Annotated in this window: 55 protein-coding genes and 1 pseudogene (2 of these 56 running past the window's edge); 37 read left to right on the top strand and 19 right to left on the bottom strand. The window is 69.6% G+C overall.

The window, feature by feature from the left end; all coding sequences use genetic code 11:
* Both OK345_RS13870 and OK345_RS13875 read left to right on the top strand, forming a co-directional pair.
* Nucleotides 1-324, top strand: the 3' portion of a protein-coding gene (locus OK345_RS13870; protein ID WP_265128579.1) for a cytochrome c oxidase assembly protein. Its footprint begins 270 nt before the window's first position; the window shows 324 of its 594 coding nt (coding positions 271-594); the start codon falls outside the window, past its left edge; its stop codon occupies nt 322-324.
* Between the two features lie 22 nt (nt 325-346).
* Entirely contained in the window at nt 347-1,222 is an 876-nt protein-coding gene (locus OK345_RS13875) for a cytochrome c oxidase subunit 3 (RefSeq protein WP_265128580.1), read from the top strand.
* Between the two features lie 64 nt (nt 1,223-1,286).
* Here the strand turns inward: OK345_RS13875 and OK345_RS13880 are convergent, their stop codons facing one another.
* The gene (locus OK345_RS13880; protein ID WP_265128581.1) at nt 1,287-1,505 is read right to left on the bottom strand and encodes a twin transmembrane helix small protein; all 219 of its coding nucleotides are present in this window, start codon (nt 1,503-1,505) and stop codon (nt 1,287-1,289) included.
* A gap of 57 nt (nt 1,506-1,562) precedes the next feature.
* Here OK345_RS13880 and OK345_RS13885 point away from each other — a divergent pair, with 57 nt between their 5' ends.
* The 5 genes from OK345_RS13885 (at nt 1,563) to OK345_RS13905 (ending at nt 5,853) form a co-directional block, all read left to right on the top strand.
* A complete protein-coding gene (locus OK345_RS13885) occupies nt 1,563-2,288 on the top strand; it encodes an SURF1 family protein (RefSeq protein ID WP_265128582.1) in 726 nt (241 codons plus the stop codon).
* A 27-nt stretch (nt 2,289-2,315) separates the two neighbouring features.
* The gene (locus OK345_RS13890) at nt 2,316-2,891 is read left to right on the top strand and encodes a redox-active disulfide-containing membrane protein (protein WP_265128583.1); all 576 of its coding nucleotides are present in this window, start codon (nt 2,316-2,318) and stop codon (nt 2,889-2,891) included.
* A 10-nt stretch (nt 2,892-2,901) separates the two neighbouring features.
* Nucleotides 2,902-4,065, top strand: a complete 1,164-nt coding sequence (locus OK345_RS13895) for a COX15/CtaA family protein (RefSeq protein WP_265128584.1) — start codon at nt 2,902-2,904, stop codon at nt 4,063-4,065.
* A gap of 4 nt (nt 4,066-4,069) precedes the next feature.
* Nucleotides 4,070-4,963, top strand: a complete 894-nt coding sequence (gene cyoE / locus OK345_RS13900) for a heme o synthase (RefSeq protein ID WP_265128585.1) — start codon at nt 4,070-4,072, stop codon at nt 4,961-4,963.
* Nucleotides 4,964-5,040: 77 nt separating this feature from the next.
* On the top strand, nt 5,041-5,853 hold the full coding sequence (locus tag OK345_RS13905; RefSeq protein ID WP_265128586.1) for a TraB/GumN family protein: 813 nt from the start codon (nt 5,041-5,043) through the stop codon (nt 5,851-5,853).
* Nucleotides 5,854-5,881: 28 nt separating this feature from the next.
* Here OK345_RS13905 and OK345_RS13910 read toward each other — a convergent pair whose 3' ends face one another.
* From OK345_RS13910 to rpsU, 6 genes are all read right to left on the bottom strand, one after another.
* A complete protein-coding gene (locus OK345_RS13910; RefSeq protein ID WP_265128587.1) occupies nt 5,882-6,880 on the bottom strand; it encodes a bile acid:sodium symporter family protein in 999 nt (332 codons plus the stop codon).
* Nucleotides 6,881-6,914: 34 nt separating this feature from the next.
* Entirely contained in the window at nt 6,915-7,412 is a 498-nt protein-coding gene (locus OK345_RS13915) for a protein tyrosine phosphatase family protein (protein WP_265128588.1), read from the bottom strand.
* A gap of 25 nt (nt 7,413-7,437) precedes the next feature.
* The gene (gene dnaG, locus OK345_RS13920) at nt 7,438-9,168 is read right to left on the bottom strand and encodes a DNA primase (RefSeq protein WP_265128589.1); all 1,731 of its coding nucleotides are present in this window, start codon (nt 9,166-9,168) and stop codon (nt 7,438-7,440) included.
* 197 nt (nt 9,169-9,365) lie between these two features.
* Entirely contained in the window at nt 9,366-10,259 is an 894-nt protein-coding gene (locus OK345_RS13925; protein WP_265155113.1) for a YihY/virulence factor BrkB family protein, read from the bottom strand.
* Nucleotides 10,260-10,534: 275 nt separating this feature from the next.
* A complete protein-coding gene (locus OK345_RS13930; protein ID WP_265128590.1) occupies nt 10,535-10,981 on the bottom strand; it encodes a GatB/YqeY domain-containing protein in 447 nt (148 codons plus the stop codon).
* A 163-nt stretch (nt 10,982-11,144) separates the two neighbouring features.
* The gene (gene rpsU, locus OK345_RS13935; protein ID WP_003465342.1) at nt 11,145-11,360 is read right to left on the bottom strand and encodes a 30S ribosomal protein S21; all 216 of its coding nucleotides are present in this window, start codon (nt 11,358-11,360) and stop codon (nt 11,145-11,147) included.
* A 121-nt stretch (nt 11,361-11,481) separates the two neighbouring features.
* Here rpsU and tsaD point away from each other — a divergent pair, with 121 nt between their 5' ends.
* From tsaD to OK345_RS13955, 4 genes are all read left to right on the top strand, one after another.
* Nucleotides 11,482-12,507, top strand: coding sequence for a tRNA (adenosine(37)-N6)-threonylcarbamoyltransferase complex transferase subunit TsaD (gene tsaD, locus OK345_RS13940; RefSeq protein WP_265128591.1), 1,026 nt, complete (start codon nt 11,482-11,484; stop codon nt 12,505-12,507).
* Between the two features lie 248 nt (nt 12,508-12,755).
* Nucleotides 12,756-13,127 (top strand): dihydroneopterin aldolase, encoded by a 372-nt coding sequence (gene folB / locus OK345_RS13945; RefSeq protein ID WP_265128592.1) that lies wholly within the window; start codon nt 12,756-12,758, stop codon nt 13,125-13,127.
* Between the two features lie 8 nt (nt 13,128-13,135).
* The gene (locus tag OK345_RS13950; protein WP_265128641.1) at nt 13,136-14,401 is read left to right on the top strand and encodes a mechanosensitive ion channel family protein; all 1,266 of its coding nucleotides are present in this window, start codon (nt 13,136-13,138) and stop codon (nt 14,399-14,401) included.
* A gap of 109 nt (nt 14,402-14,510) precedes the next feature.
* On the top strand, nt 14,511-16,685 hold the full coding sequence (locus OK345_RS13955; protein ID WP_265128593.1) for a glycoside hydrolase family 3 N-terminal domain-containing protein: 2,175 nt from the start codon (nt 14,511-14,513) through the stop codon (nt 16,683-16,685).
* A 327-nt stretch (nt 16,686-17,012) separates the two neighbouring features.
* Here the strand turns inward: OK345_RS13955 and OK345_RS13960 are convergent, their stop codons facing one another.
* Complete coding sequence (locus OK345_RS13960; protein WP_265128594.1) at nt 17,013-18,170, bottom strand: PQQ-dependent sugar dehydrogenase; 1,158 nt, start codon at nt 18,168-18,170, stop codon at nt 17,013-17,015.
* A gap of 180 nt (nt 18,171-18,350) precedes the next feature.
* Here OK345_RS13960 and yiaA point away from each other — a divergent pair, with 180 nt between their 5' ends.
* On the top strand, nt 18,351-18,770 hold the full coding sequence (gene yiaA, locus OK345_RS13965) for an inner membrane protein YiaA (RefSeq protein ID WP_265128595.1): 420 nt from the start codon (nt 18,351-18,353) through the stop codon (nt 18,768-18,770).
* A 22-nt stretch (nt 18,771-18,792) separates the two neighbouring features.
* On the opposite strand, the gene OK345_RS13970 is transcribed toward yiaA, so the two are convergent.
* The 7 genes from OK345_RS13970 to OK345_RS14000 all read right to left on the bottom strand — a co-directional run bounded on the left by OK345_RS13970 (nt 18,793) and on the right by OK345_RS14000 (nt 26,337).
* Nucleotides 18,793-19,122, bottom strand: coding sequence for a hypothetical protein (locus OK345_RS13970; protein WP_265128596.1), 330 nt, complete (start codon nt 19,120-19,122; stop codon nt 18,793-18,795).
* A gap of 255 nt (nt 19,123-19,377) precedes the next feature.
* Nucleotides 19,378-19,875, bottom strand: coding sequence for a hypothetical protein (locus OK345_RS13975; RefSeq protein WP_265128597.1), 498 nt, complete (start codon nt 19,873-19,875; stop codon nt 19,378-19,380).
* Nucleotides 19,876-19,952: 77 nt separating this feature from the next.
* Nucleotides 19,953-21,248, bottom strand: a complete 1,296-nt coding sequence (locus OK345_RS13980; protein WP_265128598.1) for an APC family permease — start codon at nt 21,246-21,248, stop codon at nt 19,953-19,955.
* Nucleotides 21,245-22,036: a L,D-transpeptidase family protein gene (locus OK345_RS13985; RefSeq protein WP_265155115.1), complete on the bottom strand. Its 792-nt coding sequence runs from the start codon at nt 22,034-22,036 to the stop codon at nt 21,245-21,247. Before OK345_RS13985 ends, OK345_RS13980 begins: the two co-directional genes overlap by 4 nt.
* A gap of 20 nt (nt 22,037-22,056) precedes the next feature.
* Nucleotides 22,057-22,905, bottom strand: coding sequence for a MurR/RpiR family transcriptional regulator (locus tag OK345_RS13990; RefSeq protein ID WP_265128599.1), 849 nt, complete (start codon nt 22,903-22,905; stop codon nt 22,057-22,059).
* A gap of 892 nt (nt 22,906-23,797) precedes the next feature.
* On the bottom strand, nt 23,798-24,895 hold the full coding sequence (locus OK345_RS13995) for a dipeptide epimerase (RefSeq protein ID WP_265128600.1): 1,098 nt from the start codon (nt 24,893-24,895) through the stop codon (nt 23,798-23,800).
* Nucleotides 24,892-26,337, bottom strand: coding sequence for a C40 family peptidase (locus OK345_RS14000; RefSeq protein WP_265128601.1), 1,446 nt, complete (start codon nt 26,335-26,337; stop codon nt 24,892-24,894). Before OK345_RS14000 ends, OK345_RS13995 begins: the two co-directional genes overlap by 4 nt.
* A gap of 207 nt (nt 26,338-26,544) precedes the next feature.
* Here OK345_RS14000 and OK345_RS14005 point away from each other — a divergent pair, with 207 nt between their 5' ends.
* From OK345_RS14005 to OK345_RS14060, 12 genes are all read left to right on the top strand, one after another.
* Nucleotides 26,545-27,963, top strand: coding sequence for a transglutaminase-like domain-containing protein (locus OK345_RS14005; RefSeq protein WP_265128602.1), 1,419 nt, complete (start codon nt 26,545-26,547; stop codon nt 27,961-27,963).
* A 52-nt stretch (nt 27,964-28,015) separates the two neighbouring features.
* Nucleotides 28,016-31,015, top strand: coding sequence for a TonB-dependent receptor (locus OK345_RS14010; protein WP_265128603.1), 3,000 nt, complete (start codon nt 28,016-28,018; stop codon nt 31,013-31,015).
* Nucleotides 31,016-31,075: 60 nt separating this feature from the next.
* Nucleotides 31,076-32,662 carry a serine hydrolase gene (locus OK345_RS14015; protein ID WP_265128604.1) on the top strand — a complete coding sequence of 529 codons (1,587 nt, stop codon included), beginning with the start codon at nt 31,076-31,078 and terminating at the stop codon, nt 32,660-32,662.
* Nucleotides 32,663-32,693: 31 nt separating this feature from the next.
* The gene (locus OK345_RS14020; protein WP_265128643.1) at nt 32,694-33,368 is read left to right on the top strand and encodes a M15 family metallopeptidase; all 675 of its coding nucleotides are present in this window, start codon (nt 32,694-32,696) and stop codon (nt 33,366-33,368) included.
* A 60-nt stretch (nt 33,369-33,428) separates the two neighbouring features.
* Nucleotides 33,429-33,626 (top strand): CPXCG motif-containing cysteine-rich protein, encoded by a 198-nt coding sequence (locus OK345_RS14025; protein WP_265128605.1) that lies wholly within the window; start codon nt 33,429-33,431, stop codon nt 33,624-33,626.
* A gap of 46 nt (nt 33,627-33,672) precedes the next feature.
* Nucleotides 33,673-34,062, top strand: coding sequence for a hypothetical protein (locus tag OK345_RS14030; RefSeq protein ID WP_265128606.1), 390 nt, complete (start codon nt 33,673-33,675; stop codon nt 34,060-34,062).
* 223 nt (nt 34,063-34,285) lie between these two features.
* Complete coding sequence (locus tag OK345_RS14035; protein ID WP_265128607.1) at nt 34,286-34,621, top strand: EF-hand domain-containing protein; 336 nt, start codon at nt 34,286-34,288, stop codon at nt 34,619-34,621.
* Between the two features lie 84 nt (nt 34,622-34,705).
* A complete protein-coding gene (locus tag OK345_RS14040) occupies nt 34,706-35,461 on the top strand; it encodes an HAD family hydrolase (protein WP_265128608.1) in 756 nt (251 codons plus the stop codon).
* Nucleotides 35,462-36,455: 994 nt separating this feature from the next.
* Nucleotides 36,456-37,328 (top strand): DUF2268 domain-containing putative Zn-dependent protease, encoded by an 873-nt coding sequence (locus OK345_RS14045; RefSeq protein ID WP_265128609.1) that lies wholly within the window; start codon nt 36,456-36,458, stop codon nt 37,326-37,328.
* A gap of 122 nt (nt 37,329-37,450) precedes the next feature.
* A complete protein-coding gene (locus OK345_RS14050; protein ID WP_265128610.1) occupies nt 37,451-37,879 on the top strand; it encodes a carboxymuconolactone decarboxylase family protein in 429 nt (142 codons plus the stop codon).
* 1 nt (nt 37,880) lies between these two features.
* The gene (gene sigJ / locus OK345_RS14055; protein WP_265128611.1) at nt 37,881-38,777 is read left to right on the top strand and encodes an RNA polymerase sigma factor SigJ; all 897 of its coding nucleotides are present in this window, start codon (nt 37,881-37,883) and stop codon (nt 38,775-38,777) included.
* Nucleotides 38,774-40,201: an MFS transporter gene (locus OK345_RS14060; protein WP_265128612.1), complete on the top strand. Its 1,428-nt coding sequence runs from the start codon at nt 38,774-38,776 to the stop codon at nt 40,199-40,201. The genes sigJ and OK345_RS14060 overlap by 4 nt, the downstream gene beginning before the upstream one ends.
* 107 nt (nt 40,202-40,308) lie before the next feature.
* Here the strand turns inward: OK345_RS14060 and OK345_RS14065 are convergent, their stop codons facing one another.
* Nucleotides 40,309-40,683 carry a winged helix-turn-helix transcriptional regulator gene (locus tag OK345_RS14065; protein WP_265128613.1) on the bottom strand — a complete coding sequence of 125 codons (375 nt, stop codon included), beginning with the start codon at nt 40,681-40,683 and terminating at the stop codon, nt 40,309-40,311.
* 94 nt (nt 40,684-40,777) lie between these two features.
* Here OK345_RS14065 and OK345_RS14070 point away from each other — a divergent pair, with 94 nt between their 5' ends.
* Both OK345_RS14070 and OK345_RS14075 read left to right on the top strand, forming a co-directional pair.
* Complete coding sequence (locus OK345_RS14070) at nt 40,778-41,095, top strand: DMT family transporter (protein ID WP_265128614.1); 318 nt, start codon at nt 40,778-40,780, stop codon at nt 41,093-41,095.
* Nucleotides 41,096-41,111: 16 nt separating this feature from the next.
* Nucleotides 41,112-41,756, top strand: coding sequence for an FMN-dependent NADH-azoreductase (locus OK345_RS14075; RefSeq protein WP_265128615.1), 645 nt, complete (start codon nt 41,112-41,114; stop codon nt 41,754-41,756).
* A gap of 88 nt (nt 41,757-41,844) precedes the next feature.
* Here the strand turns inward: OK345_RS14075 and OK345_RS14080 are convergent, their stop codons facing one another.
* Complete coding sequence (locus OK345_RS14080) at nt 41,845-42,765, bottom strand: LysR family transcriptional regulator (protein ID WP_265128616.1); 921 nt, start codon at nt 42,763-42,765, stop codon at nt 41,845-41,847.
* Between the two features lie 95 nt (nt 42,766-42,860).
* Between OK345_RS14080 and wrbA the strand changes: the two genes are divergently transcribed.
* Genes wrbA through OK345_RS14095 form a run of 3 tightly spaced genes read left to right on the top strand, consistent with a single transcriptional unit; the run spans nt 42,861 to nt 45,642 of the window.
* Nucleotides 42,861-43,490, top strand: a complete 630-nt coding sequence (gene wrbA, locus OK345_RS14085; protein ID WP_265128617.1) for an NAD(P)H:quinone oxidoreductase — start codon at nt 42,861-42,863, stop codon at nt 43,488-43,490.
* Entirely contained in the window at nt 43,490-44,692 is a 1,203-nt protein-coding gene (locus OK345_RS14090; RefSeq protein ID WP_265128618.1) for an MFS transporter, read from the top strand. The genes wrbA and OK345_RS14090 overlap by 1 nt, the downstream gene beginning before the upstream one ends.
* Entirely contained in the window at nt 44,689-45,642 is a 954-nt protein-coding gene (locus OK345_RS14095; RefSeq protein WP_265128619.1) for a SphA family protein, read from the top strand. The genes OK345_RS14090 and OK345_RS14095 overlap by 4 nt, the downstream gene beginning before the upstream one ends.
* Nucleotides 45,643-45,826: 184 nt before the next feature.
* Here OK345_RS14095 and OK345_RS14100 read toward each other — a convergent pair whose 3' ends face one another.
* Nucleotides 45,827-46,357, bottom strand: a complete 531-nt coding sequence (locus OK345_RS14100) for a GNAT family N-acetyltransferase (protein WP_265128620.1) — start codon at nt 46,355-46,357, stop codon at nt 45,827-45,829.
* Nucleotides 46,358-46,683: 326 nt separating this feature from the next.
* Here OK345_RS14100 and OK345_RS14105 point away from each other — a divergent pair, with 326 nt between their 5' ends.
* The 3 genes from OK345_RS14105 (at nt 46,684) to OK345_RS14115 (ending at nt 50,537) form a co-directional block, all read left to right on the top strand.
* Complete coding sequence (locus OK345_RS14105) at nt 46,684-47,217, top strand: hypothetical protein (protein WP_265128621.1); 534 nt, start codon at nt 46,684-46,686, stop codon at nt 47,215-47,217.
* 103 nt (nt 47,218-47,320) lie between these two features.
* The gene (hglS, locus tag OK345_RS14110) at nt 47,321-48,679 is read left to right on the top strand and encodes a 2-oxoadipate dioxygenase/decarboxylase HglS (protein WP_265128622.1); all 1,359 of its coding nucleotides are present in this window, start codon (nt 47,321-47,323) and stop codon (nt 48,677-48,679) included.
* Nucleotides 48,680-49,049: 370 nt separating this feature from the next.
* Nucleotides 49,050-50,537 carry a vWA domain-containing protein gene (locus OK345_RS14115; RefSeq protein WP_425510973.1) on the top strand — a complete coding sequence of 496 codons (1,488 nt, stop codon included), beginning with the start codon at nt 49,050-49,052 and terminating at the stop codon, nt 50,535-50,537.
* A gap of 130 nt (nt 50,538-50,667) precedes the next feature.
* Here the strand turns inward: OK345_RS14115 and OK345_RS14120 are convergent.
* A pseudogene (locus OK345_RS14120) lies at nt 50,668-51,043 on the bottom strand (efflux RND transporter permease subunit); the annotation flags it as partial.
* A 122-nt stretch (nt 51,044-51,165) separates the two neighbouring features.
* Here OK345_RS14120 and OK345_RS14125 point away from each other — a divergent pair.
* From OK345_RS14125 to OK345_RS14145, 5 genes are all read left to right on the top strand, one after another.
* Entirely contained in the window at nt 51,166-52,485 is a 1,320-nt protein-coding gene (locus tag OK345_RS14125; RefSeq protein WP_265128624.1) for an amidohydrolase, read from the top strand.
* 36 nt (nt 52,486-52,521) lie between these two features.
* Nucleotides 52,522-53,367 (top strand): DUF4261 domain-containing protein, encoded by an 846-nt coding sequence (locus OK345_RS14130; protein WP_265128625.1) that lies wholly within the window; start codon nt 52,522-52,524, stop codon nt 53,365-53,367.
* A gap of 164 nt (nt 53,368-53,531) precedes the next feature.
* On the top strand, nt 53,532-54,350 hold the full coding sequence (gene queF, locus OK345_RS14135; RefSeq protein ID WP_265128626.1) for an NADPH-dependent 7-cyano-7-deazaguanine reductase QueF: 819 nt from the start codon (nt 53,532-53,534) through the stop codon (nt 54,348-54,350).
* A gap of 100 nt (nt 54,351-54,450) precedes the next feature.
* A complete protein-coding gene (locus tag OK345_RS14140) occupies nt 54,451-54,750 on the top strand; it encodes a LysM peptidoglycan-binding domain-containing protein (protein ID WP_265128627.1) in 300 nt (99 codons plus the stop codon).
* A gap of 37 nt (nt 54,751-54,787) precedes the next feature.
* Nucleotides 54,788-55,232 carry the 5' portion of a hypothetical protein gene (locus OK345_RS14145; RefSeq protein WP_265128628.1) on the top strand. Its footprint extends 44 nt past the window's final position, so 445 of the gene's 489 nt are visible here — the first part of the coding sequence; its start codon is at nt 54,788-54,790; its stop codon lies off the right edge, out of view.

The raw sequence follows: 55,232 nt of genomic DNA on the forward strand, positions 1-55,232 counted from the left end.
ATGGAAGTGGTGCCGGGCGAGCTCAACGAGGCGCTGTACTTCGCCCGCAACGACAGCGACCGCGCACTGGTCGGCAGCGCGGTGCCGTCGGTGGCGCCGGCGCGCGCCTCGGGCTATTTCAGCAAGACCGAATGCTTCTGCTTCACCGCCCAGACCCTGCAGGCCGGCGAAGCGCGCGAGATGCCGGTGCGCTTCATCGTCGATCCGGCGCTGCCCGCCGACGTGAAGACCATCACCCTGTCCTATACCTTCTACAAGAACGATGCGCTGTCCGCGCAGCTGGCCCCGTCAGCGGCCGCCGGCTCCGCGCATGCCGCTCCCTGACCACGGACCCGGAAGCAACGCCATGGCCCAGAATTCGCCCGATGCCAACGTCTATTTCGTGCCGAGCCAGAGCAAATGGCCGTTCATCGGCTCGATCGCGATGCTGGTGCTGATGGTCGGCGTGGCCAGCTGGCTCAACGGCGCCAGCTGGGCGCCATGGACCTTCTACGCCGGCCTGGCGATGCTGGTGTTCACGCTGTTCTGGTGGTTCGGCGACGTCATCCGCGAATCGGAGGGCGGCCACTACAACCGCCAGGTGGACGTGTCGTTCCGGATGGGGATGGTGTGGTTCATCTTCTCCGAGGTGATGTTCTTCGGCGCGTTCTTCGGCGCGCTGTTCTACACCCGCAACCTCGGACTGCCGTGGCTGGGCGGCGCCGGCGACGGGGTGATGACCAACGAGCTGCTGTGGAGCGGCTATTCGGCGGCGTGGCCGACCAACGGCCCGGAGGCCATCGGCGGCGCCTTCCAGACCATCCCGGCCTGGGGCCTGCCGCTGCTCAACACGCTGATCCTGCTGACCTCGGGCGTGACCCTGACCATCGCCCACCACGCGCTCAAGGCCGGCAAGCGCGGCCAGCTGCTGGTGTGGCTGGGCGCCACCGTGGTGCTGGGCTGCGTGTTCCTGTTCTTCCAGGCCGAGGAATACATCCACGCCTATCGCGAGCTGAACCTGACGCTGGGTTCGGGCATCTACGGCTCCACCTTCTTCATGCTCACCGGCTTCCACGGCGCGCACGTGGCGCTGGGCACGATCATGCTGATCGTGATGTGGCTGCGCGCGGCCAAGGGCCACTTCACCCGCGACAACCACTTCGGCTTCGAGGCCGCCGCGTGGTACTGGCACTTCGTCGACGTGGTGTGGCTGATGCTGTTCCTGTTCGTCTACGTGCTGTAGGCGGCCGCGGCCCGGCGGATGCCGCCGGCATTCCTCTGCAGATCGCAGCCGGGCGTGGGCGCCGTCAGCCGCCCACGCCATGCGGCTTGATCCAGCCGCCGTAGATGCCCACGATCACCAGCACGATCAACGCCACCGAAATGACGATGCGCCGGGTCAGCGCGTTGACCGTGCGCTTGGTCTGGCCACGATCGACCAGCAGGTAGTACAGCCCCGCCCCCAGATTCCAGACGATGACGATCAAGAACGCGATCACCAGCAGGGTCTTCAGCGAATCGTTCATGCGCGGCTCGGCAACGGAAGGGGCGCTGCCATCTGACCCGTTTTCGGCGCGGTTGTCATGATGCGCCAGCACACGCGGGTGTTCGGCTGGACTCTGGCGTTGGTGGTTATCGCACTGTTCTGCACGCTGGGCCACTGGCAATGGCAGCGCATGCACGAGAAGCAGGCGCTGCTGCTGCAGGCCGATACGGCGCGCGCGCGCACCGCGACGCTGGCGCAGGCGTTGCAGGCGCCGCCTGCACTGCGCTGGGTGCACGGCCGCGGCCGCTTCCTGCCGGGGGTGGTGTTGCTGGACAACCAGCTGCGCGAAGGCCGCGCCGGGGTCAAGGTGTACCAGGCGTTCGTCGCCGACGGTGCGCCGCGGCCGGTGCTGGTGGACCTGGGCTGGATCGCGCTGCCGGCCGACCGCACGCTGCCGGCGGCGGCGGCGCTGGAAGGCGAGCACGTGCTGCAGGGGCTGCTGGCGCCGGCCCCGTCCGCCGGCCTGGCGCTGGGCCCGGCGATGGCGCAAGCAGGGCCGCACACCTGGCTGGCGACCCGGATCGACCCGCAGGCGATCGCGCAGCGGCTGGAGCTGCCCGCGCCCGGCCTGCCGGCGCAGGTGTTGCGGCTGGACCCGGCGCTGCCGCTGGGCCACGTGCGCGACCTGGAGCTGCTGCCCAACACCCTGCCGCCAGCGCGGCACCTGGGCTACGCGGTGCAATGGTTCGCCATGGCGCTGGCGGTGCTGGTACTGGCGCTGGTGCTGGAATGGCGCAGCCGCCGGCCGCGGGGCGGACGTTGACGGCCCGGCCATGAGAAAATGCCCACCATGACTTCCACGACTCCGGCCCCGCTGCGGGCCCGCAACCGCGGCCGTTGGGTGCTGGTTGCGCTGTTTGCGTTGTTCTTCGGCTCGATGCTGGTGGCCGGTGCGTTGCGCTTCTCCGGCTGGCAGCCGCAGGTGAACCGCAACCACGGGCAGCTGCTCTCGCCGCCGGCCGACCTGCGCGCGCTGCCGCCCACGCTGGCCGACGGCCGGGCCTACGAGTGGAACCCGGCCGCGCGCCACTGGCGCATCCTGCTGGCCCCGGCGGACGATTGCGCCCCGGCCTGCGTCACTTTGTCGCAGGACCTGCACAAGGTCTGGCAGCTGTTCGGGCATAACGCCGATAATGTCGAGATCCTGTGGCTGGGTACGCCGCCGCCGGCAGTGGCCGGCATGCCGGCGCTGCGGACGCTGCAACGGCAGCCGTCGCTGCGCGAAAGGCTGCCGGGCGTCGACGATCCCGCCGGCATCCCGGTGTACGTGGTCGACCCCAATGGCTTCGTGATCCTGCGCTACGCACCGGGATTCGATCCCGGCGGGCTGCGTGCGGACCTGGCCAAGCTGCTGAAACTGAAGTGAGCCCCGTTCGATGAACTCCCTTGCGCGCCCGGCGCTGCACCGCAACTTCCACCGCCTGGCGTGGTTCGCGCTGATCATGACCGCCAGCACGATCCTGTTCGGTTCGTTCGTGCGCCTGTCCGATGCCGGCCTGAGCTGCCCGGACTGGCCGACCTGCTACGGCCGCGTGACCTGGCCGCAGACCCACCACGAGGCGGCGCAGCACGCGGCCAGCGAGATCCGCCCGCTGGAAACGCACAAGGCCTGGCGCGAGCAGGTGCACCGTTTCCTGGCCGGCGCGCTGGGGGTGGAGGTGCTGGCGCTGGCGCTGCTGGCCGTGCGCCGGCGCGCGTGGGGCGTGGCCCAGGTGCTGACCGCCTCGGCGCTGGTGGCGCTGGCCATCCCGCTGTACATGCGCGGCGAGCACGTGGCGGCCAGCGTGCTGGCGATCGCCGGCGAGGCGTTGCTGCTGCTGGCGGCGCTGCGCTGGTCGAACATCGACCTGGCGCGCGCGGCGGTGCTGACCCTGGCGGTGGTGATCTTCCAGGCGCTGCTGGGCATGTGGACGGTGACCTGGCTGCTCAAGCCGATCGTGGTGATGGGCCACCTGCTGGGCGGCATGCTGATGTTCGGCCTGCTGGTGTGGATGGCCTGGCGCGCCACCCACCTGCCGATCACCCTGGCCGAGGCGCCGCGGCTGAAGTGGCTGCTGCGCGCCGGGCTGGCGCTGCTGGTGGCGCAGATCGCGCTCGGTGGCTGGGTCAGCGCCAACTACGCGGCGCTGGCCTGCGGCGGCGGCAACGCCTCGCTGGACAATTTCCCGCGCTGCGTCAGCCAGTGGTGGCCGCAGCAGAACTACGTCGAAGGCTTCACCCTGTGGCGCGGCATCGGCGTGGACTACGAAGGCGGCGTGCTCGACGGCGCCTCGCGCATCGCCATCCAGATGGCGCACCGGATGATGGCAGTGGTGGTGGCGCTGTACCTGCTGTGGCTGTCGCTGCGGCTGTTGCGGCTGCCGAGCATGCGCGGCTGGGCGACGGCGCTGGGCGTGCTGGTGCTGGCGCAGGTCACGCTGGGCGTGCTCAACGTCAAGCTGGCGCTGCCGCTGGCGGTGGCGGTGCTGCACAACGGCGGCGCGGTGGCGCTGCTGTTCGTGCTGGTCTCGCTGCTGGCGCGGCTGCGTGCACCGGACTGATGCCATGAGCGCAGGCTGGCGTGACTACTGGGACCTGACCAAGCCGAAGGTGGTGGCACTGATCGTGTTCACCGCGCTGGTGGGCATGTGCCTGGCGTTGCCGGGGTTGCCCACGGCCGGACAGGCCGCGGCCGGCGTGCTGGGCTTCGCCGGCATCTGGCTGGCGGCCTCGGCGGCGGCGGCGATCAACCAGCTGCTGGACGCGCGCATCGACGCGCAGATGGCACGCACCTCGTGGCGGCCGCTGGTGGTGGGCAAGGTCTCGCCGCGGCAGGTGCTGGCGTTCGCCAGCGTGCTGATCGTGCTGTCGATGGCCATCCTGGTGCTGTGGGTGAACCTGATCACCGCGGTGCTGACCTTCGCCTCGCTGATCGGCTACGCGGTGATCTATACCGTGTACCTGAAGCGGGCGACCTCGCAGAACATCGTCATCGGCGGCCTGGCCGGCGCCACCCCGCCGCTGCTCGGCTGGGCGGCGATCACCGGCATGCAGGGGCCGTCGGACTGGGCCCATGCCTCGCTGCTGGTGCTGATCATCTTCGTGTGGACGCCGCCGCATTTCTGGGCGCTGGCGATCTTCCGCCGCGCCGACTACGCCAAGGCCGACATCCCGATGCTGCCGGTGACCCATGGCGTGCCGCATACCCGGCGGCAGATCCTGGCCTACTCGGTGGTGCTGGCGCTGGTCACGCTGCTGCCGGTGGCGGTGGGCATGAGCGGCCTGTTCTACCTGGGCGGCGCGCTGGTGCTCAACGTGGTATTCCTGTGGTTCGCCTGGAGGATGCAGGACCCGCCGGACGAGGCGTTTTCGATGCGCATGTTCGGCTACTCGGTGGTGTACCTGATGGCGCTGTTCGCGTTCCTGCTGGTGGACCACTGGTTGCTGCCCTTGCTGTAAAACTGGCAGCATCCGCCGGGTGCGGGCCGCGCGGCGGCAATGGCCCGCGGGCTTGTCCGAATACGAAGGAGCGGGGAATGCGGGGCTGGGTGCGCGGGATGATGGTGGCGCTGGTGGCGCTGGCATGGACGGGAAGTGCGTGCGCGGACGAGGCGGTCGCACAGATCCAGCAGCGTGCCGGCGAAAGCCGGCTGGTGCTGCTGGGGGAATACCACGGCACGCGGGAAATCCCGCAGCTGGTGGCGCAGCTGGTCGAGCGCTACAGCCGCAACGGCCGGCCGCTGCAGCTGGGGCTGGAGATCCCGCGCTCGGAGAACCTGCCGCTGAGCGGTTACCTGGGGTCGGCGGGGCAGGAGCGCGACCGCCGCTTGCTGCGGTCGCGTCCGTTCTGGCAGGTGGCGGACAACCAGCACGACGGGCGCCGCAGCCGCGACATGCTGGAGCTGATCGAGGCCGTGCGCGCGCTGCGCATGCAGGGGCGCGATATCCAGGTGTTCGGCTACGACGTGGAGCGCAGCGAGGACGGCAACCAGGCCCGCGACGATGCGATGGCCGCCTACCTGCGGCAGCGTTTCGCGCAGGTGCCGCCGGCCGGGCACATGCTGGTGCTGACCGGCAACGTGCATGCGATGCGCCGCGTGCCGGCACGTGCGCCGGCGGACATGCAGAAGCAGCCGATGGCCTCGCAGCTGACCGACCTCGAGCTTTACACGGTGAGGCTGGAAGCATTGCGCGGCAATGCATGGGTCTGCGCGGCGAACCGTTGCAGCGCCCGCCCGCTGCGGCGCGAACCCAAGCCGCTGGCGCCGCGGGCCAGCAGCGCGGCCGACCGCCAGTACGACCTGTGGATCTGGCTGCCGCAACTGAGCGTCGGCACGCTGGCGGACTGACCCGGGCGGTGGCCCGCGCGGGCGACTTTCAGCGGTCCAGCTGCGGGTCCTGCTCCTGCGCGGCCCGCCGCGCATAGCGTTGCGCCACCACGGCGCAGACGATCAGCTGCAGCTGGTGGTAGATCATGATCGGCAGCACGATCGCGCCGAGGCTGCCGCTGGCGAACAGCACCTTGGCGATCGGCACCCCGGTGGCCAGGCTCTTCTTCGAGCCGCAGAACACGATCGGGATCTCGTCGCGGCGGCTGAAGCCGAGCAGGCGGGCGATGAGGGCGATCAGCGGCATCGCGATGGCCAGCAGGCTGGCGGCCACCAGCGCCACGCCCAGCAGCGACAGCAGCGGGGTGTTGCTCCACAGGCCTTCGCTGACCGCCTCGCCGAAGGCGGCGTAGACCACCAGCAGGATCGTGCCCTGGTCGGTGTAGCGCAGCAGCGCGCGCTGCCGCTCCACCCAGCCGGCGATCCACGGCCGCAGCAGGTGGCCGGCCACGAACGGCACCAGCAGCTGCAGCATGATGCTGCCCACCGCCTGCAGCGGATGCGACATGCCGCCCTGGGTGCCGGCCATCAGGCCCATCAGCAGCGGCGTCAGGAACACGCCGAGGATGCTCGACAGCGAGGCGCTGCACACCGCGGCGGGGACGTTGCCGCCGGCCATCGAGGTGAAGGCGATCGAGGACTGCACGGTCGAGGGCAGCGCGCACAGGAACAGCACGCCGATGTACAGCTCCGGGGTCAGCAGCCAGCCGTCCAGCGGCTTGAACAGCAGCCCCAGCAGCGGGAACAGCACGAAGGTGCAGGCCAGGATGGTCAGGTGCAGGCGCCAGTGCAGCAGGCCGGCCATGATCGATTCGCGCGGCAGCCGTGCGCCGTGCAGGAAGAACAGCGCGGCGATGGCGACGTTGCTGACATCGTCCAGCACCATGGCGGCGGCACCGCGCAGGGGCAGCAGCGAGGCCAGCAGCACGGTACCGAGCAGGGCCAGGGTGAAGTTGTCGGGCCGCAGCCGCAGTACGCGTTGGATCATCGGGTGTCGGCTCCCGGGAAAGGATGGGGGATCGTCAATGCCTGGCCTCCGGTTGCAACAGCTGGCGGGTGTCCGCCTCCAGCGAGGTCATGCCGGCGCGCCGGCCCAGTTCCAGCGCGGCTTCGACGCCGGTTTCCCCGGTGCGTGCGGCGATCACCGCCAGCAGCGCGCCGGCACGGTTGCCCGAGGCGCAATGCAGCAGCACCGGGCCGTCGTCCTGGGCGAGCAGGCGCTGCAGGGTGCGGGCATTGGCCTCGGTCACGCCGGCTGCTCCGGCGATCGGCAGGCGCACGTAGCGCAGGCCGAGCCGCTCGGCGGCGGCGGTCTCGTCGTAGCCGCGGTCCTCGCCGGGCTGGCGCAGGTCGATGACGGTGGTGACGCCGGCCGCGGCCGCTTCGCGCAGCTGCGCGGCGCTGGGCTGGCCGCCGGTGTAGAGGCCCGGCCGTGGCTGCGCGAACGGCGCATCGCCGGCGGCCGCGGTGCCGGCCAGCGATGCCAGCAGCAGGAGCGGAGGAAGGTGGAAAGGATTCATCGGCGGTACTCCCGGTGGCGCACGTTCAGCGCAGGCTGGCGCGGGCCTTGAGCAGCTCGCGCAGTTCGTACTTGTCGGTATCGTCCAGGCCCTGCTGGCGCTGCTTGGCCTGCAGCTCGTCCAGGCGTTGCTGCAGCAGCTGCTTCTCCAGCTGGGCCACGGCGTCGTGCAGTTCCTGCGCCCATACCTTCTCGTCGCCGGGCAGGGCCATGGCCGCCAGCCGGTGCAGCGAGGCCTGTTCCTCGCGCCCGGTGAAATGCTCCAGCAGCGCGCCGGTGCTGATGTCCGGCCGCTGCCGCACCAGCTCCAGCAGTTCGATCAGCAGCTCGATGCCCGGCAGCCGCAGCCCGGAGAAGCCGTGGTGGTCTTCCAGCGTGAGCGCCAGCGACGGCCGCTGCAGCAGCACCGCGATGGCCGCGCGCACCAGGCTGCGCTTCTGCGCCGGCGCCACCTGCCGGGCGCTGGCCCGTGGCATCGCCGGGGCGGTGGGCGCGGCCGCGCCCACCCCGGTCAGCCGCGCCAGCTCCTGTTTCATCAGGTCGCCGAAGGCGCCGTCGGGAATCTGCGCCAGCATCGGCCGGGCGCGTTCGGCCAGCCGCGCCTTGCCGTCGAGCGTGGCCAGGTTGATCTCGCGGGTGAGCTCGTCGAAGAAGAACTGCGACAGCGGCGTGGCCTGCTTCAGGCGGGCGTCGAACGCGGCGGCGCCTTCCTTGCGCACGATGGTGTCCGGGTCCTCGCCGTCGGGCAGGAACAGGAAGAACGCCTGGCGGCCGTCCTTCATCCGCGGCAGCACCGATTCCAGCGCCTTCCAGCCGGCGCGGCGGCCGGCGGCGTCGCCGTCGAAGCAGAAGAACACGTCCGGCGCGTTGCGGAACAGCAGCTCGGCGTGGTCCGGGGTGGTCGCCGTGCCCAGCGTCGCCACCGCCTGGGTGACGCCGAACTGGAACAGGCTGACCACGTCCATGTAGCCCTCGACCACGATCAGCCGCTCGATCTTCTGGTTGGCCTGGCGCACCTGCCACAGGCCGTACAGCTCGCGGCCCTTGTGGAACAGCGCGGTTTCCGGCGAGTTGAGGTACTTGGGGCCGTCGTCCTTGTCGAGCACGCGGCCGCCGAAGGCGATCACCCGGCCGCGGCGGTCGAAGATCGGGAACATCACCCGGTCGCGGAACTTGTCGTAGACGTGGCCGCGGTCGTTCTTGGAGAACAGCCCGGCGCGGTCGAGCAGCTTCATCCGCCGCTCGTCCTTGCCCAGCGCGTCCTTCAGCGCGCTGTAGCCGTCGGGCGCGTAGCCGATGGCGAAGCGCGCGCGGTTCTCCGCGTCGACGCCGCGCTGGTCCAGGTAGGCGCGGGCCTTGTCGCTGCCCTCCAGCTGCTTGCCGAAGAAGCGGCTGGCCGCGTCCAGCGCCGCGTACAGGTCGCGGCTGTCGTCCTGCTGCTGGGCGCTGCGCGGATTGTTGTCGCGCGGCACTTCCATGCCGGCGCGCTTGGCCAGCTCGTCGACCGCATCCAGGAATTCCAGGCGGTCGTAGTTCATCAGGAAACTGATCGCGGTGCCGTGCGCGCCGCAGCCGAAGCAGTGGTAGAACTGCTTGGTCGGCGACACCGTGAACGAGGCAGAGCGCTCGTCGTGGAACGGGCAACGCGCCGCGTACTCCTTGCCCTGGCGCTTCAGCGGCACGCGGGTGCCGATCACCTCGACGATGTCGGTGCGGGCCAGCAGGTCATCAATGAAGGCATCCGGGATCCTGGCCATCTCAGTTTTCTGTCCGCTGTTGATGCCAGGAGATGCGGGTCGCCCCTTGCATGCGGCGCGCGGCGGCGCGGCAAGCATCGCCACAGCTCCGTGGGGCTGCGGCGCGATCGTCGATGAAGGCGTCGGGAAGTCGTGCCATTGCAATAGGATGCCACGCCGCCGGCAGCTGGCCGCGGCGACAGGGTCGGAAGGGGCGGTTACGGCGCCGGCGTGTCGTCGCCGGCGGATGTGTCCAGTGTACGCCGGGCATGCTGGCGCTCGTCGATCACCGCGGTGATCAGCGCGCCTACGAAGAACACCACGGTGCCGTAGTAGATCCACACCAGCAGGACCACCAGCGTACCCATCGAGCCGTAGGCGCTGCCGGGAGCGGCCGAGGCGATGTAGACGCCGATGGCGTAGCGTCCCAGCGCGAACAGCACGGCGGTGATGGTGCCGCCGACGAACGCCTGCCGCCAGTCCACCCGGCGGTCGGGCAGGTAGTGGTAGAGGAAGGCGAAGGCCAGCGCGTACAGCACCAGCGTGGTGGCGTAGCCGAGCGCCGGCAGCAGCGAGGGCAGCTGCGCGAACGCGACCTGCAGCACGGTGGTCGCGGTCATCGACAGGATCAGCAGGAAGCCCAGCGCCAGGATCACGCCGAAGGAGAACACGCGCTTCTTCAGCCAGGCGGCGATGCCCTCCAGCCGCTGCGCGTCGGTGCGGAAGATCAGGTTCAGCGCGTTCTGCAGCTGCGCGAACACCGCGGTGGCGCCGGCGAACAGCAGCAGCGTGCTCCACAGGCCGGCCAGCGAGCCGATCCCGGGCTGCGCGGTGGCGTTGCGGATCACGGTATCGGCCACGGCGGCGGCGCTGTCGCCGGCCATCTGCCCGATCTGCCCGACCAGCGCCTGCTGCGCCGGCGGGTACAGCGAGGCGGTCAGCCACAGCAGCAGCACCAGCAGCGGCGCCATCGACAGCAGCGCGTAGAACGAGAGCGACGCGGCCTGGGTCAGCACGTCGATCTCGACGAAGCGGCGCGCCAGCGCCGCCGGCAGGCTGCGTTGCAGCCGCTCCAACCGCTGTTTCAGGGTGTCTGGGAGGGAAGGGGGCATGCACGGGAGGGTAAGCGCGCACCCGTGGCGGCACAGCCTGCGACGCGGGTGCGCGGTGGCGTTGCCGGCCGCGAAGGATGTAACCGACGCGGCGGCAAAGAAGGGTGAAGCCGGCCGTAGGTGCGGGGCTTGCCCCGCACGAGGCTTTACCGAGAGAGCCCCTGTGCCGGGCAAGCCCGGCACTACGTGTCACGGAGCCATTCGAGCGGGCGCCGATGATAGGTGCGGGGCTTGTCCCGCACGGGCTTCACCGGGAAAGCCCGTGTGGCAGCGGCTCAGCCGGCCAGCTGCTGCTTGACCAGCTTCGACACCAGGCCCATGTCGGCCTGGCCGGCCAACCGGGGCTTGAGCACGCCCATCAGCTTGCCCATGTCCGCGGCGCTGGCGGCGCCGGTTTCGGCGATGGCCGCCTGGATCGCCGCCAGGACCTCGGCCTCGCCCATCTTGGCCGGCAGGTAGCGCTCGATCACCACGATCTCCTCGCGCTCGATCGCGGCCAGGTCCTCGCGCTGGGCGGCCTCGTACTGGCTGACCGAGTCCTTGCGCTGCTTGACCATCTTGTCGAGCACGGCGATGACGGCGGCGTCGTCCAGCTCGATGCGCTCGTCCACTTCCTTCTGCTTGATGGCGGCGTTGATCAGGCGGATCACGCCGAGGCTGTGCTTGTCGCCGGCCTTCATCGCGGTCTTCATGTCGTTGGTGAGCTGCAGTTTCAGGCTCATGGGAGCACCTCGGTCGATAATCTGGGTGGGACGGGCAGGGCGGGGCCCGCCCTGCGGAACGCAGGAACGCAAAAAGCCGGCCACGCTCGCGCGTGCCGGCTTCTACCCCATCGCGGAAGGCGTCGCGCCAGGCGCAGGCCTTCCGTTCAGGAGCCGCGTCCGATCAGTACAGGCGCTGACGCTTGGTGACGTCGCGCGACGTACGGCGCAGCTGACGCTTGACCGCAGCGGCGGCCTTGCGCTTGCGCTCCTGGGTCGGCTTTTCGTAGAACTCGCGCTTGCGGGTTTCGGCCAGCACGCCGGCCTTTTCGCAGGTGCGCTTGAAGCGACGGAGCGCAAACTCGAAGGGCTCGTTCTCGCGGACTTTAACGCTGGGCATGGAATCTCCGGACACAAGTAGACCGGGTCACGCCCGGTGAGCCGCGCATTATAGCGGCTTGTTCGGCGGCTGCAAGCACCCCGGGGTTGCGCCGCCGGCTTTCGGGCCCACAATGGACGCCATGAAAGTCCTGGGCATCGAATCCTCGTGCGACGAGACCGGCGTGGCGGTGTACGACACCGCGCTGTCCGGGGCCGCCGCGCTGCGCGCGCATGCGGTCTACAGCCAGATCGCGCTGCATGCTGAATACGGCGGGGTGGTGCCCGAACTGGCCAGCCGCGACCACGTGCGCAAGACCCTGCCGCTGATCCGCCAGACCCTGGCCGAGGCCGGGCTGGAGGTGTCCGACATCGACGGGGTGGCCTATACCGCCGGCCCCGGCCTGGTCGGGGCGCTGCTGGTCGGCGCCGGGGTGGCGCGCGCGCTGGCCTGGGCGCTGGAGGTGCCGGCCATCGGCGTGCACCACATGGAAGGCCACCTGCTGGCGCCGCTGATGGAGGACGACCCGCCGGCGCCGCCGTTCGTGGCGCTGCTGGTGTCCGGCGGGCATACCCAGCTGGTGGCGGTGGAGGCGATCGGCAGCTACCGGCTGCTGGGCGAGACGCTGGACGACGCCGCCGGCGAGGCCTTCGACAAGACCGCCAAGATGATGGGGCTGCCGTATCCCGGCGGCCCGCAGCTGGCGGCGCTGGCCGAGGCGGGAACCCCGGGCCGGTACCGGTTCGCGCGGCCGATGACCGACCGCCCGGGGCTGGACTTCAGCTTCTCCGGGCTCAAGACCCAGGTGCTGCTGGCCTGGCGCGACAGCGACCAGTCCGAGGCCACGCGCGCCGACATCGCCCGCGGTTTCGAGGACGCGGTGGTGGATACGCTGGCGATCAAGTGCGAGCGCGCGCTGGAGGCGGCCGGCTGCGACGTGCTGGTGGTGGCCGGCGGCGTCGGCGCCAACAAGCGCCTGCGGGCCAGGCTGGAGGAGGCGGCGCGGCGTCGTGGCGGCCGCGTCTGTTTCCCGCGCCCGGCGCTGTGCACCGACAATGGCGCGATGATCGCCTTCGCCGGCGCGCTGCGGCTGCAGGCCGGCCAGCACAGCCCGGCCGAGGTGAAGGTCGTCCCGCGCTGGGACATGGCGACGCTGCCGGCGGTCTGAGAGCCGCCGTCCACGATCTTTCCCGCGGGCCGGCAGGGGCGAAGCAGTGCGGGAACCGTTCGTCTCGACGGTTCGCGATGCAGCCGTCCGCGGAACGGCGAGGCCGCCGCGAGCGCGCAGTACCGCTGCAGCGCGCGCGTCGCAGCAGGCCTGCGCAACGGCACGCCGCCGCCGTGCGGTCGCGGTCGGGTCAGGCAGCGTCGGGACATGGCGGCTACCATGTCCGCCTCTTTGCTGTGGCAGACGCAATGGACAAGGTTTTCATCGAGGGGCTGGAGATCGACGCCCTGATCGGCATCTACGACTGGGAGCGGCGCATCCGCCAGACCCTGCGTTTCGACCTGGAAATGGGCTTCGACAACCGCAGGCCGGCGGCCAGCGACGACATCGCCGACACCCTCAACTACAAGGCGGTGAGCAAGCGCCTGGAGCAGTACGTGCGCGAATCCGGCTTCGGCCTGGTGGAGACGCTGGCCGAGCGCTGCGCCGAAATCGTGCTCGATGAATTCGGCGTGCAGTGGTTGCGCTTGAAGCTGAGCAAGCCCGGCGCGGTGCGCGGCGCCGCGGCGGTGGGAGTGGTCATCGAACGGTCGCGCGTGGCGGCCGCGACGCAGGAGTGAGCAACGCGATGGTGCAGGCGGTAGTGGGATTGCAGTGGTTGGACGGGATGCAGCGGACCCTGGAGCCGTACCCGATGGCGTACCCGGCGCTGGTACTGGCGGCGCTGGTGCTGGTGGCCGGACTGGCCAATTTCTTCACCAAGAAGATCCTGCTGCGCGGCCTGCAGCGGGTGGTGCGGATGCTGCCGGCCAACGGGGCGCAGGCCAAGCCGAACCTGCGGGTGATCCCGCGCCTGGCCAACGTGGTGCCGGCGCTGGTGATCTCCGCCGGCATCGGCCTGGTGCCGGGCCTGCCCGGGCCGCTGGTGCAGTTCATCCACGGCGCCTGCCAGGCGTGGGTGGTGCTGACGGTGGCGATGGCGGTGTCGCATGCGCTGGACCTGGTCAACGAGATCTACGAGCGTCGCCCGGACGCGCGCAACAAGCCGATCAAGGGCTACCTGCAGGTGGCCAAGATCGTGGTGTTCGTGCTGGCCGGGCTGTCGGTCGTGGCGACCCTGGCCGGGGTCAAGCTGCTGCACGTGCTCACCGGCCTGGGCGCGGCCACCGCGGTGCTGATGCTGATCTTCCAGGACACCCTCCTGTCGCTGGTGGCCAGCGTGCAGATCAGCGGCGACGGTCGCATCCGCATCGGCGACTGGATCGAGATGCCCAGCCAGAACGCCGACGGCGACGTGATCGACATCGCCCTGCACACGGTCACGGTGCAGAACTGGGACAAGACCGTCACCACCATCCCGACCAAGAAGCTGGTCACCGAGTCGTTCAAGAACTGGCGCGGCATGCAGGAGTCCGGCGGCCGCCGGATCAAGCGCTCGCTGTACCTGGACCAGCACAGCGTGCGCTTCCTGGACGAGGCGCGGATCGCCGAACTGAGCCAGTTCACGCTGCTGCGCGGCTACCTGGAAGGCAAGCGCGAGGAGCTGGAAGCCTGGAACGCGGAACTGGCCGCGCAGGGCATGGCGCCGGTGAACGCGCGCCGGGTCACCAACCTGGGCACCTTCCGCGCCTACGTCGAGCACTACCTGCGCAACCACCCGCGCATCAACCAGGGCATGACCCAGCTGGTGCGGCAGCTGCAGCCGACCCCGCAGGGGCTGCCGCTGGAGATCTACTGCTTCACCGCCAGCACCGCGTGGGCGCAGTACGAGGCCACCCAGTCGGACGTGTTCGACCACCTGCTGGCGATCCTGCCGGCGTTCGGGCTGCGGGTGTTCCAGCAGTCCAGCGACGCGATGCTGATGCAGGCGCAGCGGCAGCTGGGCAGCGACTGAGGCCTCCGCCGCCGGCCCGGTTGTCGCCGGGCGGCGGCGCGGCTGCCGCGGTTTCACGGCGGCGCGGCTAGAATCCGTCGCCTTGTAACCGTTTTCCCGAGGACGCCGGGTGGCTGCCGACCGTATCGAATCCCTGATCGCCCGCATGACCGTCGAGGAAAAGGTGGGCCAGCTGGGCGTGTTCGCCGACATGGTGCGGCCCTTCGCGCCGGACGTGAATCCGGAGACCAACGTGCGCAACGCCGGGCAGGTGCTCGAGCAGGTGCGTGCCGGCCGGGTCGGCTCGCTGTTCAACGGCGTCGGCGCCGGGCCGGGGCGGCAGATCCAGCAGGCGGCGGTGGAGGAAAGCCGGCTCGGCATCCCGGTGATCCTGGCCGCCGACGTGATCCACGGCATGCGCACGGTGTTCCCGATCCCGCTGGGCGAGGCGGCCAGTTTCGAGCCGGAACTGGCGCGGCGCACCGCCCGCGCCACCGCCATCGAGGCCACCGCCGCCGGCATCCACTGGACCTATGCGCCGGCGGTGGACATCGCCCGCGACCAGCGCTGGGGCCGCGGCGCCGAGGGCGCCGGCGAGGACGTGGTGCTGGGCTGCGCGTTCGCCGCCGCGCGCGTGCGCGGTTTCCAGGGCGAGGACCTGAGCGCCGCCGATGCGCTGCTGGCCACGCCCAAGCATTTCGCCGCCTACGGCGCGGTGACCGCGGGCATGGAATACAACACCGTGGACATCTCGCCGCAGACCCTGCGCGACGTGCACCTGCCGCCGTTCAAGGCCGCGCTCGACGCCGGCGCGCTGGCGGTGATGACCGCGTTCAACGACATCAACGGCGTGCCGGCCAGCGCCAACAGCGAACTGCTCACCGACATCCTGCGCGGCGAATGGGGCTTCCCCGGGGTGGTGGTGTCCGACTACACCGCCGACATGGAACTGGTGGCGCACGGCTATGCCGCCGACGAGCGCGACGCCACCTGCAAGGCGTTCCTGGCCGGGCTGGACCTGAGCATGCAGAGCGGTTTCTACGCCGAGCACCTGCCGGCGCTGATCGAGAGCGGGCAGGTGCCGATGGCGGCGCTGGACGAGGCGGTGCGGCGGATGCTGCGGCTCAAGCAGGCGATCGGCCTGTTCGACGACCCGTACCGCTCGCTGGACCCGGCACGCGAGGCCGATACCTCCTACCTGCCGGCGCACGATGCGCTGTCGCGCGACGCCGGCCGCCGCTCGATCGTGCTGCTGAAGAACGACGGTGCGCTGCTGCCGTTGCGCAAGGCCGGGCAGCGGATCGCGCTGATCGGGCCGTTCGCGCAGGACCGCGACAACATCGAGGGTTGCTGGACGCTGTTCGGCGACAAGACGCGCTACGTCACCCTGGAAGCTGGGGTGCGCGCGGCGCTGGACGATGCGGCGGTGCTGGAGGTGGTGCCCGGCTGCGAACTGGAGGCGCCGCTGTCCGACGGCATCGAGGCGGCGGTGGCGGCGGCGCTGCGCGCCGACGTGGTGGTGCTGGCGCTGGGCGAGCCGCAGCGCTACAGCGGCGAGGCGCAGTCGCGGGTGGAGATCACCCTGCCGCCGGCGCAGCAGGCGCTGGCCGAGGCGGTGGCGATGACCGGCAAGCCGCTGGTGGTGCTGCTGCGCAACGGCCGCGCGCTGGCGTTGCAGGGCGCGGTGCGCGATGCGCAGGCGATCGCGGTGACCTGGTACCTGGGCACCCAGACCGGGCACGCGGTGGCCGACGTGCTGTTCGGCGACTACAGCCCGTCGGCGCGGCTGCCGGTCAGCTTCCCGCAGGTGTCCGGGCAGCAGCCGTACTACTACAACCACCCGCGCACCGGCCGCCCGGAACTGCCGACGATGTCCGAGTTCAAGGCGCGCTGGCGCGAGATCCCGAACGCGCCGCTGTACCCGTTCGGCCACGGCCTGGGCTACACCACGTTCGCCTACGGCGTGCCGCGGCTGTCGAGCGCGGCGCTGGGCTGGGACGACACCCTGACCATCGTCACCACGCTGCGCAACACCGGTGCGGTGGCCGGCGAGGAGGTGGCGCAGCTGTACATCCACGACCGCGTCGCCAGCCGCGTGCGCCCGGTGCGCGAGCTCAAGGATTTCCGCAAGGTGGCGCTGGCGCCGGGCGAAAGCACGGAAGTGGCATTCACCCTGGACCGCTCGCAGCTGGCCTTCACCGGCCGCGATGAGCTGCTGCGCGCCGAGCCGGGCCTGTTCGACCTGTGGGTCTGCGGTTCCTCGGCCAGCGGCGAGCCGGTGTCGTTCGAGTTGCTGGCGCCGTAGGGGCTTGAAAAGCTTCGCGACTGACGCCGCTCCTACAGTGGTTCCTGCCGCTTGTAGGAGCGACGTCAGTCGCGACCGGTGGGGCGCCGATTGCCTCGATGAAGAGCCTGGCTAAAGAGGCCGAGCCTTCGTGGGTCCATTGGACTTCGCCACCGCATGGGCTGCGAACTTCGATGGCGACGGTATCCATCCGCGAGGCGGATGGAGGGACGGACAGCCTCGCCGGACCGGAACCACACCGATGGCCTCCCGCATCTCCGCTCCCCCGGCTCACGCCCCGGCCCGCACGTCCGCGACGCACGGGCCGGTGCCGCAAGGCAGCTTGCGTCAGCCCTTCGGCGTGAGCTTGAGCAGCCTGCCGCCCTTGCCGTCCTCCAGCAGCCAGATCGCGCCGTCCGGGCCCTGTTCCACCTCGCGGATGCGCTCGCCCATGTCGAAGCGCTCGGCCTCGCGCGCGCTGTCGCCGTCGAACGCCACCCGCACCAGCGAGCGGGACGACAGCCCGCCGATGAAGCCGCTGCCCTGCCACTGCGGGAACAGCTCGCCGCTGTAGATGATGAAGCCGGCCGGCGAGATCACCTCCCACCAGGTCACCACCGGGGCGATGAACTCCGGGCGGGTGTCGTGGTTGGGGATCTTGCGGCCGTCGTAGTGGTCGCCGTTGGAGACCAGCGGGTAGCCATAGTTGCCGCCGCGCTGGATCAGGTTCAGCTCGTCGCCGCCCTTGGGCCCCATCTCGTGTTCCCACAGCCGGCCCTGGGCGTCGAAGGCGATGCCCAGCACGCTGCGGTGGCCCAGCGACCACACCTGGTCGGCCGGGCTGCCCTGGTCGACGAACGGGTTGTCGGCCGGCACGCTGCCGTCGTCGTTGAGGCGGATGATCTTGCCCAGGTTGCTGCCCATGTCCTGGGCCGGGTCGAACTTCTGCCGCTCGCTGGAGCTGATCCACAGCTTGCCGTCCGCGTCGAACGCCAGGCGATGGCCATAGTGGCCGCGGCCGGTGACCTTGGGCGTCTGCCGCCAGATCACGTCCAGGTCGGTCAGGCGGCCGCCGCCGTCGGCGTCCAGCGTCAACCGGGCGCGCGCCACCGCCGCGCCGCGGGTGTCGTCGGCGCCTTCCTCGGCGTAACTGATGTAGACCAGCCCGTTGTCGGCGAAGTCCGGGTGCGGCAGCACGTCGCCGAGACCGCCCTGGCCGCCGTAGGCGACCTTCGGCACGCCGCCGATCTCGCCGCTCCTGCGGGTGGCCGGGTCGAAGTGGCGCAGGGTGCCGCCCTTCTCGCTGACCAGCAGGGTGCCGTCGGGCAGGAAGCTCATCGCCCACGGTTCCTCGAAGCGGCCGAACTCGGTGGCGGCGAACGGCCAGCGCGAATCATCCACCGCGGTGGACGTGGCCGGAGCGGTGTCGTCGGCCTTTACGCAGGACGTGGCGAGCAGGCCAGGCACCAGTGCGCAGGCGAGGGTGAGCAGCAGTTTCGGGGTCATGGGGTTCTCCTGGGGCATGAGGCGGAGGGCCAGCAGGTCTTGTACACCATCATGGCGCAGGGGGAATGTCCCATAGGCTGGGGCAGGTGCGCAGGCGCGCGCGATCGAATACCGTAACGGCCGCCGCGGGGATTGCCGCGGCGCCACCGCAACCCACAGGAGCCTGGAATGGAATCCCGCATGCAAAGACCCTCCGCCGCCTTCGTCGCCGCCTCGTGGACCGCGCTGCTGCTGGGGGCGCTGGCCTACCTGGTCGGCCTGTTCAATGCCGAGATGCAGCTCAACGAGAAGGGCTACTACCTGACCCTGCTGCTGTTCGGCCTGTTCGCGGCGGTCTCGCTGCAGAAGAGCGTGCGCGACCGGGTCGAGGGCATCGCCGTCACCGCGCTGTACTACGGACTGTGCTGGTTCGCGTTGCTGGCCGCCTTGCTGCTGCTGGCGGTCGGGCTGTGGAACGCCACCTTGCTGCTCAGCGAGAAGGGGTTCTATGCGATGGCGTTCGCGCTGAGCCTGTTCGGCGCGGTGGCGGTGCAGAAGAACACCCGCGACAGCATGGCCGCCGGCGCGACCGCGATTCCGCCGGTGCCGGGGAACGACTGACCGCGGGCGTTGCGCGCGGCATTCACATGCCGCGCGGCGCATCGGGGCCGATGCGGCCGGCTTCCTCCCAGGCGCGCTTCATCGCTTCGCGCACCTGCGCCCACGCCGGCGAACGCTCGCCGCGCTCGCGTTCCCAGCGTTCCTGCAGCTCCTTCTCCACCTGCTCGTAGGCGCGTCCGAACTCGCGGATGCGGGCCTCGTGGCCGGCGTAGTAGGCCGGCTCGTAGTCCTCGAAACGGGCGCCGGCGCTGTAGTACGGCTCGCTGGCGAAACGCCCGCGCCAGTAGCGCGACACCGCCTCGCGGTCGAGCGGGTCCGGGACACGGCCGGGGATCTGGTACTCGGCGCTCATGGCTGTTCTCCCATCTCCTGCGTGCGGATCAGGCTAGGGCAGGCGGCGTTAACGGCGGCGCTGCATGTCGTGACGGGGGGATAAAACCGGGTTCGTCGGGGCGGTCGCCGGCCCATCGGTCGCGACCGATGGCCCGAGCCCAGGCAGCGCCGCTCCTACAGCGTCTGCCCGCCCCTGCAGGAGCGACGTCAGTCGCGAGCTTTTCGAACGGCAACAGGAAATCCCGGGAAGGCGCTCCCCCGGATAACCCCCACCTCAGGCCGGCAACGAAGGCGCCTCGTACGGCAGCGGGGTGGCCCCGGTGGCGACGATCGCGGGTTCGGCCGCGTCCAGCTGCGCGCCGTCGGCATCGACCACCAGCAGGATCCGGCCGGCCTCGATCTGTTCCTCGAACGCGCGCCGCACCGGGTCCGGCACGCTGGAGCCGACCAGCGCCGAGGACCAGCTGCCGACCAGCGCGCCGGCCACGGCCATCGCACCGGCGCCGGCCAGGGTGATGCCCAGCGGCGGCACCGCGATGGCGACCAGCCCGGCCAGCATGCCGGCGGCACCACCGCCCAGCGCCCCGCGCGCGGCGGCGGGCAGCATGTCGGTGCGGGCCTCCTTGCGGTCGTCGGGGATCTGCTGCAGTTCGATGTCGCCGCGCGCGATCAGCGACAGGTCGTCGTTGTCGATTCCCTGCCGGCGCGCGGCCTGCAGGGCCTGCTGCGCGTTCTCGACGTCCGCGGTGCTGTAGACGCGGCGGATCTTCATCGTTGGTTCCCGGGCATGGGCCTGCCCGGGAAGATCGCCGCCGCCCGGTTAGACGGGCGTGACCGGCGCGTATCGGCTCAGTGACCGCGGCGCGGGAAAAGGTAGATCACCGCGCCGACCACGAAGGCGGCGCCGGCGGCGGCGATGTTCTGCCAGCTGGCGCTGGCGAACAGCGCCAGGCACAGCAGCAGGGCCAGCACCGGGATCAGCGGCCCGCCCGGCAGCCGCATCGCGCCGGCGCGGCCGGCGTAGCGCCGCGCCAGCACCAGGACCGCGGCGGCGGTGCCGATGTAGGCGAACAGGCGCGTGGTCATCGACAGCAGCGCCAGCTGCACGAACGAGCCGGACAGCGCCAGCGCCAGCGCGATCGCGCCCTGGGTGACGATCGCCGCGGCCGGGGTGTGGAAGCGCGGGTGCACCCGCGACAGGACTTCCGGGCCGTAGCCGTCGCGGGCCAGCGCGAACAGGAAGCGCGGCCCCATCATCATCGTGTTGCTGTTGGTGCCCAGGATCGACACGGTGGCGCCGACGGTGAGGATCAGCGCCAGCGCCTCGCCGCCGAAACCGGCCGCGGCGTCGGCCAGCGGCGTGGCCGAGCCGGCCAGGCCCGGCAGCGTGCCCTGTGCCACCAGCTGCACCGCGGCGTAGATCACGGTGACGCTGACGATCATGGTGATCAGCGCGAACGGGATGTCGCGGCGCGGGTTGCGGTACTCGCCGGCCGCGGCGGGGATGTTCTCGAAACCGGCGTAGGCGTAGAGCAGCAGCAGCGCCGCCTCGCCGAGCCGGCGCAGGTCGCCCGGGTCCGGCGCGGTGCCGGAGAACGCCAGCGACCAGTCGATGTACAGCGAGCCGATCAGCACGAACAGCAGCAGCGGCAGCAGCTTGCCGATCACCAGGATCACGCCGGTGCGCGCGGCCGATTTCACCCCGATCACGTTGACCCCGGTGAGGAACGCCAGCGACAGCACGATCACCGCCAGGCGCCCGGCGCCGACGCCGGCCGGCGGCCAGAACCGCGCCACCGCGTCGGCCAGCGCATTGCTCAGCGCCGCGGCCGAACTGATGCGGGTCAGCCAGATCATCCAGCCGATCTCGAAGCCGGCGAAGCGGCCGAACGCCTCGCGCGCGTACAGGTAGCTGCCGCCGGGCTGGTCGAAATAGCTGGCCGCCTGCGCGTAGCACAGCACCAGCAGCGCCACGACCACGCCGGCCAGCACCACCCCCCACAGGCTGAACGGGCCGAGCAGGGCGACGGTGGCCGCCGGCAGCAGGTAGATGCCGCTGCCGATGACGTCGTTGATCGACAGCCCGACGATCTGCCAGCGGCTGACCGCGCGGACCAGCTTCGGCTCGCCGCCGGCGGCGCTCAAGGCGCGGCCTCCGCCGGTGCCGGCAGTTGCCAGGCGCGCCGCCAGCGCTCGTACTCGGCCTGCGGCAGCAGCACGAACAGCGGCCTGGCCTGCGGCCGCAGCCAGGCCAGCAGCGCCGACATGTCGGCCGGCTCCATCGCGGTGCAGCCGGCAGTGGCCTCGCCGGGCGCGCGCCACAGGTGGGCGAAGATGCAGCTGCCCAAGCCGGGACGGTTGCCGGGGTTGTGGCCGATCACGAAGCCTTCGCGGTAGCGGCGGTCGCCGTCGTTGTGCAGGTCCAGCCGCATCGGCTCGGTGGAGCCTTCCACCGCCTCGGCACCGACGGTATCGGCATCGACGATGCGGTTGTACAGCGGCGAATCGGCCACGTCGATGCAGTAGCTGGTCTGCTGCATCGGCCGGTAGCGCAGGGCGCTGTCGATGCTTGCCGCGTAGCCGAAGGCATCGCCGATGGCGAACACCCCGGCTGGGCTGCGGCCGTCGCCTTCGCGCTTCTGCGGCCCGGTTTCCTGTGGCGGATGCAGGCCCGCGCCCCAGGCGCTGCCGCTGCGGCCCACGGCCACGTCGAACGCCGCGCCATGCGGCTGCCAGCCCTGCTCGCCGCGCTCGAACGCCTGCAACCGTCCCTGCGTCGCGTCCCAGCCGGCGGTGGTCACCACCACCAGCTGCCGCGCGCCATGCAGCGGCGTGGCCAGCGGAGCAGCCATCGCGGCCGGCGCCGCCAGCGACAGCAGCAGGGCCAGTCGGGGCAGCAGGCCAGCGGCGGCAACGCGGGACGGAATCGGCATGGCGGTGTGGGCTCCGGCGGTCAGTTGTCGATCAGGTGCTGGATCCGTTCCTGGTTCACCCCGAGCTGGCGGTAGCGGTCGGGATTGGCATGGCACAGCAGCACGAACACGAAATCCAGCAGGTACTGCAGCGAGGAACGGTACAACAGTTGCGCCACGTGCGGCGCCCCGTCGTGGGCGCAGATCGCCAGCGACGCGTCGGCATGGGCGCGCAGCGGGTTGGCGGTGTGGCGGGTGATCGACACCACCTTGCCGCCGACCTCCTGGAACTGGCGCGACAGCTGCCACAGCTGCGGCAGCCTGCCGAATTCGGAGAACACCAGCATCGCATCGCCCGGGCGCGCGGCCGACAGGTTGGCCATCATCAGGATCGGGTCGGCGTGGTGCACGGTGAGGATGCCCAGCAGCGATAGCCGCATCGCGAACTCGCGCGCGTACAGGCCGTCGTCGCCGAGGCCGTAGACGAACACCTTGGGCGCACCGTCGATCAACGCGACGATGGCCTCCACGTCGGCCTGCGGATTGACCAGCCGGGTCTCCTCCTCGGCATCGGCCTTGCTGCGGCGCAGGGCCTCGGCCAGCTGCGCGTAGTCGCTGTCCGGCGCCGGCTTCGGCGCAGCGGCGCTGTGGCCGTTGCCGGCGCGTGCCACCGCCTCGCCGATGGAGTACTTCAGGTCGGGATAGCCCTTGAAACCGAGCTTCTGGCTGAACTTGACCACCGACGACTGGCTGATGCCCAGCGCGTTGGCCAGCTGCTGCGAGGAGTAGTCGCGCAGCAGGTGGGCGTTGTCGAGGATGAAGTCGGCGATGCGACGTTCGATCGCCGACATCTGGTCGCGTTCGGAGCGGATCTTTACCAGGGGAGGCATGGGTGGGCTGTCGGGTACGGTGGGATAAATCTACGGGTTTGCGGGAAGCCGTGCCGGGGTTTGCGGTGTGGTGGCCAAACTCATGCTTTTCCTGCCGTCGCTGTCGTCATGCCGATGGCCTTCGGCCTTCCATGCCGTGTAACGATCCGTTGCCGTTGCCGTTGCCGTTGCCGTTGTTGCTTTGGCTTCGGCTCTGGCTTGGGCTGTTGCCCTGGATCTGGCTTTTGATCTTCCAGTGCCGTAAAGCGGGCCGAGCACCGCAGCGTTGGCGGGGCGAAGAGGCGCACGTGTCTGAGCGAAGCGAGTTGTGCGCCGGCCCCGCCGACGCGAGGAGCGCAGGGGACCGGCGGGCGCAGCCCGTCGGCTCGCGTCCGGCTGTGCTTTCTTTTGGTTACTTTTCTTTGCACAAGCAAAGAAAAGTGACTCGCTCCCCGCGAAGCGGGAGCGAAAGCTTTTGCTGTTGCTCCCGGCTTTGGTCGTTGCTTTACTTTTCTTGGTTGGAGAAGGCAGAAAGTCAAAAGCAGGTAAAAGCTTTCGCGCCTTTCGGCGCGAGCTACTTTGACCAGCCATGACCAGCCATTCGGCTGTTGAAGAACTCTTCGGCTGTTGAAAAAGCGCTTGTCTTGGCAAAAGTAGCCAAAACCGCCGGCGCCGACGCGAGCCGATGCGGCTGCGCCGCATCGGTCCCCTGTGCTCCTCGCGAGCCGGGGGCCGGCGCACAACTCGCTTCGCTCAGACACGTGCGCCTCTTCGCCCCCGGCCCGCTGCGGTGCTCGGCTCGCTTTAAGGCGCTGAGCGTCAACGGCAGCCGCAACGACAACGACAACAGCAAAATCAGGAGCAACAGCAACAGCAACAGCAGGTTCCCGGACGATGGCTGTCGCGGAAGCCATCAGCGCGCCAGCATTTCCAGCCCGCGCACCTCGGTGATCCCCAACCCCGGCGCATCGGTGATGCTGATCTCCGACTCGTTGAAGATCACCCCGCCCTCCACCGGATTGAACTGCCCCAGCGACGGCCCATCCAGGTCCACCTTGGTGATGACGTCGGCCTTGGCCACCGCCAGGTGCACCGCCGCCGCGACGCTGATGCTGGATTCGATCATGCAGCCGATCATGCACTGCACGCCGTAGATCGAAGCGATGTCGGCGATCTTCACCGCGTTGGAGATGCCGCCGGTCTTCATCAGCTTGATGTTGATGATGTCCGCCGCGCGCTGCTGGATCAGGTCGAATACCTGGGACGGGCTGAACACGCTCTCGTCGGCCATCACCGGGGTGTTGACCCGGTCGGTGACGTACTTCAGTCCGCTGATGTCGGCGGCCTTGACCGGCTGCTCCAGCAGCTCCAGCACCACCCCGGCGTCCTCCAGCTCCTTCATCGCATGCACCGCCTGCTTGGCGGTCCAGCCCTGGTTGGCATCCAGCCGCAGCAGCGCCCGGCCCTCGACCGCGGCGTGGATCGCCTTGACCCGCTCGATGTCCAGGCCGATGTCCTTGCCGACCTTGATCTTCAGCGACTCGAAGCCGCGCTCGATCGCCGACAGCGAGTCGGCCACCATCTTGTCGATGTAGTCCACGCTGATGGTGATGTCGGTGGTGATCACCGGGTCGCCGCCGCCGAGCATCTGGTACAGCGGTGCGCCGTGCAGCTGCGCCCACAGGTCGTAGACGGCGATCTCCACCGCCGCCTTGGCGCTGGTGTTGCGCTCCATCGACGACTGGATCAGGCCGCAGAGGCGGTTGAGGTTGGCCACGTCCTCGCCGATCAGGCGCGGGCTGATGAAGTGGCGCACGGCTTCGATGATCGAGCCGTGGGTGTCGCCGGTGATCACCGCGGTGGCCGGCGCCTCGCCGTAGCCGGTGTGGCCGCTGTCGGTGCGTACCAGCACCACGATGTCCTCGACCGTGTCCACGGTGCGCAGCGCGGTCTTGAACGGGGTCTTCAGCGGCACGCGCAGCATGCCGAGTTCGATGTCGGTGATCTTCATTCGTGGGTCCGTGGCCGGATGCGCTGGATGTTGGTGATGCGGTCGACGTAGCTGGCGGTATCGCTGGCCATCATCGGCTCCAGCGGGGTCACCGAGACGCCGTTCAGGTGTGCCTGCACGCGCTTGCCGTCGGCACCGAACCAGCTGCCGCCGGCGGTGTCGTGGATCAGCCAGGTGCGGCCGTCGGCGCGGCCGATGGCCATCATCACGTGGCCGGGGATGTAGATCAGGTCGCCCACCTGCAGTCCGGCGATGGCCTGCAGGCGCTTGTCGGCGCCGTCGTCGGCACTGAACGGGATGCGGTCCAGCGCCGGGCTCACTGCCTGCGCGCTGGTGTTGCGCGGCAGCAGCACGCCGAAGCTGCGGTAGATCTCCGAGACGAAGCCGCTGCAGTCGCGGGTGTCGTAGGAGTGGCCCCAGCCGTAGCGCTCGCCGAGGAACTTGAAGGCCTGGGCGATCAGGTTGCGCGGGGTCAGCGGCAGGTAGTCGTCGGCGCTGTCCTGCGAGCGCGGCAGCAGCGCCGGCAGCAGCGCCAGGCTGCCGTCGTCGTTGCGCACCGGCAGCAGCACCACGTGGCCGGCGTGGGCCTGCTGGCCGTTGACCGGCGCCTGCGCCGGCCAGTCGGCCAGCACCGGCAGGCGCACGCCCATGTCCAGCTGCAGGCGCGAGACGCGCGGTTCCTCCGGGGTGTAGGCGGTGAACGCGGTGGCGCCGGTGACGATGCGGTACGGCCCCTGCGCGCCATAGCCGAGGACCTGTCCGGCCGTGCCGATGCCGACGTGCCGCTTCTCGATCCAGGCCGAGTAGCGCTCGCTGGTGACGAACAGCCACTGGCCGTCGGCGCTTTCGTGCAGCACCGCCACCGCGTCGCCGGGGAACAGCGCCGATTCCTGGAAGCGGTCGATGTCGGTGTCGCCGCGGCTGCTGAACACCCGCAGCGTAGTGGGGAAGGTGCGCAGCGCCGCGCGCCGGACCACCAGCCCGTACTGCAGCGGGCGCGTGGCCGGCACCTTGTCCAGCGCCAGGTTGGCGCTCAGCCCGCGCAGCTGCCCGGGCGCGAGCGGCTTGCCCTCGACGTCGTACAGGGGACGGGAGGGCGGCACCGAGAGCGCCTCGATCCGCGCCCGCACCTCGGCGCGCGGCAGCACGGCGGGCAGCTGGCGCAGGTCGTGGATGGACGGGTCCTGCGTCCGCATGCGTGCGTTCTGCGCGGCGATGCCGGCACTGTCCAGGATTACCCGGTCGGCATCGGCCAGCTGCGCCTGCCAGTAGCCGGGCGTCAGGTACTCCGGCTGCAGGGCGACGACACCGGCTTGGCCGGCGTCCGCCGCGGCAACCGGTGCCTCCGTCATCGCCGCGGACGACCACAGCAGCGCCGCGGCGGCCAGGGCCAGCGGGATCGGCCGCAGGCGCAGGGCGGCGAGGCGGGGGAAGACGGTCATGGTGCGGGCATCTCCTCGGCAAGTGCTGGAATAGTTATTCCTTTGATCCATGAATGCAAGAATAAATTATTGACCCTGCGGCAGGCCCGTGTTACACAGCCGTTACCCACCCCGCGCTGTGGAAGTGTCGCCGTGGATCCAGTCCTTCTCATAACGTCCCATCGCCGCCTGGCCACCTCCCGGCGGTTGGCGGCCGGTCTGTTGTTGATGGCATCGGGTGCATTGTGCGCCGCTTCGCCCACGCCGTTGCAGGACATCGTCGCCAGGGTCGACCGTGGCGATTTCGCCGGGGCGCAGGCGCGGATCGAACAGGCGTTGCGGCAGCCGGCGCTGGGCGACGACGAACGCCGCCAGTACGAGTTCGAGCGCGAGCGGATGCGCCGCATCCGCCTGGATTTCGGCCTCGACCGCGAACAGGCGATGGCGCGCGTGCGCCGGCAGATCCCGGACCTGCGCGAGGAGGAGTTCGATGCCTGGGACCGGGCCGGGCTGATCGAACACCTGGACATCGACGGCCAGCGCCGCTGGTTCAACCGCGCTCCATCGAACCTGTTCCGCCTCAGCGGGCAGGCGGCCGCGCGCCGCGCACCGGACATCAAGCCGCCGACGGAGGGCCCGTACGAGACGCTGGCGCCGCACCACGGCGAAGTGCTGGCCGCCGCCCGCGAGCAGGACGCCGACAGCGTGGCGCCACGCCGGTTGCAGGTGACCCAGTCGATCAAGGTCAAGGCCGACGCGGTGCCGGCCGGCGAGACGGTGCGGGCCTGGATTCCCTATCCGCGCGCCATTCCCGGCCAGCAGGAACGCATCGTCTGGCACGGCAGCGTGCCCGAAGGCGGGCAGGTGGCGCCGGAGGACACCCTGCAGCGCACCGTCTACCTGGAACGCGAGGCGGTGGCCGGCGTTGCGACCGAATTCTCGGTGAGCTACGAGCTGACCGTGTACGCCCGCCACGTCGCCATCGACCCGGACAAGGTGCAGCCGACGCCGGCCGATCCGGCGCTGGCGCCGTATCTGCAGGAGCGTGCGCCGCACGTGGTGTTCACGCCCGCGCTGCGCGAGTTCTCGCGCAAGGTGGTCGGCACCGAGACCCACCCGTACCGCGTCGCGCGCAAGCTGTTCGACGCGGTGGACCGGATTCCCTGGGCCGGCGCGCGCGAATACTCCACCCTTTCCAACATCAGCGACTACGCGCTGCACGCCGGCCATGCCGACTGCGGCCAGCAGACGCTGCTGCTGATCGCGCTGCTGCGGCTCAACGGCATTCCCGCCCGCTGGCAGTCGGGCATGGTGTATTCGGACAACGAGGTCGGCTACAGCAACCTGCACGACTGGGGCCAGCTCTACCTGGCGCCCTATGGCTGGGTGCCGATGGACGTGACCACCGGCGCGCTGGACAGCGACGACCCGGCGCTGCGCGATTTCTACCTGGGCGGACTGGATGCATACCGCATCGCGTTCAACGACGACTTCGCGCAGCCGCTGGTACCGGCCAAGCGACATTTCCGTTCCGAGACGGTGGATTCGCAACGCGGCGAAGTGGAGTGGGCAGGGGGCAACCTCTACTTCGACCAATGGAGCTACGACTTCCAGTGGCAGGTGTTGCCGCTGGCGGCGGGAGGATAGCGGTCAGGGGTTTCACCTTTTTATTTTCAACATCTGCAGGAGAGAGCAGGGGATGAACGCGAAGAGCTTGAAGAGGGCGGCGTTGTGCGTCGCTTTGGGGGCGTGTCTGGGGGCGATGGCGCCGACGGTGGCGTTGGCGCAAAGCGTGACCGGCGCGGTCGCCGGCCGCGCCAATGCCGGCGACCAGATCACCGTTACCAACAGCGGCACCGGCCTGAGCCGTACCATTACCGCCGGCCGCGATGGCAACTACCGCCTGAGCCAGCTTCCGGTGGGCGATTACGTCCTCACCCTGACCCGCGACGGCCAGAAGCAGGGCGAGACAATCACCGTCAACGTGGCGCTGGGCGGCACCACCACGGTCAACCTGGCCGGCGAGCGTGGGGTTACCAGCCTGGACACCATCAACGTGGTGGGCTCGCGCGTGGTCAATCGCGTGGACGTGTTCTCCACCGAGTCCTCGTTCAACATCCGGCGCGAAGAGCTTTCGCGCATGCCGGTGGACCAGAGCGTGGCCGCCGTCGCGCTGCTGGCGCCGGGCGTGGTCGCATCGGGAGCGACCTTCGGTGGCCTGACTTTCGGTGGTTCGTCGGTGGCCGAGAACGTTGCCTACATCAACGGCCTCAACGTGAGCGACCCGTACCGTCGCCAGGGCTTCTCGACGGTTCCATTCAATTTCTACGAGGAGTTCCAGGTCAAGACCGGCGGCTACTCGGCAGAATTCGGCCGCAGCACCGGCGGCGTCATCAATGCCATCACCCGTTCGGGCAGCAACGAGTTCAAGGGCGGCGTGGAACTGACCATGGAGCCGGCGGCATGGGCCTCGGCAAAGAAGGATCATTTCCACCGCGATGGAACCATCGACGAACGCGATCGCACCAGCCGCGACAGCAATCCGCTTTTCAAGACAAATGTGTGGGCGTCCGGCCCCCTCGTGAAGGACAAGCTGTTCTTCTTCGCCATGTACGAGAACCGGGACAGCGACTCCACGGACATCGATACCAGCCAAGCCTGGAAGACCAAGAGCAACAACGACTTCTGGGGCGGAAAGCTCGATTGGCAGATCAGCGACAACCATCTGCTGGAACTGCTGGCCTTCTCCGACAAGGCCGATTCGGTCACGACCAGCTATGACGACTACGACTGGGACACCAACACCTTCGGCGAACCGTCCGGCGCAAGCAGTGCAGGATCGGGCGGCGACAACTGGTCGTTGACCTATACCGGGCATCTCACCGACAACTTCGTCGCCAAGGCGATGTACGGCGTGAACAAGCGCAGCTCCCTCAGCGGCAGTCCTCTGGATGGCGAGTGCAGCATCATCACCTTGGCCAGCAGCTACACCGCGATTTACGGCCCCAAGTCCAACGAAGGCTGCCACCCGACCAACACCAGCATCAGCAGCCGCTACGACAAGCGCGAGGCGGCGCGGCTGGACTTCGAATGGACGCTGGGCGACCACCTGGTGCGCTTCGGCCTCGACCAGGAAGTGATGGATTCCGAAAGCTCGGTGGTCTATCCGGGCGACGGCGTAAGCTACCAGGCCCAGGCCGCCACGCCAGGCGGCCAGTTGCCCAACGGCGCCCTGATTCCCGATGGCGTGACCCGCATCGTCGACGCGCGCCGTTACATCACCGGTTCCCCGGTCACCACCAAGGCGCAGGCGTTCTATCTGGAGGACAACTGGAACGTCACCCCCAACCTGCTGTTGAACCTGGGGGTGCGGTTTGACCAGTTCCACAACAAGCTCGCCTCGGGCGCGACCTTTGCCAAGAGCAAGTTCAACGACATGATCTCCCCGCGTCTTGGCTTCAGCTGGGATGTGAGGGGAGACGGCACGACCAAGGTGTTCGCCAATGCCGGCCGCTATTACCTGCCGTTGACCAACAAGCTCACCGACTATTTCGGCGGCGGCACCACGGACGAGCACACCTACTACGTGCTCAACGGCTGGACCGAGCGGCAGAATCCGCTTACCGGCGCCCCCTATCTCGTTCCCGACCTCGGCCCGCAGATCGGCCCGGTCAATACCGACGGCAATGCCCTTGCCCCCGATGACGTCCGCACCGCGGTCGCCCGCGACCTGAAGCAGGTGTTCCAGGACGAGTTCATCGTCGGCTTCCAGCAGGCGTTCAGCCAGGAATGGTCGTACGGCGTCAACGCCACCTACCGCAGGATGACCCGCGCCGTGGAAGATGCGCGCATCAACCACGTGGAAGGTTGCCCGTGGTACTCCGGCGACTGGCCGATCATCAACCCCGGCGAGAAGGTGACCTTGTGGTGCCCGGACACCAATGGCTGGGTCGACTTCGACTCCTCCAAGGATGGCTACCAGGCAAGTGGAAGCGACATCGTCATGGGCTACAAGAAGCCCAAGCGGACGTACAAGGCGGTCGAACTCCAGCTCGATCGCGCGTGGGACGACAAGTGGGCATTCAACGCCAGCTACATCTGGTCCAAGAGCGAGGGCAATATCGAAGGCCCCGTGAACTCGGATACCGGCTATGCCGACACCAATCTGGTGCAGTACTACGACCACCCGGCCGTGAACGAGCGCTACGGCGTCCTGTTCAACGATTTCCGTCACCAGTTCAAGCTGCGCGGCAGCTACAAGTTCAACGAGCAGTGGTCGTTCGGCAGCACGCTGTCCGCGCGCTCCGGTGGCCCGATCACGGCCTTTGGCGTGGTCTGGCCCGACGACAGCCGCACCGCCGGCGGTCCGGGTGAATTCAGTGGCGGCGGGTCGGGCTGGCTGTGCGTGGCGAACTGCTCCGATTGGGCGACCCGCGAGCTCGTCTACACGGAACGTGGCGCCTTTGGCCGGATGCCGTGGGTCATCGACCTCGGCGCCAGCGTGACCTGGACGCTGCCTGTGGAAGGCGTCGATCTGAAGGCGCGCCTGTCCGTATACAACCTGCTCAACAGGCAGACGGTCGTGAACGTGCATTCCCGCTATGAAAGCCAGCCGGGAACGCAGCTCCCTTACTTCGGCGAGGGAACGGTCTGGCAGGCACCGCGTTACACGAATCTGGTGGTGACCTGGAACTTCTGAAGGTGAGGCAGGGAAACGGCCCGCTCCGGCGGGCCGTTTCCGTTTGCGGTGGAGGCGGGAATGAAGGCAGATCGATCTCGCGGCGCGTTGCGGAGGCTGGCCGCCGGTGCGTTGCTGGCACTGGCGGCCGTCGCCGGTGCGCAGGCAACCGCGCCGATGGTGCGCGACGCCGCGTTTGACCGGCTGCTCGACCAGGCGGTCGAGCGCTATGGTCTTCCGGGCATCGCCGTGGGCGTGGTCGAGGACGGCGAGGTGGCTTATACCGGCGTCCGCGGCGAGCTGGCCGCCGGCGAGGGCGTGCGCGTCGATGCCGATACGCTGTTCAAGATCGCCTCCAACAGCAAGGCGATGACCGGCGCGGTGCTGGCGCGGCTGGTGCAGGCCGGCACGCTGCGCTGGGACGACCCGGTGGTGAAGCACCTGCCGCAGTTCCGCATGCACGATCCGTGGGTGACCCGGCAGCTGCAGGTGCGCGACCTGCTGATCCACAACAGCGGCCTGGGCCTGGGCGCCGGCGACCTGATGCTGTGGCCCGAGCCCAACCATTTCAGCCGGGCCGACATCATCGCCGGGCTGGCGCACCTGAAGCCGGTCGCCAGCTTCCGTTCCGGCTATGCCTACGACAACCTGCTGTACGTGGTGGCCGGCGAGGTCGCCGCCGCCGCGGCGGGCCGGCCCTACGCGCAGCTGGTGCGCGAGGAGATCTTCGCGCCGCTGGGCATGACCCGTTGCCAGGTCGGCGACTGGTCGCCGGCGCAGGTCGGCAATGTCGCCCAGCCGCACCGCCGCCACGACGGCGGCAACGTGGTTGGCGCGCGCGATGGCGCACGGGTGGACGACTTCCCGTCGATGGCCGCCGGTGGCATCCGCTGCAGCCTCGGCGACATGCTGCGCTGGATGCGGGTATTGCTCGACCCGGCGCTGGTGCCGGGCTGGCTGGACGAAACCCAGCGCCGCGCGCTGTGGACCGCGCACATGCCGATGCCGCTCTCGCAGCGCATGCGCGACTGGGACAACAGCCATTTCTCGGCCTATGGCTACGGCTGGCGCCTGTCGGACATGGACGGACAGTGGAAGGTGGCGCACACCGGCACGCTGTCGGGCATGTATTCCTCGCTGGCGTTGCTGCCCGATCGCGGCACCGGGGTGGTGATCCTGATCAACGGCGAAGGCGAGGACGCCCGCAGCGCGCTGATGCAGGCGCTGCTCAAGCGCTACACCGCGCCGGACCCGGCATTGGACGTGCACCATTACGCGGAACTGATCGAACGCGAGCGTGCGCAGCGCCGCGATGACGGCCACCGCACGCCGGACACCTCGGCCCGGGTCGCCGCCACGCCCGCCGCGATGCGCGCCTGGAGCGGGATCTACCGCGATCCCTGGTTCGGCGACGTCGCGATCTGCCCGCGCGGCGCTGCGGTAGGCTTCGTCTCGCGCAAGTCGCCGCGCATGCAGGGGCGGGTGATGCAGCTCGGGGCACGCCGGTTGGTGCAATGGGACCAGTTGGGCGAGGATGCCGAGGCGTGGCTGGCGTTCTCGGTCGAGGACGAAGGCCCGGTACTGCGCATGGATCCCATCGACCCGGACATCGACTTCAGCTATGACTACCAGGACCTGCACTTCATCCGTGTCGCGGATTGTCCGTAGCGGCAGCCGCATCTGGCTGCCGGCGGCGGTGATGCTGGCTTGTGCGGCCGCCATCGCCGGCGAAGTGACGGTATCGCCCGCCGAGGGGCCGGAGCAGGCGGGAATGGTCGAGATCCGCGCGCTGGCGCCGGACATCGTGCTGGACATCCGCTGCGCCGGCAGCGACAACTTCACCGGCCGCCCGGTGCCCGGTTACGAGGCGGGCAAGTGCTACCTGCTGCGGCCGGTGGCCGAAGCGCTGGCACGGGTGCAGCAGGCGCTGCGCACGCAGGGATATTCGTTGCAGGTATTCGACTGCTACCGGCCGGTGCGCGCGGTGCAGGCGTTCGTGGCGTGGATCGACGAAGCCGACGACCCGGCCGCCAGGCAGCGCTACTACCCGCGCCTGGCCAAGTCCGAACTGCTCGGCGGCGGCTACATCGCCGCGACCTCCGGCCACAGCCGCGGCGCTACCGTCGACCTGGGCCTGCTCGATTGCCGCAGTGGCCGCTGCGTCGCGCTGGACATGGGCACCGGCTTCGATCATTTCGACCCGCTGGCGCACACCGATGCCGCCGGCATCGACGCGCGCCAGCGCGGGAACCGGCAGCGGTTGTTGCAGGCGATGGCGGCGCAGGGGTTCGCGAACTATCCGCAGGAATGGTGGCACTACACGCTGAAGCCCGAACCGGACCCGCTTACCGCCTACGGTTTCCCGGTGCGTTGACGACGGCGCCAGGCCGGCGGGCGCATGCTGGTGGCCGTTCCGTACCGTCGCGAGGCCGCCATGTCCATGGATACCCAGTTCGTCACGCTGCAATGTCCCTACTGCGGCGAGGCCACCGACCTGGTGGTCGACGTGTCGATCCGCCAGCAGCAGTACATCGAGGATTGCCAGGTGTGCTGCCGGCCGATGCAGGTGCGGGTGAGCGTCGATGAGGACGACCTGGCGCAGGTGCAGGTGCTGTCCGAGGACGATGGCTGAGGGCGGCAGCCGCTAGACTGTGCGGCCTTCCCGCGGAGCCCGCCCGATGAACCTGCCGCTGCACCTTGGCCTGCTGGGCTCGCTGGAAGCCGGGCTCATCGCCTTGTTGATCGGGTTCGCGGTGTTCTTCCTGTGGCAGAAGCTGTGCCGGTGGCTGCGCTGGTCGCACGGGCACGCCATCGGCTGGGCCAGCCTGATCGCGGTGGCGGTGGGCGCCGGCGTGGACGCCTGGAACCTGTTCTACCTGGGCATGGTGCGGCTGGAGTCGCCGCTGTACGCGCGGATCGCACTGGCCAGCATCCACGATCCCAACGAGCTGGGCACGCGCGTGGTGCTCGAAATCAGCGGCGCGCTGGCCGGCGTGGCCTTGGGCTGGTGGGTGTTCAGTTCGCGGTCGGATGCGGACAAGCCGTCGCGGCACGACGGGCCGCGCTAGAAAGCACGATCCATATCCCAGTTTCGGTCGCGTTGAACGCATGCCTTACCGCACGCTCACCGATCGCTAACCAATGCGGTAACCGTTCCGGCGGCGGCGTAGGTTAAGCCCGCGTGGGCGCCGCGATTCGGGGGCAATGGCGATTCAGGCAAGGGGCGGCAGGGTAGTGACCGTGCGGAAAACGCCGCGCGATCTTCACCGCTGATCAGAGAGGAAACCACCCATGACTCTTCGCAATCGCAATTCCCTGTTCGCCCTCGTTGCCGCCGCCGGTGCCGCGCTCGCCTTCCCGGCGATGGCGCAGGATGCCCAGCAGCAGGCGGCGGAAGCCCAGGAGCGGGCGGCACAGGCGCAGCAGACCGATGCCGCCGCTGCGCAGGCTTCGGAAGGCGGCCAGACCTGGGCCAGCGTCGATACCGACGGCAACGGCAGCATCAGCAAGCAGGAGGCCCAGGTGAATGCCGGCCTGTCGCAGGTGTTCGACCAGGCCGACGCCAATGGCGACGGCCAGCTCACGCCGGACGAATACAAGGCCTTCGTGGATGCGCAGAACAACTGACCCGCATCCACGGCGGCAGGCAACGGAAAGGGCGGCGCACAGCCGCCCTTTCCATGTATGGCGATGGCTCGCTATCCTCGCCCGATGACCATTTCCCCCTCCTTTCGCCACCACGCCATCGGCCTGGTGGGCTTCGACGGCGACGACACGCTCTGGAAGAGCGAGGACTACTACCGGCTCGCCGAGCAGCAGTTCGAGCAGATCCTCGGCCACTACATCGACCTGCACGACGCCGGCACGCTGCGCCACCTGCTGGCGGTGGAGCGGCGCAACCTGGCCGTGTTCGGCTACGGCGTCAAGGGCATGACCCTGTCGATGATCGAGGCGGCGATCGAACTGACCGACGCCCGCATCAGCGCCCGCCACCTGCAGCAGGTGGTGGAGATCGGCCGCGCCACGCTGCAGCACCCGGTCGAGCTGATCGACGGCGTGCGCGAGGCGGTGGCCGAGATCGCCGCCGACTTCCCGGTGGTGCTGATCACCAAGGGCGACCTGTTCCACCAGGAGCAGAAGATCGCGCTGTCCGGCCTGCGCGACCTGTTCCCGCGCATCGAGATCGTGTCGGAGAAGGACGATGCGACCTACGCCCGGGTGCTGGCCGAGTTCGACCTGCCGCCGGAGCGCTTCGTGATGGTGGGCAACTCGCTGCGCTCGGACATCGAGCCGGTGATCGCGCTGGGCGGCTGGGGCGTGCATACCCCGTATGCGGTGACCTGGGCGCACGAAGCCGAGCACGGCGTCGCCAGCGACGAACCGCGCCTGCGCGAAGCGCCCACCGCCGCGGCCTGGCCGCAGGCGGTGCACGCGATAGACGCGGCGGCGCGCCTGGCCGCCGCCTGACGCGGGCCGGGGCAGGCGGCACAGTCGCCGCTTGTCCGCGCACCTTCCTCCGTCGGCCCAGGAACCTTCGCGCAGTTCGGCTTTCCGGCCATACGCAACGGTTGCGGTACCTGGGCGGAGCCGATGAGGCCCTGGAGCGCGCCGGACAGGTTGTTGCCTGATCTCGCGCCGATGGCCCCCGGCCATGTTGTGCAGGTCGTCATCTGCCGCCCGGAGGCGATATCCCGGGCGGCCTCATCCCGCAACCATCGGCGAAATGCACCGGGGCGAGGCCCGCGGCCTCGACAGGGGCAGGGCATGGGCGTGGTGGGATGACCCGGCCCCAAGCACCATCGGGCCAGGCAGGGGGCGGAACCGCATCGCGTTAGTTTCTCTAATGTGGATGGCAAGACAACTCGTTTGTCGCCAGCCCTGTCCTCCGCGACCATACCGTCCTCCCGGCGGAGGTCTTCGTGGTGCGTATCGAAAACGGGATCCCGATGCACCGGTGTCCGCCGGCAACCAGGCAGGGTCGCTGCCGCGATGATGCGTTCCATCCATCGGCAACCGGACAGGGGTCTTTGACGGCACGATCATCCGCTTGGAACGGCATGAGCTTCGCTCCCCGGGCGGCGGCTGCCGGAACGCGCACGCTGGCGCCGGTCCATCGCGGGATCGGCGCCATGCCGGGCAGGTCGGAGCGCCCGGTCCGATGGATGGACCGCGCAAGGCCATACCCGAGCCGGCCGCTTCGGTACAGCCTGCGGCGCCGGGAGCATGAGGAAGTTGCAGCGGTCCGAGCGGATGGAGGGCGCTTCATGCCGACCGGAACTTCAGGAGAGCGGCGGCCCGGGTCGAGTGATGGCCGCCGCACGATCGCACCATGGTTTCAGGAGGATATTGCGTGACATATCGGAAGGGCAGGACACACACGTATTCCGCGGCATTCGCGCTTGCCTGGATGCTGATGCCGGCTCCCGGCGGGAACGCCGCACCGGCCACGAGCACCCCGCGCGTGGAGATCGACACGAGCGACGTCGACCTGTTCTACAAGGTCTATGACGCGGCGGGCGGCGCGCCCACGGCGCAGCAGATCGATGGCGAGTATCTGGACAAGGGCTCGCCGGGGCTGAAGACCCTCGCCCGCCTGCGCAACGTCACCGGCCAACGCATCGTCGATGCAATGACCGCCAACCCGGCGCTGTACAGCGACGCCAGGCGTTGCAGCGAGGCGCTTCCGCGGGCGCGCGGACGCCTCGACGCGGCGTTGCACAAGTTCGGCTCGATGTACGAGGGTGCGACATTCCCGCCTGTCACCATCGCCATCAGCCGCGGCAAGCCCATCGCCGTGGCCGGCCCGGACACGGGGATCCAGGTCGGATTCGAAGCGTTGTGCGGCGTCGACTGGATCAATCCATCGCTCGAAGACCGGATCGTCTCCGTGCTTGCGCATGAGTATGCGCACGTACAGCAGCCATACGTGCGCACGGTCGTGGACAAGAAGGAACCGACGGTACTGGAGATCGCGCTGAGCGAAGGCATAGCGGAGTTCGTCGCGGAGCTGATTGCCGGAGGGATCGCCTACACCAGCAACGCCGAGGCGGCCCGAGGACGCGAGCTCGAGATCGAATCCGCATTCGTCGCCGACATCGACAGCACCGACCTGTCCCGCTGGGCGTACAACTCATCCCAGGACACGCCTGGCGACCTCGCATACTGGGTCGGCTACCGCATTGCGAAAGCCTACTACCGCAGCGCCGACGACAAGCGCCAGGCCTTGCGCGAGATCCTGGAAATGGATGACCCGAAGGCCTTTCTGGCGCGCAGCGGCTGGTATCCCGGAATCGATCTGGAGGCCGCGGGCGCCGGATCCACGCCCGGTGATTGAGCCATCGCCGGCGACAACCGGATGGCCGATGGCCGCCTCGTTGCGGAAGCGTGCCGCCCGCCGCGTCACAACCCGGGGCGCTGGATCGTCATAAAGGTGTATCCACCACCGATGAAGGCCCCATGAGCACCAAGCCGTTCAATTACTACGCCACCGCTCCGGACGTATTCGAGAAGCTGGAGGGCGTCCATGCCGCCATCGATACCCATGGGCTCGACCGCACGATCCACCACCTGGTGCAGCTGCGGGCGTCCCAGATCAACGGTTGCGCCTATTGCGTGAAGATGCACACGCGCGAAGCGCGCGAGGACGGGGAGACCGACGCACGTCTCGACCGGCTCCTGGTGTGGAAGCACACGACAGACTTCAGCGAGAAGGAGCGCGTCGCTCTGGAGTGGACCGAGACCCTCACCGGCCTGGACCCGAAGAGCGACTATGGCGCAGTCCGCGACCGGCTGCGCAACCACTTCAGCGATGCCGAGGTAAGTGCGCTGACCTTTACCGTCGCGATGATCAATCTCTGGAACCGGGTCCAGATCTCCTCCCACTAAGATGAATGCAAAGCGCTCGCTTCTTGTGTTCGAAGAGCGCCGGGCATTCCTGCTCGGTCTCGCCTACCGCATCCTCGGCTCCTACGCGGAAGCCGAGGATGCGGTACAGGACACGTACCTCAAGTGGAGCCAGGCCGACGACGGGAGCATCGACAACCCGGCGGCCTGGCTGACGGCGACCTGCACCCGCCGCTGCATCGACATGCTGCGTGCGGCGAGGCAGACGCGGGTCGACTACATCGGATCCTGGCTGCCGGAACCCATCTCCGTGGCAAGCGAAGCGACGCCCGAAACGACAGCCGAGTTGTCCTCGACATTGTCGATGGCGTTCCTGCTGCTGCTGGAGCGGCTGACCCCGAAGGAACGCGCCGCCTACCTGCTGTACGAGATATTCGACAGGCCCTATCCGGATGTCGCGCAGGCACTGGGAGTGAACGAGCTCGCCTGCCGGAAGCTGGTTTCCCGCGCGCGGGAGAAGGTCGGCAAGGACGTGGTCAGGAGCGCGGTTCCCCGCGAACGCCAGGTGGAGCTGCTGGCCGCGTTCAGATGCGCGGTGGAGACGGGGTCCACGGCCCGGCTCGCCGCGCTGATGTCCGACGACGTCCGCCTCAGTGCCGATGGCGGCGGCAAGGTGCCCGCACTGCTGCAGGACCTTGCCGGCAAGCCCCGCGTGCTCGAGTTCGTCTCCGGGCGGCTGCGCCAGTACTGGCGCCAATACCGGGACTGGGAATACACCGACATCAATGGCGTCATGGGCGCCACCCTCTTCGAGGGGGAGCAGATCGTCGCCTCGTTGAGCTTCGCATACGACGGGCAGGCGAAACTGACGGGGATATTCATCACCCGCAATCCGGACAAGCTGGCCCACTTGCCCATGCCCGGGGCAAGAATCCAGTGAGCCGGCGCGAATCGGATCCGGCAGTCGGGTCGACGGGCGCCGGCTGGAGGGAGCTGCTTTCCGGCAAGGACCTGCTTCTCTCGGCGTTGCTCTGCGGCGGCGTGGCGCTGCATGCCATCAACCTCTACGTTTCCACCACCATCCTGCCCTCCGTCGTGCAGGATATCGGCGGAATCGAGTACTACGCATGGAACACCACGGCATTCGTGGTCGCCTCCATTCTCGGCGCGGCAATGGCCTCGAGGCTGCTCGGTCGCGCCGGCCCGAAGTTGGGCTATATCGCCGGGGCGCTGGTGTTCGCCGCCGGATCGGCCAGCTGCGCGCTGGCGCCGGAGATGTGGGTGATGCTGGTTGGCCGCGGAATACAGGGTTTCGGGGGCGGCGTGCTGCTGGCGCTGGCCTATGCGCTGATACAACGGGTATTCGCCGAACCGCTGTGGCCGCGGGCGCTGGCGCTGCTGTCGAGCATGTGGGGGATCGCCACGCTCCTCGGGCCGGCGGTGGGCGGCATCTTCGCGGAGCTCGGGAACTGGCGCGCCGCTTTCGCATCGCTGGTGCTGGCGACGGGGGTGTTCGTGTCGATCGCCGCCATCGCTCTCCCGGGGCGCGGCCGCGAGGCGCCTTCCACGGAACCCGTGCCCTGGGTCCAGCTCGCCTTGCTGACGGCCGCGGTCCTCGCCGCTTCATGGGCAAGCCTGGCCAACGGCAGCGCCTGGATCGCGGCCTGCGTCGTACTCGCCTGCGTCCTGGTTCGTGCGCTGGTCCATGTCGACAACAGGGCCGGGCACCGGCTCTTTCCCCGCAACACGTTCAAGTCGGGTTCGATACTCGGGGCGCTGTATGCCGTGTCGGCGCTGATGGCCGTCTCGGTCACCTGCACCGAGATATTCCTTCCGCTGTTCCTGCAGGAACTGCAAGGCCATTCTCCCCTCGTGGCGGGGTACATCGCGGCGGTGATGTCGGCGGGCTGGACCGGCGCTGCGGTCATGAGCGCCGGCCTGCGGGGAGCCGCCCTCGATCGTGCGGCGAAGCTGGGTCCGGCACTCTCGCTGGTGTCGCTGATCGCGCTTGCGATCATCCTGCCTTCGTCATCCTTTGCCGGGACCCGGTTGCCGACGGTACTCACGGCGGTCGCCCTGACGACCGCAGGCATGGGCGTCGGCATGATCTATCCCCATCTCTCCGCGCGGATCATGCGGACCGCGCCGGCCGACGAGCAGGACAGCGCGGCGGCCTCGATCATGACGGCGCAGCTGTGCGCGACCGCATTCGGGGCGGCGCTCGCCGGGCTGGTGGTCAATCTTGCCGGGGCGCCTCACGACGGTGGCGCGCTGGATGCGGCCGCTGCCGCCCGCTGGCTGTTTGCGGTGGTAGCGCTTGCGCCGGCGTTCTGCCTGCCGATGCTGCGGAACAGCTGGCGATAGCTGCCGGAGCGCTGCCGGGGCCGGCCAATGCCGGATCGGCTGCGATCCACGAACCGGCCTGGGCCAAAAGCGGTTCGCACCGAGTGGGTAGCCATGGTGCGAAGCCGTCATCGGCTCCGCTGGTCGAAGCCTTCCCGCGCCGACAGCAGTTTCTGGAAGTGCGCTTCCGCCCAGTCGTCCACGGGGGCGAGCACCTGGTTCAGGGATCGCCCCATCGGCGTGATCCGGTATTCGACGTGCGGGGGAACGGTCTGGTGATCGATCCGCTCCACCAGGCCGTTGCGCTCCAGTTCCCGCAGCGTCTGCGTGAGCATCTTCTGCGAGATGCCGTCGATCAGCCGCAGGAACTCGTTGTTGCGTATCGGGCGCTCCACCAGCAGCGGAACGATCAGGAGCGCCCATTTGGACGCGATCGTCTCCAGCACGCTGCGCGATGGGCAGGAGGCGCTGTAGACGTTGCCGCGGGTCCGCTTCGATCTCATCCTGGCGTCCATAGGAACCAAAAGGTGCGTACTTGTTTCCGGGAAAGCGTATACACAGAATGCGCCCGGGTTCAATTCCTTTTGGAGAAGCGCAATGGCCTGGTGGTTACTGCTTGCCGCAAGCGTCGTCGAGATCGTGATGGCGGCGGCGCTCAAGGCATCCGATGGCTGGACGAAGCCGTGGCCGAGCATGCTCGGCATCGTTTCGGCCTTGGCATCGATATTCCTGCTCGCCCACGCAATCAAGCATCTGCCGACCGGCACGGCCTATGCCGTGTGGACCGGTATCGGCGCGGTCGGCGTGGCCATCTATGGGATCGCTGCGAACGACGACGCCTTCACCCCGGCCCGGGTGCTGTGCCTTGCCCTGGTGATAGCGGGCGTGGCGGGCCTGCGTTTCATCGAAGCGTGACCGGGAGGCCCTGGACATGGCAAACCTGCTGCATATCGCGGGCTCTCCCTCCGGCCCCGCCTCCCATTCCGGCTCCATTGCCCGGGAACTGGTCCAGGCCTATCGGGAATCGAACCCGACCGCGAGCGTCGCGTCGATCGATGTCTGGAACCTCGAGCTTCCGGACTTCGATGCCGCGATGATCGCCGCGAAGTTCGCGGTGCTGCGTTCCCGGGAGGCGACGGACGCGCAACGCGCGCAATGGGCGAGGGCCGTGTGCCTGTCGGAAGCCTTCAACGAGGCCGACAGCTACGTCTTCAGCCTGCCGATGTGGAACTTCGGCATTCCCTACCGCCTCAAGCACTACATCGACATCGTGACCCTGCCCGGCCAGAACTGGTCATGGTCCAGGGCGGAAGGGTATCGCCCGCTGCTGAAGAACAAGCGGGCCGTTCTGGTGTACTCCAGTGCCGGCGACTTCTCGCCGGATGCGGCCACCGTCCATGAGGACCAGCAGAAGCCGTTCATGCGCCAGTGGCTGCGCTTCATCGGTGTCGATGTCGTCGAAGAGATCGCCGTGGCGCCGACCCTGGCCGATCCCGAACGCCTGCTCCAGGTCAAGGCGGCGGCGGTACGCCAGGCCCGGGCCGCGGCGCTGGCGCTGGGGCAGGCGCAGGGATGACGTGTGGGCCGGCACGGTCGCGGTTCACGCCTGGCCGTGGGTGCGCGAGCGGGCGGACCGCGATGCGAGGCAGGCCACGCGCCGGGTCCTAGCCCGGGACCGCAGCGCCCCCCAGGTGCGAGAGCAGCGCCTGCCGCAGCGCTCTTGCGGCCGGCCCAAGCGGCTCGTCTATGCGCCGGGCCAGATAGCCCTGCAGCGCAACCCTGCCATGCATTCCCAGTGCCGGGACGTCCAGCCGCACCAGGCATCCCTCGGCGAGGTCGCGTTCGACCGACCACTCCGGCAGGCGACCCCAGCCCAGCCCGGCGAGGATCAGCGCCTGCTTGATGTCCTGTCCGCCAACGCGCCACGTGCCCGGCGAAAGCACGCCGAAATCCCGCCCCTGCGTCTGGCCGGTCGGGTCTTCAAGCACGATCTGCAGGTGTTCGGCCAGTTCGGACGAATCGATCGGGCCCGGATCGCGTCGCGCCAGCGCGTGGCCGGGTGCCGCCACGGCGACGATGCCCACCGGCGAGAGCGCCTCGAGTTCGATGTGCGCATCGCGGAAGTCTTCGCCGACGGTGATCGCCATCGTGCATCGCCGCTCGCGCAGCGCCGCCAGCGGCTCCCCGAGGGGCACCGAGCGCAGTTGCACCGCCACGGACGGATACGAGGCACGCATCTCGCCCAGGGCGTGGGCCAGCGCCGCGACCGGAAACAGCGTATCGACGGCCAGGGAAAGGCCTAGCTCGACGCTTTCGCCCAAGCCGACCGCACGCGCGCGCATCGCATCGACTTTCAGCAGGATCGCCTTCGCATCGGCCAGCAGGGCCCGGCCTTCGGACGTCAGCAGCGGACGCCGGCCCGAGCGATCGAACAGTTCCACCCCCAACTGGCCCTCGAGCGTGGCGATGGCATGGCTCACCGCCGACTGCACCCGGCGGATGCGCGTGGCGGCGGCGCGGAAGCTCCCGGTTTCCGCGACGGCGACCAGCACGCGAAGCTGGTCGAGGGTAAGCGCATCCAGCATGATCCATCTATTCGATCGAATACGCCTAAATTTTATCACTTACGTAGATCGATCAACGGCCGCATCCTGCCCGCCTTGTCGAACGGAGCGCGGTCATGGCCAAGGTGCTGGTCCTGTATTACTCGTCGTACGGGCATGTGGAACGCATGGCCCATGCGGTCTGCGAAGGGGCGCGGCAGGCGGGCGCCGACGCGACGGTGAAGCGGGTCCCCGAAATCGTTCCCTCCGAGGTCGCGCGGCGCGCGCACTACAAGCTGGATCAGGCTGCGCCGGTGGCCACGGTGGCCGAGCTTCCCGACTACGACGCGATCGTCCTCGGTACACCGACGCGCTTCGGCAACATGGCGGCGCAGATGAAGAACTTCCTCGACCAGGCCGGTGGGCTCTGGGCGAAGGATGCCCTCGTCGGCAAGGTCGGGAGCGTGTTCGTCGCAACCGGTAGCCAGCATGGTGGGCAGGAGGCGACGATCCAGTCGACGCATACCGTCCTGCTCCACCTGGGCATGGTGATCGTGGGCCTGCCCTATACGTTCAAGGGGCAGCTGCTGATGGGCGAGGTCACGGGCGGGTCGCCGTACGGCGCCACGACCATCGCCGGAGACGAGGGCAACGACCGCCTCCCCAGCGAGAACGAACTGGCGGGCGCCAGGTTCCAGGGAGCGCATGTCGCGCGCATCGCCGCCGCGCTCTCGCCGCTGCATGGGCGGCCGGCCGGGGTGGGCTGATGTCCATCGCGCATTCCAGCGGGCGGCAAGGCTGGCGGACCGTCGCATTGGTCGTCGGCGCCGGCGTGGTCTCCGCGTTCCAGGTCGGCAAGGCGCCGATCGCGCTCGACGCCATCCGTGCCGACCTTGCGATCGGACTGACGGCGGCCTCGTGGATCCTGTCCGCCTTTGCGCTGATCGGCGCGCTGGCCAGTGTCGCGATCGGCGGTGTCGTCGACCGCGCGGGCGCCAAGCAGGCGGTCGTGTACGGACTGCTGCTCCAGGCGTCCGGCTCGGCGATCGGGGCGGTCTCCGCAAACCTGCCGCTCCTGGTGGCGACCCGGGCCATCGAAGGCCTGGGATTCCTCGCCGTCACCATCGCGGCGCCGTCGCTGATCGTCGCGGCCAGCCGTCCGCAGGAGCGCGCGCGCGCCTTCGCCGCCTGGGCCACCTTCATGCCGGTGGGAATGGCGCTGATGATGTTCTGCGCACCGGCGCTGCATGCGCTGGGATGGCGCGGCATCTGGCACCTGAACGCCGCGATCCTCGCCGGTTTCGCCCTATGGATCGCGATCGCGGTGCGTGGCGTTGGCACAGGCGGCGGCGCTCGCGTGCAACCCGGGACCGCCGCCGCTCTGTCGCGCACGCTGGGCGTTCCGGGGCCGTGGCTGCTGGCGGGCATCTTCGGTGCCTACACGGCGGCATACTTCTCGCTGTTCGGCTTTCTCCCGACGCTGCTGTCCGATCGCCTCGGCGTCGAGGCGGGAACAGCCGGCGTGCTCAGCGCGATCGCCGTCGCCGCCGGCGCCGCGGGCTGCCTCGCCTGCGGCCATCGGCTCGGCGCGGGCGCCCGCGCGACCACCCTCATGCGGGTGGGGTTCGCCGCGATGGCACTGGGCGGAATCGGCGTACTGGCGCTGCCGCTTCCCGGCGGGTACTCCTATCTGCTCTGCGTCGTCATCTCGTTCGTCGGCGCGTTCATTCCGACCGCGATCTTCGATGCCGCGCCGCGCCATTCGCCGCGTCCCGAACTCCTGGGCACCACCGTCGGGCTCGCCACCCAGGGCAACAGCATCGGGGTCGTGATCGGCCCGCTGATCGCAAGCGCGATCGCGGCGACAGCCGGCTGGGCCTGGGTCGCTGCCTTCATGGTCGCCGTGGTCGTCCTGGGAGGTCTGGGCGCGATCGCATTGCAGGGGCAGCCAGGCGAGGCGGCACGATGAAGACAGGCGCATCGATCCGGGCGGGGCGGGCACGCAGGCGGTGGCCGTACGCGTTCCGGGCAGCCATCGCGATGATGATGGCGGTCTCTCCGGCGCACGCAGGGGTGGCGTTGCCTCCGCTCAACCTGGGGGACAGCGGCTTCCAGGATGGAATCGCCGGGCCCGGGCTCCTGTTCCAGCAAACGCTTTCCGCCCACCATTCGCACAAGGCCCGCGACGAACGCGGCGAGCGCATCGACGCCGCGGCCGACGTCACGGCGGCGGCTCTGCTCGTGCAGGTCAGTTACCTGTCGGAACGTACCTTCCTGGGAGCCCACGTCGGTGCCGAAGCGATCGTGCCGCTCGCGCATGTGGTGGTGGAGCCAAGGGAAGGACCACGCCTGGAGAAAACCGCCGTCGGCGATCTGTTCCTGGGCCCGCTCCTGCTTCAGTGGCCGGAGCGGACGCTGTTCGGCCGGCCATTCTGGCAGCGCGCGAACTTCAACGTGACGCTTCCGACCGGGTCGTACGATCGCAATGCGCCGCTCAATATCGGCACCAACGCATGGCGGGTGAACCCGCATTACGCCTTCACCTGGGTGGCATCCCCGGCGTGGGAGTTGAGCGGGCGGCTGCACTACCTGTGGGTCGCACCCAACCGTTCTCCGCCACCATCGTCCGGCGCCCGTGAACTACAGGCCGGATCGGCCTTCCATGCCAATGCGTCCATCTCGCGTGGAATCGGTGACCGGGTCCGCGCGGGAGCTTCCGGTTACTACCTCGTCCAACTCGTGGACGACCGCGTGGATGGCATCCGTACCGGCGGTCGGGAGCGGGTCGTCGGCGCCGGCCCGGCGTTGAGTTGGTACGGCGGTTCGTCGTCGATCCATGCGGCGGCCTACTGGGAAGCCCGCGCCAGGGACCGCGCCGAGGGCGTTCGCGTGAGCCTGCGCCTGGCCACGGTCTTCTGACGCGACGCGGCTTTCCTGCGCCCGGGAACCCGCCACGGGCACACGGCACGCCCGCATGCTCGAAGCGGCCGGAAACGGACATCCCCGCGCCGGGCTGTTCGGCCGGACAACCGGGGCCGGGCCCACGCCGCAACCTCCGTGGGCCGATGCTTCGCGTCATGCGGAACCGTCGGGCCCCGGTCGCCTACCTGAGACGCTTGCGCCAGATGCGGTCGTCGTCGACACGATCGCCCAGCGTGAACGTACAACGGCCGACTTCCTCGAAACCGTGGCGGCTGTAGAACCGCTTCGCTCGCTCATTGTGGTCGAATACGGTCAGGTAGAGCGCTTCCGCGTTGCGGTTGCGCGCCTCTGAAACGGCCCATTGCATGAGCTGTTCGGCAACGCCGGTACCGTGCCAATCCGAGAGGACATATATCTGCTGCAACTCCAGCGCGCCATCGCCCGGATCGGCCGCCGGCGCCCGCAGCGGGGTGAGCTTTGCATAGCCGATCGGCTCATGGCCGGCTACTGCCACCCGCCAGCCGACCGTCCCGTCTTGCAGGTCCCTGGCCATGGGTCCATCCGGCGCATACGTCCTGTCGCAGAAATCCTCGAATGCATCCGCGGCGTACAGATGCGAGAACGTGTCGGTAAAGATACGGCGGGCTGCCAGCAACAGCTTGCGCCCCATCTCCGCGTCTGGTTGGACGTATGTGATCGTATCGATATCCATTGTCTGCCGGGTCCGCAAGGCTTCTGCCGGAGCCTAACGCCTTTCCCCGCGCTTGGGCGCCGCGAGCCCGGCGTGCGTACCCGATGACGTTCTGGCGTGGCCGCCCCGCAGTCCGGCAAGGGCCATGCGCCGGAGCGCGGGGCCGCCTGCGTTCCCCGCTTCCGGTAGCGAACTCGCCATGGCCGCCTCGGCCACTGCCGGGCATGGCCAGCGACTGCGCCAGGCAGCCACCGCCTCGACCTGGCCGCAGGCGGTGCATGCGATGGACGCGGCCACGCGCCTGGCCGTCGCCTGACACGGGCCGGGGCATGCGGCACAATCGCCACATGTCCGCGCGCGCCTTCCTCTGTTGCCTGCTGTTGCTGCTGCCGCCGGCGCTGGCGGCGCAGGACGAGGCCGGCGACGCCGTGGCGAGCTACGTGCCGGCCACCGGCGATGCCTGGGTGGACCGCCAGCTGGCGGACATCAACGACTACGCCGAACGCTACCCGGACAGCTTCCTCGACGAGGTGTCGCGCTATGCCGGCGTCCACCGCGACTACGTGGCCGCGCTGCTGCACGAGCACGGCTGGAGCGCCGGCGACATCTACTTCGCATGCTTCTGGGGAAAAGTGACCGGGCTCGGCTGCCGCGAACCGGTGCGCGCCCGCGCGCAGCACCCGGACGAGGGCTGGGAGGCGGTGGTCGCGCGGCTGCCGGTCGCGCCGGAGAACCTGAAGTGGCGCGCGCTGCGCCATGCCATCGTCGCCAGCTACGACCACTGGGAGCGGCCGGTACAGCTCGATGCCATGCTGCGGCGGCAGCTGGGCGACCGCGAGCAGCGCCGCAAGGCCGCCGCGGCGGCGCGCGCCGGCCAATAGCGGCCAACAGGCCGATTGCTGCTGTGCAGATGGCCGTTGGCAGCGTGCGCAGGCGAGAATGGCGCTTGCCGGAAACCTCCGCCGAACCCTGATTTCCCCACCGATGACCGCCGACCGCTTCGTTTCGCCCGACCACATCCGCAGCCTGTTCGCACAGGCGATGTCCCACATGTACCGCACCGAAGTGCCGCTGTACGGCACCCTGGTGGAGCTGGTGGCGCAGGTCAACGACCAGGTCCTGGCGGCCGATCCGGCGCTGGCGCAGCAGATGGAACGCAGCGGCGAGCGCGCGCGGCTGGACGTGGAGCGCCATGGCGCGATCCGCGTCGGCACCGCGCAGGAGCTGGCCATGCTGCGGCGGCTGTTCGCGGTGATGGGCATGCAGCCGGTGGGCTACTACGACCTGTCGGTGGCCGGGGTGCCGGTGCATTCCACCGCGTTCCGCCCGGTCGACGCCGAGGCGCTGAACCGCAATCCGTTCCGGGTGTTCACCTCGCTGCTGCGGCTGGAACTGATCGAGGACGCTGCGCTGCGCGGGCAGGCCGCGGCGATCCTCGCGCAGCGGCGGATCTTCACCGCCGACGCGCTGGCACTGATCGAGCAGTGCGAACGCGACGGCGGCCTCGGCGAGGAAGACGCCTGGCGCTTCGTGGTCGAGGCGCTGGAAACCTTCCGCTGGCACAACGACGCCACCGTGTCGCTGTCCACCTACCACGCGCTGCATGGGGCGCACCGGCTGATCGCCGACGTGGTCAGCTTCCGCGGCCCGCACATCAACCACCTCACCCCGCGCACGCTGGACATCGACGCGGCCCAGGCCGAGATGCACCGCCGCGGCATCGCCGCCAAGGCGGTGATCGAAGGCCCGCCGCGCCGGCAGTGCCCGATCCTGCTGCGCCAGACCAGCTTCAAGGCGCTGGAGGAGACGGTGCACTTCCCGTCCGGCGACAGCGGCGATGCCGGCACCCATACCGCGCGCTTCGGCGAGATCGAGCAGCGCGGGCTCGCCCTCACGCCCAAGGGCCGTACGCTGTACGACACCCTGCTGGCGCAGGCGCGCGCCGCCGAGGGCAGCGCGGGCGGCGATTACGCGACGCGGCTGGAAGCGGCGTTCGCCGGTTTCCCCGACGACTACGCCACGCTGCGCCGCGAAGGGCTGGGCTATTTCCGCTACCGCCTCACCGATGCCGGCCGTGCCGACCCGGCCGCGGCCAGGGGCCTGCCGGCCGAGGCGCTGATCGCCGCGGGACTGGCCGCGGCCGACCCGATCGTCTACGAGGACTTCCTGCCGGTCAGCGCGGCGGGCATCTTCCAGTCCAACCTCGGCGGCGACGAACAGCGCGCCTATGCCGCGCACGCCAACCGCGAGGCGTTCGAGCAGGTGCTGGGCGCGTCGGTGCACGACGAATTCGCGATCTACGAGCGCATGCAGCAAGAGTCGCTGGCGGCGTTGGCCGGCTGACAACCCGTCGCCGCGCCGGCGGCACGCGGCATCCGCGCGCATGCCGCGTGCGATTGCCCGCGCTTCGCCGCCGGCGGCCGCTACTGCTGCCATCGCCGCTTGTCGTCGTCGGCAACGGGCCGTGAACGGATGGCGGTCCGGGCGCTCCTGGGCGGGCGCTGGCGGCGGTTATGCTGACCACGCCCGGCGACCGGGCCGGGTGCCGGCCGCGGCCGGCGCCATCCTCGCAGCAGACAAAGGAGTGCCCATGCAACATCGGATGTCCGTGATCGTCCTGGCCCTGGCCCTCGGAGCGTGCAGCTACAAGAAGGTGTCGGAGGCGCCGTTCCCCGGCGACATCGTCGCGCCGCCGGCACCATCCGCGCCGGCCATGACGCTGGACCGGATGGTGCTGACCGGTTCGAGGGTCGCAGAGCCGGTCAACACCGAGACCTATGCGCCGCGCGAGGACAACCCGGTCAAACGCACCAGCGAGCAGCCGCTCTCGACCTTCTCCATCGATGTCGATACCGGCAGCTACAGCAACGTGCGGCGCATGCTCGGCGATGGCGTGCGCCCGCCGGCCGATGCGGTACGGGCCGAGGAGTTCATCAACTACTTCGACTACGGCTATCTGCCGCCGCCCGACCGGGCCGTGCCGTTCCGGGTGAGTACCGAACTGGCGCCGGCGCCGTGGGACGAACGCAAGCAGCTGCTGATGATCGGCATCAAGGGCTATGAACTGCCGAAGACCGCGCTGCCGCCGATCAACCTGGTGTTCCTGGTCGATACCTCCGGTTCGATGTACTCGGCCGACAAGCTGCCGTTGCTGAAGAAGGCCTTCGCCCAACTGGTGCCGCAGCTGCGCAGCCAGGACCGCGTATCCATCGTCAGCTATGCCGGCAGTGCCGGGCTGGTGCTGAAGCCGACCCGCGGCGACCGCCACGGCGAGATCCTGGCCGCGCTGGAGGCACTGGAAGCCGGCGGCAGCACCAACGGCGGACAGGGCATCGAGCTGGCCTACGCGATGGCCCGCCAGTCCTTCATCGAAGGCGGCGCCAACCGCGTCATCCTCGCCACCGACGGCGACTTCAACGTCGGCATCGTCGACCGCAAGGCGCTGGAGACCTACGTCGGCGACCAGCGCAAGTCCGGCATCGCGCTGACCACGCTCGGCTTCGGCCGCGGCAACTACAACGATGCGATGGCCGAGCGGCTGGCCGACGTCGGCGACGGCAACCATGCCTACATCGACAACCTGCAGGAGGCGCGCAAGGTGCTGGTCAGGGAGATGGGCAGCACCTTGTTCACCATCGCGCGCGACGTGAAGATCCAGGTCGAGTTCAACCCGGCGCGGGTGTCCGAGTACCGCCTGGTCGGTTACGAGAACCGCGTGCTCGCCAACGAGGACTTCGCCAACGACAAGGTCGACGCCGGCGACATCGGGCCGGGCCATGAAGTGACCGCCCTGTACGAGCTCGTCCCGGTCGGCAGCGGCGCCGAGCAGTTGCCGCCGCTGCGCTACGGCCAGCCGCAGCAGGCCGGTACGGCGCATGCGGACGAGGTGGCCGACGTGCGCCTGCGCTACAAGCTGCCGGACCAGGAGCGGAGCGAGCTGATCCGCACCCCGATCCTGGCCGGCCAGCTGCGCCCCGCGCCCGGCCCGTCGCTGCGGTTCGCCGCCGCGGTGGCCGGCTTTGCCGATGCGCTGCGCGGCGGTACGCGGATGCCGGGCTGGGACTGGCCGCAGATCGCCGCGACCGCGCGCGCCGCCCGCGGCGACGACCCGGAAGGCGAGCGCGCCGAGTTCGTGCGGCTGGTGGAGACCGCGCAGTCGCTGGTCGAACCGGCGCGTGCCGGCGGCGGCTCGCAGGACTGAGGCATGTCCTTGCCGCACCGGGTCCGCCAGCGGCGCTGATGGCGGATGCGACGCCCGGGTCCATTGCCCGGGCGTCGCGCTTTCGGCTCAGGCGCTGCGCCGGGCCAGCCGCAGCTGCCTGTGCTCGCACCGGCGTGCGCAGCAGCGCCATCCTCTGCAAGACCCGCAGGCCGCCGATCATGGCGATGCCCAGTGGTCGCGGCAGCCCGGAACCGTCGCCGAGGCCGATGGCCAGCGGCACCGCTGCCAGGATCGCCCCCTCGTCGTCATCGAGATCGGGTCGAAGCGCACGATGTTGGCTTCGCGCGGCACCGGTCCGTGCCTGCGCTGTGCCGCCAGGCGACGCCGATCATCGTGGGCGCGTTCTTCCCGACGCTGCCGGTCGGCAGCGCCAACGCGATCGTCGGGATCGCCGACCGCCCGGTATCGAGGGCGAACAGCGCCAGCAGCGCTCCCATGCGGGCAGCCGGTCGCGTCGACAGGAGGGTCGCCGGGTGCATCAGGCTCCCGCAGCGCCCGCCCCGCACCCGGCCGGCGGCGACGATCGCGGGAAGTGTGGGGCAGGGCCTCGCCGCGGCCGGATCGATGGCCTACATTCGAGGGCCAGCCGAATCCGACGGAGTTTCCGATGGCCCGCAAGACCGTGATGCTGTCCGCGCTGTTGTGCCTGCTGCCGCCGCTGGCGCTGGCCGCACCCGGCGAACGCCCGGAAGTGAGTGCCGCCGCTGCGCGGCTCAAGGACCGGGTGGTCGAATGGCGGCGCGATTTCCACCAGCATCCGGAGCTGTCCAACCGCGAGCGGCGCACCGCGGCCAAGGTCGCCGAGCAGCTGCGCGCGCTGGGACTGGAACCGCGCACCGGCATCGCCCACCACGGCGTGGTGGCGATCATCGAGGGCGGCCGGCCCGGGCCGAAGATCGCCCTGCGTGCGGACATGGACGCGCTGCCGGTGACCGAGCAGACCGGCCTGCCGTTCGCCTCCCGCGCCACCGACAGCTACCGCGGCGAGACCGTCGGGGTGATGCATGCCTGCGGCCACGATGCGCACACCGCCACCCTGCTGGGCGTGGCCGAGGCGCTGGTGGCGATGCGCGACGAGCTGCCCGGCCAGGTGATGCTGGTGTTCCAGCCGGCCGAGGAAGGCCCGCCGCCGCCGGAGGAGGGCGGCGCCGCGCTGATGCTGAAGGAGGGCCTGTTCGCCGACTTCAAGCCGGAGGCGATGTTCGGCCTGCACGTGTTCTCCAGCGTCCAGGCCGGGCGCATCGCGGTGCGCGGCGGCCCGCTGATGGCGGCCTCGGACCGCTTCGGCATCACCGTCACCGGCCGCCAGACCCATGGTTCGGCGCCGTGGAACGGCATCGACCCGATCGTCGCCGCCGCCGACCTGGTCGGCACCGCGCAGACCATCGTCAGCCGCCGGACCAACCTGTCGCAGCAGCCGGCGGTGCTGACCTTCGGCGCGATCAAGGGCGGCATCCGCTACAACATCATTCCCGACGAGGTGGAGATGGTCGGCACCATCCGCACCTTCGACGAGGGCATGCGCCAGCAGATCTTCGCCGACCTGCGCAACGTCGCCGAGCACACCGCCGCCGCGCATGGCGCCAGCGCGAAGACCGAGATCCACGAGGCCGAGGGCAACCCGGCCACGGTCAACGACCCGGCGCTGACCGCGCGGATGCTGCCCAGCCTGCAGGCGGTGGTCGGCGCCGACAACGTCTACGAGCCGCCGCTGCAGATGGGCGCGGAGGACTTCTCGCTGTACGCGCAGCAGGTGCCGGCGATGTTCTTCTTCGTCGGCGCCACCGGCGCCGGCATCGACCCGGCCACCGCGCCCGCCAACCACTCGCCGAAGTTCCTGCTGGATGAATCGGCGCTGGACGTGGGCCTGCGCGCGCTGTTGCAGGTGACGCTGGACTACCTGCACGATGCCGGCGGGCCGGGCTGACCCCGCCGGCCATTTTCCAAGACAAAGGACACACGGATGACCGTAAGCCTGGCCATGCTGCTGCAGTCGCAGCCCGACCCGCAGCTCGATGCCGCCACCCTGATGGAACAGTTGCGCAACGACTGGCCGGACCTGGACCCCACGCTGCTGCGGCCGACGCCACGCGAGGAACTGCCGGCCGACGACGGGCAGGCCCAGGTGCAGAGCATCGACTACGGCGACTACCTGATCGCGCTGATGCCGGTACCGGCGCGGATCGGCGACGACATCGAACAGATCTGCGCGCACAGCCGGCTCTGGCCCAAGGCCACGCCGGCGCCGGTGGACTACGCCGCCCACACCATCGTCACGGTGATGCGGCCCGGCGCCGACGGTACCCATGGCGAGCGCATCGCCCAGACCGCGCTGCTGAGCAAGGTGCTGGCCTCGGCGGTGGCGTTGTCGGACGAGATCCAGGCGGTGTATTTCGGCAGCGCCGACCACGTGGTGCTGCCGGCGCTGTTCCGCGAACTGGCCCGGGAAGTGTTGCCGGCGCCGCTGCCGCTGGCCTGGGTGGCGGTCAACGTCGGCCAGCGTCCGGAGGACGGGGCGATGACCGGCCATACCCGCGGCATGGACATGCTCGGCCTGATGGACGTCGAGATCCCGGCCACCGGTGCCGATGCCGGGGAGGTCTACGGCCGGCTGACCGGGATCTGCGATTACCTGATCGAGCACGGACAGGTGATCGGCGACGGCGACACCCTGGGCAGTACCGCCGAGGAACATATCCATGTGGTCTACGCGCCCTCCGCGCTGGGCGACGGCCGCCAGGTGATGCGCCTGCAGTACGAGGCGGTGGCGCCGGTTGCGCGGCCGTGGTGGAAGCGGCTGTTCAGCTGAGACGACGCCCGCCCTGCGGGCGGACCCGGGGAAGCGCCGGCACGGGGCGATCCGTGCGCGGCGCGGCGGTGGTGCGGATCGCGGCCGGGGCCGGCCGCGGTCGCGCGGGTGCAGGGGCCGGGGACATACTGCCTTCTCGCCAGGTGGCACATACAATGACGCCGATGAACACCCCACAAGATTCCAGCCTGGGCCGTGAGGTCGCCTACCCGTCGCAGTACGACCCGGGCCTGCTGTTCCCGATCCCGCGCGCAGGCGCGCGCGCCGAGATCGGCATCGACGATGCCGGCCTGCCGTTCATCGGCCACGACCGCTGGCACGCCTACGAACTGGGATGGCTCGACGCCCGCGGCAAGCCGTGCGTGGCCACCGCCACCCTGCTGGTGCCGTGCGACTCGCCCAACCTGATCGAATCCAAGTCGCTCAAGCTCTACCTCAACTCGCTCAATGCCGAACGTTTCAACAGCGCCGAGGCCGTGCGCGAGCGCATCGCCGTGGACCTGTCCGTGCGCGCCGGCGCCGACGTGCTGGTGGAATTCGGGCTGCCGCCGGTCGATGCCGTGGGCGAGGGCGAGAACATCGACCTGCTGGACGTGGACATCGACTGCTACGGCCCGCCGCAGGCGCGCTTCCTGGCGGTCGACGAAACGGTCGAGGCGGACGAGACCCTGGCCTCGGCGCTGCTCAAGTCCAACTGCCCGGTCACCGGCCAGCCGGACTGGGCCGGCGTGGTCATCCGCTACCGCGGCCCGCGCATCGACCGCGAAGGGCTGCTGCGCTACCTGGTCAGCTACCGCGACCACGCCGAATTCCACGAACAGTGCGTGGAGCGCATCTTCCTGGACCTGATGCGGCACTGCCGGCCGCAGTCGCTGCAGGTGGAGGCGCGCTATACCCGACGTGGCGGGCTGGACATCAACCCGTGGCGCGCCAGCGCCGATGTCGCCGGGGTGGTGCCGGCGCTGCGCGACGTCCGCCAGTGAGCGCATGAACGGGGCCGCGCCGGCTTCACGTCGGCGCGATGCCTCGTTAACAACCGCTGTGCAACCGTGGCCGCCAATCGCAGCAGGAGCGGACCACGACATGAGTACCGAGAAAAAAGCGGATTTTTCCGGGGTCAGCGCCAAGGTGGACAGCACCGCGGAAGTGGTGCCCAAGGCGGATTTCTCCGGCGTCACCTCCACGGTGGACAGCACGGCGGAGATCGCCGGCGAACAGCAGTACACCGTGCAGAAGGGCGATTCGCTCTCGAAGATCGCCAAGCAGCATCTCGGCGACGCCAACGCGTGGAAGCGGATCTTCGAAGCCAACCGCGACGTGCTGGACGATCCGGACAAGATCTTTCCCGGACAGACCCTGCGCCTGCCGCCACGGCAGGGCTGAACCCGGCGTCCGCCACGAATTCCAAAGAGGAACATCCATGAACAAGACCACGCTCAGCAGTACCCTGGTTCTGGCCCTGGCCGGCGCGGTGGCGCTGGCAGGCTGCAAGAAGCAGCAGGAAGAGTCGGTGACCGACACCCTGCCGCCGCCGACCGCCACCACGCCGGAACCGGCGCCGGTCGACCCGGCCGCGGTCACGCCGGTGGCGGTGACCTCGGTGACCGTGGGCAACGCCGCGGCCGCCGACAAGTCGGTCGAACCCAAGGCGCTGCTCGGTACCCAGGACAAGATCATCGTGTCGGTCCGCACCGACGGCACCGCCAGCAATGCCAACGTCGCCGCCAGGCTCACCTTCCAGGACGGCCAGCTGGCCGGCGAGCAGGGCGCCACGCTCAACACCGTCGGCGCGGAAACCACCAACATCGAGTTCAGCAACGCCAATGGCTGGCCGGCCGGCAAGTACCGCGCGGAAGTCACGGTCG

Origin of the sequence: Xanthomonas chitinilytica (assembly GCF_026107455.2) — a bacterium.
GTDB classification, from domain to species: domain Bacteria; phylum Pseudomonadota; class Gammaproteobacteria; order Xanthomonadales; family Xanthomonadaceae; genus Stenotrophomonas; species Stenotrophomonas chitinilytica.

Bases quoted from the DNA above. Each gene is read 5' to 3' on its own strand.
- OK345_RS13875 (WP_265128580.1), top strand. From the start codon at position 347: ATGGCCCAGAATTCGCCCGATGCCAACGTCTATTTCGTGCCGAGCCAG.
- OK345_RS13880 (WP_265128581.1), bottom strand. From the start codon at position 1,505: ATGAACGATTCGCTGAAGACCCTGCTGGTGATCGCGTTCTTGATCGTC.
- OK345_RS13885 (WP_265128582.1), top strand. From the start codon at position 1,563: ATGATGCGCCAGCACACGCGGGTGTTCGGCTGGACTCTGGCGTTGGTG.
- OK345_RS13890 (WP_265128583.1), top strand. From the start codon at position 2,316: ATGACTTCCACGACTCCGGCCCCGCTGCGGGCCCGCAACCGCGGCCGT.
- OK345_RS13895 (WP_265128584.1), top strand. From the start codon at position 2,902: ATGAACTCCCTTGCGCGCCCGGCGCTGCACCGCAACTTCCACCGCCTG.
- cyoE (WP_265128585.1), top strand. From the start codon at position 4,070: ATGAGCGCAGGCTGGCGTGACTACTGGGACCTGACCAAGCCGAAGGTG.
- OK345_RS13905 (WP_265128586.1), top strand. From the start codon at position 5,041: ATGCGGGGCTGGGTGCGCGGGATGATGGTGGCGCTGGTGGCGCTGGCA.
- OK345_RS13910 (WP_265128587.1), bottom strand. From the start codon at position 6,880: ATGATCCAACGCGTACTGCGGCTGCGGCCCGACAACTTCACCCTGGCC.
- OK345_RS13915 (WP_265128588.1), bottom strand. From the start codon at position 7,412: ATGAATCCTTTCCACCTTCCTCCGCTCCTGCTGCTGGCATCGCTGGCC.
- dnaG (WP_265128589.1), bottom strand. From the start codon at position 9,168: ATGGCCAGGATCCCGGATGCCTTCATTGATGACCTGCTGGCCCGCACC.
- OK345_RS13925 (WP_265155113.1), bottom strand. From the start codon at position 10,259: ATGCCCCCTTCCCTCCCAGACACCCTGAAACAGCGGTTGGAGCGGCTG.
- OK345_RS13930 (WP_265128590.1), bottom strand. From the start codon at position 10,981: ATGAGCCTGAAACTGCAGCTCACCAACGACATGAAGACCGCGATGAAG.
- rpsU (WP_003465342.1), bottom strand. From the start codon at position 11,360: ATGCCCAGCGTTAAAGTCCGCGAGAACGAGCCCTTCGAGTTTGCGCTC.
- tsaD (WP_265128591.1), top strand. From the start codon at position 11,482: ATGAAAGTCCTGGGCATCGAATCCTCGTGCGACGAGACCGGCGTGGCG.
- folB (WP_265128592.1), top strand. From the start codon at position 12,756: ATGGACAAGGTTTTCATCGAGGGGCTGGAGATCGACGCCCTGATCGGC.
- OK345_RS13950 (WP_265128641.1), top strand. From the start codon at position 13,136: ATGGTGCAGGCGGTAGTGGGATTGCAGTGGTTGGACGGGATGCAGCGG.
- OK345_RS13960 (WP_265128594.1), bottom strand. From the start codon at position 18,170: ATGACCCCGAAACTGCTGCTCACCCTCGCCTGCGCACTGGTGCCTGGC.
- yiaA (WP_265128595.1), top strand. From the start codon at position 18,351: ATGCAAAGACCCTCCGCCGCCTTCGTCGCCGCCTCGTGGACCGCGCTG.
- OK345_RS13970 (WP_265128596.1), bottom strand. From the start codon at position 19,122: ATGAGCGCCGAGTACCAGATCCCCGGCCGTGTCCCGGACCCGCTCGAC.
- OK345_RS13975 (WP_265128597.1), bottom strand. From the start codon at position 19,875: ATGAAGATCCGCCGCGTCTACAGCACCGCGGACGTCGAGAACGCGCAG.
- OK345_RS13985 (WP_265155115.1), bottom strand. From the start codon at position 22,036: ATGCCGATTCCGTCCCGCGTTGCCGCCGCTGGCCTGCTGCCCCGACTG.
- OK345_RS13990 (WP_265128599.1), bottom strand. From the start codon at position 22,905: ATGCCTCCCCTGGTAAAGATCCGCTCCGAACGCGACCAGATGTCGGCG.
- OK345_RS13995 (WP_265128600.1), bottom strand. From the start codon at position 24,895: ATGAAGATCACCGACATCGAACTCGGCATGCTGCGCGTGCCGCTGAAG.
- OK345_RS14000 (WP_265128601.1), bottom strand. From the start codon at position 26,337: ATGACCGTCTTCCCCCGCCTCGCCGCCCTGCGCCTGCGGCCGATCCCG.
- OK345_RS14005 (WP_265128602.1), top strand. From the start codon at position 26,545: ATGGCATCGGGTGCATTGTGCGCCGCTTCGCCCACGCCGTTGCAGGAC.
- OK345_RS14010 (WP_265128603.1), top strand. From the start codon at position 28,016: ATGAACGCGAAGAGCTTGAAGAGGGCGGCGTTGTGCGTCGCTTTGGGG.
- OK345_RS14015 (WP_265128604.1), top strand. From the start codon at position 31,076: ATGAAGGCAGATCGATCTCGCGGCGCGTTGCGGAGGCTGGCCGCCGGT.
- OK345_RS14020 (WP_265128643.1), top strand. From the start codon at position 32,694: ATGCTGGCTTGTGCGGCCGCCATCGCCGGCGAAGTGACGGTATCGCCC.
- OK345_RS14025 (WP_265128605.1), top strand. From the start codon at position 33,429: ATGTCCATGGATACCCAGTTCGTCACGCTGCAATGTCCCTACTGCGGC.
- OK345_RS14030 (WP_265128606.1), top strand. From the start codon at position 33,673: ATGAACCTGCCGCTGCACCTTGGCCTGCTGGGCTCGCTGGAAGCCGGG.
- OK345_RS14035 (WP_265128607.1), top strand. From the start codon at position 34,286: ATGACTCTTCGCAATCGCAATTCCCTGTTCGCCCTCGTTGCCGCCGCC.
- OK345_RS14040 (WP_265128608.1), top strand. From the start codon at position 34,706: ATGACCATTTCCCCCTCCTTTCGCCACCACGCCATCGGCCTGGTGGGC.
- OK345_RS14050 (WP_265128610.1), top strand. From the start codon at position 37,451: ATGAGCACCAAGCCGTTCAATTACTACGCCACCGCTCCGGACGTATTC.
- sigJ (WP_265128611.1), top strand. From the start codon at position 37,881: ATGAATGCAAAGCGCTCGCTTCTTGTGTTCGAAGAGCGCCGGGCATTC.
- OK345_RS14065 (WP_265128613.1), bottom strand. From the start codon at position 40,683: ATGAGATCGAAGCGGACCCGCGGCAACGTCTACAGCGCCTCCTGCCCA.
- OK345_RS14070 (WP_265128614.1), top strand. From the start codon at position 40,778: ATGGCCTGGTGGTTACTGCTTGCCGCAAGCGTCGTCGAGATCGTGATG.
- OK345_RS14075 (WP_265128615.1), top strand. From the start codon at position 41,112: ATGGCAAACCTGCTGCATATCGCGGGCTCTCCCTCCGGCCCCGCCTCC.
- OK345_RS14080 (WP_265128616.1), bottom strand. From the start codon at position 42,765: ATGCTGGATGCGCTTACCCTCGACCAGCTTCGCGTGCTGGTCGCCGTC.
- wrbA (WP_265128617.1), top strand. From the start codon at position 42,861: ATGGCCAAGGTGCTGGTCCTGTATTACTCGTCGTACGGGCATGTGGAA.
- OK345_RS14090 (WP_265128618.1), top strand. From the start codon at position 43,490: ATGTCCATCGCGCATTCCAGCGGGCGGCAAGGCTGGCGGACCGTCGCA.
- OK345_RS14095 (WP_265128619.1), top strand. From the start codon at position 44,689: ATGAAGACAGGCGCATCGATCCGGGCGGGGCGGGCACGCAGGCGGTGG.
- OK345_RS14100 (WP_265128620.1), bottom strand. From the start codon at position 46,357: ATGGATATCGATACGATCACATACGTCCAACCAGACGCGGAGATGGGG.
- OK345_RS14105 (WP_265128621.1), top strand. From the start codon at position 46,684: ATGTCCGCGCGCGCCTTCCTCTGTTGCCTGCTGTTGCTGCTGCCGCCG.
- hglS (WP_265128622.1), top strand. From the start codon at position 47,321: ATGACCGCCGACCGCTTCGTTTCGCCCGACCACATCCGCAGCCTGTTC.
- OK345_RS14115 (WP_425510973.1), top strand. From the start codon at position 49,050: ATGACGCTGGACCGGATGGTGCTGACCGGTTCGAGGGTCGCAGAGCCG.
- OK345_RS14125 (WP_265128624.1), top strand. From the start codon at position 51,166: ATGGCCCGCAAGACCGTGATGCTGTCCGCGCTGTTGTGCCTGCTGCCG.
- OK345_RS14130 (WP_265128625.1), top strand. From the start codon at position 52,522: ATGACCGTAAGCCTGGCCATGCTGCTGCAGTCGCAGCCCGACCCGCAG.
- queF (WP_265128626.1), top strand. From the start codon at position 53,532: ATGAACACCCCACAAGATTCCAGCCTGGGCCGTGAGGTCGCCTACCCG.
- OK345_RS14140 (WP_265128627.1), top strand. From the start codon at position 54,451: ATGAGTACCGAGAAAAAAGCGGATTTTTCCGGGGTCAGCGCCAAGGTG.